Consider the following 56,774-nt stretch of genomic DNA (forward strand, 5'->3'; position numbering starts at 1 on the left):
CCTGCGACGATGGGCGCACCCGCAGGCGTGGCGGCCGCCCGCGACGGCGGCCGGGGCGCGGGCCGGTGACGGCGGCGGCGGGCGGCGCGGGCCGTGCCCGGGCGCGTGACGGCCGTCTCGTAGCTTCCGCTGAACCATCCCGTGGCGCTGGCCTGCACAAACCGCCAGTAGAATCTGGACACGTGACTTCAGCGCCCGCCAAGCCCCGCATCCCCAACGTCCTCGCCGGACGCTACGCCTCCACCGAGCTCGCCACGCTCTGGTCGCCCGAGCAGAAGGTGAAGCTGGAGCGTCAGCTCTGGCTCGCCGTGCTGCGGGCCCAGAAGGACCTCGGGATCGAGGTGCCGGACGAGGCGATCGCCGACTACGAGCGCGTCCTCGACACCGTCGACCTCGCCTCCATCGCCGAGCGCGAGAAGGTCACCCGGCACGATGTGAAGGCGCGGATCGAGGAGTTCAACGACCTCGCCGGGCACGAGCACGTGCACAAGGGCATGACCTCCCGCGACCTCACCGAGAACGTCGAGCAGTTGCAGATCCGGCTCTCCCTGGAGCTGATGCGCGACCGCACGGTCGCCGTGCTCGCCCGCCTCGGCAAGCTGTCCGCCGAGTACGCCGAGCTGGTCATGGCCGGCCGCTCGCACAACGTCGCCGCCCAGGCCACCACCCTCGGCAAGCGCTTCGCGACCGCCGCTGACGAGCTGCTGGTCGCCTACGGCCGGGTCGAGGAGCTGCTGGGCCGCTACCCGCTGCGCGGCATCAAGGGCCCGGTCGGCACCGCCCAGGACATGCTGGACCTGCTCGGCGGGGACGCCGCGAAGCTGGCCGACCTGGAGGGCCGGATCGCCGCCCACCTCGGCTTCGGCCGGGCCTTCACCTCGGTCGGCCAGGTCTACCCGCGCTCCCTGGACTACGAGGTCGTCACCGCGCTGGTGCAGCTGGCCGCCGCGCCCTCCTCGCTGGCCAGGACGATCCGGCTGATGGCCGGGCACGAGCTGGTCACCGAGGGCTTCAAGCCGGGCCAGGTCGGCTCCTCGGCGATGCCGCACAAGATGAACACCCGCTCCTGCGAGCGCGTCAACGGCCTCATGGTCATCCTGCGCGGCTACGCCTCGATGACCGGCGAGCTGGCCGGCGACCAGTGGAACGAGGGCGACGTGTCCTGCTCGGTGGTGCGCCGCGTCGCGCTGCCGGACGCGTTCTTCGCCCTCGACGGCCTGCTGGAGACGTTCCTGACCGTGCTCGACGAGTTCGGTGCCTTCCCCGCCGTCGTCGCCCGGGAGCTGGACCGCTACCTTCCGTTCCTCGCCACCACCAAGGTGCTGATGGGCGCGGTGCGCGCGGGCGTCGGCCGCGAGGTCGCGCACGAGGCCATCAAGGAGAACGCCGTCGCCTCCGCGCTCGCCATGCGTGAGCAGGGCGCCGAACGCAACGAACTCCTCGACAAGCTGGCCGCCGACGAGCGCATCCCGCTCGACCGCGCCGGGCTGGACGCGCTGATGGCCGACAAGCTGTCCTTCACGGGCGCCGCCGCCGACCAGGTCGGTGTCGTCGTCGGCCGGATCGAGGAGATCGTGAAGCGGCACCCGGAGGCCGCGGGCTACACGCCCGGGGCCATCCTCTGACGCGCGCCGCACGATGGCTCGCTTCACCCCCGCGGAGCTGGAGGCCGCCCGCGACCGGCTCGTGCCGGACGTCGTCGCGGACGGCCTCCGTGTGCTCTTCTGCGGCATCAACCCCGGGCTGATGACCGCCGCGACCGGCCACCACTTCGCGCGCCCGGGCAACCGCTTCTGGCCGGTGCTGCACCTGTCCGGGTTCACGCCGCGGCTGCTGAAGCCCGCCGAGCAGCGGGAGCTGCTGTCGTACGGGCTCGGCATCACCAACGTGGTGCCGCGGGCGACGGCCCGGGCGGACGAGCTGACCGCCGACGAGTACCGCGAGGGCGGGCGGCAGCTGGCGCTGAAGGTGACCCGGCTGCGCCCGCGCTGGCTCGCGGTGGTCGGGATCACCGCCTACCGGGCCGCCTTCGACGACCGCAAGGCCCGGGTGGGGCCGCAGGAGCGGGTCATCGGGGACACGCGTGTGTGGGTGCTGCCCAACCCCAGCGGGCTCAACGCCCACTGGACGGCGCAGACGATGGCGGAGGAGTTCGCCCGGCTCCGGGCCGCCGCGGAGGACTGACCGGCGGCGGGCCTCGTCTCACGGCGGGTCCGTGTCCGTGACCACCGCGAGCAGCCGTAGCACGTCCGCCGGGTCGCGGTCGGCCACGGCGACGGCGACCCAGCGGCCGGTGCCGTCCGCCCGCCAGACGTACGCCTCGTCGGTCAGCTGGCTCAGGCTCGCCCACGGCTCCGGTATCTCCTCGCCGCGCACACCGCGCACCCGCAGCGTCAGCGTGCCCCACGCGGGCACCGTGCCCCACCGCTCGTGCAGCCGTCCGGCGACGGCCTCCTTGTGGGCGCCGACATCCTCCGCCGTCGTCTCGCATGACGTCTCCTCCCCCTCCCCCGTGTACAGCTCCGCCATGAAGTAGCCCGGGCCCGCCCGGCCCACGTCCGACCAGCCGTGCTCCGCGGGGAAGGGGCGCAGGCACAGCCGGTCGATCGTGTCCAGGCACCGTGCGATGTCCATGCCGCCAGTAAACCCGGCACCACTGACAATTGGCGCGGCGTCAGGCGTCCCGCCGCCGCACGCTCCAGGCTCCCGCCGCCACCGCGGCCGCCGTCCACAGCGCGGTCACGGCGAGTCCGCCCCACGGGCCGAGGGAACCGTCGGGGTCGGCGCGCAGGACGACTTGACCGGCACGGTCGGGCAGGTACTCGGGCAGACCGCCCGCCGAGCTTCCCAGGACGAACGACACCACGAGCAGCAGCGGGACGAGGATGCTGAGCGCGCCGACGGCGCTGCGCAGCAGGGCCGTGAGTCCGGCCGCGAACAGGGCCATCAGGGCGAGGTAGAGGCCGCAGCCGAGCACACCGCGCAGTTGCTGTCCCGCGGTGAGCCCGTCGGCCGCGGCACCGAGGCCCGCGCGGGCGACGACCAGTGAGGCGGCGCCGGTGACCAGCCCGACGAGGAACGCCGGTCCGGCGACGGCGGTCAGCTTGGCCGCGTACCAGCGGCCCCGCTGGGGCACCGCGGCGAAGGCGAGGCGCAGCCCGCCGCCGGAGAACTCGGAGGACACGGCGAGGGCGCCGAAGACCACGGCAGCGATCTGGCCGGGCCCGATCCCGAGGAACGCCGTGAACAAGGGGTCGAAGTCGGGGTCTTCGGTGCTGCCCGTCGCGGCGATCGCGGAGAACGCCGTCGTCACCGCGAACAGCGCGACGAGGGCGCCGTACACGGCGCGCAGGGTGCGGATCTTCAGCCACTCGGCGTGCAGGACGGGGAGGAACGGCATGGTCAGGCCTCCTGGCGCAGGGCGGTGAACTCGGTCTCGGCGGCGGTCAGATCGAGGTAGGCCTGTTCCAAGGTGCCTTCCTGGGTGGCGAGTTCGAGGAGGGGCAGGCGTGCCTCGGAGACGAGGCGGCCGATGTCCTCCACGCGCGCGTGCCGCACGATCCAGCCGCCCTCCTCGCACGGGGCGGCCTCGTGGCCGTGCCGGGCGAGCAGGTCCCGCAGCGCGCCGTCGTCGGTGGTGCGCACCCGGACGGCGGGCTGCACGCGCGCGTCGATGAAGGCGCGCATCGGCATGTCGGCGAGCAGCCGTCCCCGGCCGAGGACCACCAGGTGGTCGGCGAAGGACGCGGTCTCGTTCATCAGATGGCTGGAGACCAGGACCGTGCGGCCCTCGTCGGCGAGCCGGCGCAGCAGCGTACGGATCCAGATGATGCCTTCGGGGTCGAGGCCGTTGGACGGCTCGTCCAGCATGATCACGGGTGGGTCGCCGAGCAGGGCCGCCGCGATGCCGAGGCGCTGGCGCATGCCGAGGGAGTACGTCTTCACCCGGCGGCGGGCGGCCGTCGCCAGGCCCGTTCCGGCCAGCATCTCGTCCACGCGGGACAGCGGGACGCGGTTGCTCGCCGCGAGGGTGCGCAGATGGTCGCGGCCGGTGCGCGAGCCGTGCGCGGCCTGGGCGTCGAGCAGGGCACCGACCTCGCGCAGCGGCTCGCGCAGGGTGGCGTAGGGGCGGCCGCCGACGGTGGCGGTGCCGGAGGTCGGCCGGTCGAGGCCGAGCACGAGCCGCATGGTGGTGGACTTGCCGGCGCCGTTCGGGCCGAGGAAGCCGGTGACCCGGCCGGGCTCAACGGTGAAGGTGACGTGGTCCACGGCGCGCCGGGTGCCGTACTCCTTGGTGAGGTCTCGGACGTCGATGCTGGTCATGGCCTCAGACTGGCGCCCGCGCCGGGGGCGTCGCCTCCCCTGCGGGTGGAGATCGTCTCCCCCGCTCGGGGGAGGCCCGTTGCCGGTGGCGGCTGGCACGATGAGCCGATGGTCCGTTATCTCCGCCCGCTGATGCGCGGGACGACGTACACGCGTCTGCTGCATCTGTGGGTGCCGGTGCTGCTGGTCAGCGTGTGGTTGTTCATCGACATGGCGCGGCCGTGGGTGCCCGCCCTGTTGATGATCCCCGTGGGGCTGATCCCGGCCGTGCGGCGGGGCGAGGGGCTTCAGGCGCGGTTCATGCTGACGCCCGACGAGTCGGACTCGGGCATCTCCACGGCGCCGTCGGCGACCTGGGGCGACCGGCTGCGCACCGTGGTGTGGCTGGAGGCCCGGATGCTCCTGGGCGCGGTGACCACCTTCCTGACGGTCTGGATGCCCGTCTTCGCCGTCGATCTGGCCGAGGCGTCGCTCGGCCCGGAGCAGCACGGCAATCCGGTCCTGCGGATCGCCGAACCGCACTGGGGGTACGCCTTCCTGGCCCCCCTCCCCCTGATCGTCATGGCCGCGGCGGTGGTGGGCCTCGGTGAGCTGATCACCGTACTCGCGCGCAGGCTGCTCGGGCCGTCGGCGGCGGAGCGGCTGGCGGCTCTGGAGGAGCGCACCGAGCGGTTGCTGGAGCGCAACCGGATCGCGCGGGAACTGCACGACTCCATCGGGCACGCGCTGACCGTGGCGGTGGTGCAGGCGGGCGCCGCGCGGGCGGCGGGCGACCCGGCGTTCACGGACCGGGCACTCGGCGCGATCGAGGAGACCGGGCGGGCCGCGCTGGAGGATCTGGACCGGGTGCTGGGCATCCTGCGGGAGACGGAGCGCCCGGCGAGCAGCCGGCCGACGCTGGCCGAGGCGGACCGGCTGCTGGAGTCCGCGCGGGCCTCCGGGACGAAGGTCGACGCGGAACTCTCCGGGCCGCTGGCGGACGTTCCGGGCCCGGTCTCCCGGGAGGGTTACCGCATCCTCCAGGAGGCGCTCACCAATGTGCTGCGGCACGCGGACGGAGTCCCCGCGCGGGTGCGGGTCGCGGTCGCGGCGGGGCGGCTCGACCTGGAGGTCCGCAATCCGCTGCCGGTGCCGTTACCCGGGCCTGGCCGGGGCAGTGGCCTGCGCGGCATACGGGAGCGGGCCGCGCTGCTCGGCGGCCGGGCGCACACGGGGCCGGATGACGGTGACTGGCAGGTGCACGTCGAGCTGCCACTGGGCTGATCTACGCTGGGCGGGTGCCGCCGATCACCGTGCTCCTCGTCGACGACGAACCGCTCGTCCGCGCGGGCCTGCGTGCCGTCCTGGAGGCGCAGCCCGACCTGGAGGTGGTCGGGGAGGCCGCCGACGGGGCCGCGGTGATCCCGCTGGTGCGGCGATTGCGGCCGGACGTGGTCGCCATGGACGTGCGAATGCCGCTGCTGGACGGGATCGAGGCCACCCGCGCGGTGCTGCGGATCGTGCCGGATCCACCGAAGATCCTGGTCGTCACGACGTTCGAGAACGACGAGTACGTCTACGAGGCGCTGCGGGCCGGGGCCGACGGGTTCCTGCTGAAGCGGGCCCGGCCGGCGGAGATCGTGCACGCGGTGCGGCTGGTCGCGGAGGGCGAGTCGCTGCTGTTCCCGGCGTCCGTGCGGCAGCTGGCCGCCGAGTACGGCGACGGCGGCGGGAACCCGGCGGCCCGGGCCGCGCTGGAGCGGGCGCAGCTGACCGAGCGGGAGGCGGAGGTGCTGCGGCTGATGACGCGCGGTCTGTCGAACGCGGAGATCGCCGGGCAGCTGGTGGTCGGCACGGAGACGGTGAAGTCGCACGTCAGCGCGGTGCTGGCGAAGCTGGGGGCGCGGGACCGCACCCAGGCGGTGATCGCGGCGTACGAGTCGGGGTTCGTCTCCCCCGGCTGACCGGGACGGTGGGCGAACGCCGGGCCGGGGGGCGCTCGCCGGGGTGGGCGGTGCCGAGTACGATCCGGCCAACACGCGCACGAGCTGGGAGGACGGGACGTTGGCGGGGCTGACCGGCGGGGATCCCTCGCTGCTGCGAAGGATCAATTCCGCGGTGGTGCTGCACGCACTGCGTGCCACGGACTGCGCGACGCTGACCGAGATCACCCGGGTCACCGGACTGTCCCGGCCGACCGTCGAGGGCGTCGTCGAAGGGCTCATAGAGGCCGGGCTGGTCGTCGAGAAGGCCGCGGAGGAGGGCGCCGCCCGGCGGCAGGGGCGGCCCGCCCGGCGGTTCCGGTTCCGGGCCGAGGCCGGTCATCTGCTGGGCCTGGAGATCGGTCCGCACCGGGTCGCCGCGCTCCTCGCCGACCTGGACGGCAAGGTGCTCGGCGCGCAGGCGAAGGACGTCTCCGAGACGGCGCCGGCGGACGAGCGCCTGGAGCGGCTGCGGACGGCTGTCGCCGAGCTGCTGCGCCGCGCGGGGGTCGCCCGGGGCTCGCTGCGCGCCGTGGGGGTGGCGACGCCGGGCATCGTGGAGGCGGACGGCACGGTGCGGCTGGGCACGGCGCTGCCCGGCTGGACGGGGCTGCGGCTCGGCGAGCGGCTGAGCCGGTCCTTCAAGTGCCCGGTGCTGGTGGAGAACGACGCCAACGCGGCGGCCGTCGCCGAGCACTGGAAGGGCTCGGCGACCGAGTCCGACGACGTGGTGTTCGTGCTGGCCGGGCTGAGCCCGGGCGCCGGGGCGCTGATCGGCGGACGGCTGCACCGGGGGTACGGCGGGGCGGCCGGGGAGATCGGGGCACTGCACCTGCTGGGCCGGGAGGTGACGCCGGAGACGCTGCTGTCCACCACGGACGAGCCGCTGCACCCGCTGGACGAGCAGCAGGTCGCCGAGGTGTTCGCGCGGGCCCGCGAGGGCGACCGGCGCGCCCGCGCGGCGGTCGACCGGTTCATCCGGCGGCTGGTCCACGACGTGGCCGCGCTGGTCCTGGCGCTCGACCCCGAGCTGGTGGTCATCGGCGGCTGGGCGGCGGGCCTGGACGGCGTCCTGGACCCGCTCCGCCGCGAGCTGGCCCGCTACTGCCTGCGCCCGCCGAAGGTCGCGCTCTCCCTGCTCGGCGAGGCGGCGGTCGCGACGGGCGCTCTGCGGCTCGCCCTCGACCATGTGGAGGAACAGCTCTTCGCGGTCGAGGGCACGGTGACGGCACGCCGCTGACAGGCGCCGACGCGGTGGTCCCGGGCGGGTGACGGGGGGAGGGAGACGGTGCGGGCCGGTCCGGGACGGACCGGCCCGCACCGACCCGGCTGGGCACCGCACCCGGGGCGGCGAACACCGGTCCCGCGAGCCGACTCCTTCGGCAGCCAAGCCCGGCGAGGGCTCTCAGGACGCCACCCCGGCGAGGGCTCTCAGGACGCCACGCCCCCGCGCGACCGGGATTTCAGGAAGCCTGGTCCGCTCGGCCCGGAGTCAGGACGCCCGGCGTTCCGGATCCTGGTGGATCTCGACGCCGCCCGAGTCGCCGAAGGTCAGCCGGCAGGTGTCCGCGCGATAGGTCGCGACGGAGAGCGCGGCCGTACGGCCCTCGGCGAAGAAGCGGGTGGTGACGACGAGGACGGGCGCGCCCGGCAGCCGGTCCAGCTCCTTGGCGTCGTCCGCGCGGGCCGAGCCCAGCTCGACCGCGCTGTCGCGTCCTTCCAGCTCCAGCCGCTGGAGTTCGCGCAGCACCGCACGCGCGCGTGCCGGTCCGGACGGGGCGTCGATGGCGGTGAGGTCGGGCACCGAGGCCGCGGGGAGATAGAGCAGTTCGGCGGCGACGGGCTGGCCGTGGGTCGTCCGGGTGCGGCGGACGATGTGCACGGGCTCGTCGCGGCCGGTCTCCAGGGCGGCGGCGACGGCGGTGGGCGGGACGGCGGTGGCGCAGTCGGCGGCCTGCCAGGCGTCGTCGCCGGGCGAGCCGGGCCAGGCGTGCTGCTCGGTGCCGACGGCGACCCCCACGCGCGGCGGTGCCACGGTCGTCCCCACACCGCGGCGGCGCTGGAGCCGGCCCTCCAGTTCGAGCTGTTCGAGGGCCTGGCGGAGGGTCGCGCGCGCGACGCCGAAGCGAGCGGCCAGCTCCCGCTCGTTGGGCAGGATCTCACCGACGGAGAACTCGGAGTCCAGTGCCTCGGTGAGCACGGTCTTGAGATGCCAGTACTTCGGTTCCGGCACCGTTTCCAGCTGCGTGGTCCCCACCCTGTCCTCCGCAATCGCCGGTGTTCCCGCGGCGTTTTAGCGCCCTTGTTTATTAAAGGTTGTTGCACTTGTCTGCGACCATAGGGCGGCCCCCACCCTTGGTCAAGACCAATCCTCGATCCCCGGCACGGCGCACGGGAGCGACGTCGGCGGAGCGGTCATGAGGCGTTCGCACGGCGCGGGGCGCGTGACACGACCGCGAAGCCCCCGTCGCGGGACGGGGGCTTCGCGTGGAGGGGTGCGGTCAGGCGCCGGCCGTGAAGGACCGCAGCTTGTCGGGGTTGCGGATGATGTAGACCGACTGGACGCGCCCGTCGAGGACGTCGAGCTGGAGCACGGAGTCGGGCCGGTCGCCGTCCGTCGCGAGGATCGCGGGACCGCCGTTGATCTCCAGCAGCCGGAAGGACACCGGGCCGCGCTTCTCGGCGGCGCCGATGAGGAAGCGGCCCACCTTGTCGGCGCTCCGCAGGATCCGCAGCGGCGCCCGGGACTTGCCGCCGCTGTCGCCGACCAGCCGGACGTCGGGCGCGAGCAGCGCCATCAGGCCGCTCAGGTCACCCTCCGCGGCGGCGGCGAGGAAGCGTTCGGTGAGGTCGCGGCGGTGCGCGGGGTCGACGTCGTAGCGGGGCCGCCGTTCGTCGACGTGTCTGCGGGCCCGGCCGGCCAGTTGCCGTACGGCGGGTTCGCCGCGGTCGAGCAGGGCGGCGATCTCGGCGTACGGGTAGCCGAAGGCCTCGCGGAGCACGAACACCGCGCGCTCCAGCGGTGACAGCGACTCCAGGACGACGAGGACGGCGAGGGAGACGGAGTCGGCGAGCAGGGCGCGCTCGGCGGCGTCCGGGACGGTGTCCTCGTAGGCGGTGACGTACGGCTCGGGCAGCCAGGGGCCGACGTAGGTCTCGCCGCGCGCCTTGATCCGGCGGAGCCGGTCGATGGCGAGGCGGGTGGTGATCCGCACCAGGTAGGCGCGCGCCTCGCGCACCTCGCTCCGGTCCGCGCCGGCCCAGCGCAACCAGGCGTCCTGGACCACGTCCTCCGCGTCGGCCGCGCGGCCGAGCATGCGGTAGGCGACGCCCAGGAGGAGGGGGCGGTGCTCTTCGAAGACGTCGGTGGCGGTGTCGGTGGTCACGGCCCCATCCCAGCCGACGCGCGCGGTGGTGTCCAGGCGAATTCCGGTGTGCGGAGCGGGTGGTGCGCGGGATCGCGCGCCGTGGCGCGGTCGTGAGCGCTCGGGGGCTACCCGCCGGTAGCGATTGCTGACAAGGTGTCTGCGCAACGTCCCCCGGCGCAACCACGAGGAGCAGCATGTCCGCCACCGTCTCCTTCAAGGTCCCCGCCCCTTCCGGGCTGCGGCCGATGACCGTCTCCTACGCGCGTGAGGGCGACGGTGAACCGTTGCTCCTGCTGCACGGCATAGGCCACCACCGGCAGGCCTGGGACCCGGTGATACCCGTACTGGCCAAGGAGCGCGATGTGATCGCCGTCGATCTGCCCGGATTCGGGGAGTCCCCGGCGCTCCCCGACGGGCTGGCGCACGACCTGCCGACGATGACGGCCGTCCTCTGCGCGCTGTGCGCGGCCCTGGGGCTCGAACGGCCGCATGTGGCGGGCAACTCGCTGGGCGGACTGCTGGCGCTGGAGCTCGGCCGCGCCGGGGCGGTCCGTTCCGTGACGGCGCTGTCCCCGGCCGGTTTCTGGTCGGAGGCCGAGCGGCGGTACGCCTTCGGCGTGCTGTCGGCCATGCGCGGCATCGCCCGCCGGACACCCCCGTCGGTGGTCGAGCGGCTGGCACCGTCCGCGGCCGGCCGGACCCTGCTGACCAGCACCATCTACGCGCGCCCGGCCCGCCGTTCGCCCGCGGCGGTGGTCGCCGAGACCCGCGCGCTGGCCCAGGCCCCGGGCTTCACCGAGACCCTGCGCTCGGGCCGGACCGTGCGGTTCACGGACGACGTGCCGGGCCTGCCGGTCACCGTGGCCTGGGGCAGCCGGGACCGGCTGCTGGTGCCCCGCCAGGGTGTCCGGGCCAAGACCGTCATGCCGCGGGCCCGGCTGATCCGGCTGCCCGGCTGCGGTCACGTCCCGATGAACGACGACCCGGCGCTGGTCGCGCGCGTCCTGCTCGACGGCAGCCGCTAGGCGGGGTCCCGTCGGACACCGCGAGCCCGGCATGATCGACGGGGGCGCCCCCTTGGCCCCGCACGGGGGGCGGTCAGCCGGCCAGGGCCCTAGGACCTCCCGCAAGACGGTCGGGTTGTACGGCATGCTCACGTGCGGTGTGCGGACCTGCGGGCCGACAACTCGCTGCCGGCCCGGAACCGCGGCCCGGCCGGCGCGGTCCTCTGGACCCGGTCCGCCTGCCCCCCCCTCACTGAGGTGTGTCACTCCTGCCTGCGCGCGAGCGGGCGCGACCCCTCGTAACCGGGGAGCGGCCCCTGCCGCGAGGCCCGCTTCAGTGCTCCGGAGCCCAGCGCGACTCCCGCGCCGACCAGGGCGCTGCCCACGGCCTGGGCGAGGCCGTAGGAGCCGGTACCGACGAGCGGGGCGGTGCAGGCGGCGGCGACGGGGATGAGCCCGGAGAAGAGGGTGGCGCGCTCGGCGCCGATCCGCTGCATGCCCATGTACCAGCAGACGAAGCCGATGACGGTGACGATCGCCGCCTGCCACAGCAGGGCGGCGGTCTCGGCGGCGTCGGGGCGGCGCAGCCAGCCGGTGCCGTCGAGCAGGAGCCCGGCCGCCGCGGACTCCAGCGCGGCGACGCCGCACACGGTGGCGGACAGCAGCCGCGGTCCCAGCGGGCGCAGCACGGGCACGGCGAGGACCGCGAAGCCGACCTCCCCGGCCAGCGCGCACACCGACCAGGTGAGCCCGGCACCGTCGGTGCGGCCCCAGCCCTGGACGGTGAAGGCGCCGACGGCGACGAGCGAGGCCCCGTACAGCACGGCGCGCCGGGGCCGTCTGCCGTCCAGCAGGGGGACGAGGACGGCGACGACGACGGGCGCGCAGCCCACGAAGACGCCGGGCACCGCGGGTTCGGCGGTGCGCTCCGCCGCCAGGATCGCCAGGTTGAAGCCGACCATGCCGACGGCCGCGAGCAGCGCGAGGCGCGCCCACTGCCGGGCGGTGAGGGCGCGCAGCCGGGCTGCGGCGCCGGGGCCGGCCGCCGGGAGGAGCAGCAGACAGGCGAGGGCGTAGCGCAGGAACTGGCCGCCCGCGTACGGGTAGGCGCCGAGGAGGCTGTTGGCGGTGAAGGACCCTCCGACGAGGACGCAGGCGAACGCGGCGAGCAGGGAGCCGCGGGTGGTGGCGTTCATGGGGCCGACGCTAGGCAGCGCGGCGGCCCGGATTAAGGTCCACTTCCATGACGGTGTCCCGGACCAATGCGCTCGCCACGGACGGCCAGGAGGGCCAGGCGGGCGGCTCGGCCGCCTGGGAGGTGCTGCTGCCGGCCGCCTCGGCACCGGCGCGGTCCCGGGGGCGGGCGCTGCAGGCGGCGCTGCGCGAGGCGGTGCGCTCCGGCCGGCTGGCGCCGGGGACGCGGCTGCCGTCGAGCCGGGATCTCGCCGCCGATCTCGGGGTGTCGCGCGGGCTGGTCACGGAGGCGTACGAGCAGCTGACGGCGGAGGGGTATCTGCGCAGCGGACGGGGGGCGGGGACCTGGGTGGGCGAGGCCGCGCGGGCCGCGCGCCCGCGCGCTCGGGACCTCGCCCCGCGCTCCCCCGGCGCGCTCGCCGACTTCGTGCCCGGGACCCCGGACCTGTCGCTGTTCCCGCGCGCGGCCTGGGCGGCGGCGCAGCGGCAGGTGCTCGCCGAGCTGCCGCACCACGGGCTCGGCTACCCCGACCCACGCGGTCTGCCCCGGCTGCGCACGGCGCTGGCCGCGCTGCTGGCCCGGCGGCGGGGTGTGGTCGCGGACCCGGAGCGGATCGTGGTGGTCTCGGGGGTGACCCAGGCGATCTCGCTGATCTGCGGCACGCTGCGGGCGCGCGGCGTGGGCGGGATCGGGGTGGAGGACCCGGGCAGCCCGCAGCACGACGACGTGTACACCGCCACCGGGATCTCCACCGTGCCGCTGCCGCTGGACGAGGAGGGCCTGGCTCTGGACCCGCTGCGCGGCTCGGGCGTACGGGCCGTCGTCACCACCCCGGCGCACCAGTACCCGACCGGCATCGGGTACTCCGCGCGGCGCCGCGCCGAACTCCTCGACTGGGCGCGGTCGGTGGACGGCCTGGTGCTGGAGGACGACTACGACGGCGACTTCCGCTACGACCGGGCACCGGTGGGCGCGCTCCAGGGCCTGGACCCGGAACGGGTCGCCTACACGGGCTCGGTGAGCAAGTCCCTGGCGCCCGGGCTGCGGCTGGGGTGGCTCATGGTCCCCGAGTGGCTGGCCGAGGAGGTCGTCCGGCGCAAGCGGACCATCGACCTCGGCCATCCGAGTGTCGACCAGGCGGTGTTCGCCCGGTTCCTGGAGCGCGGCGACTACGACCGCCAGCTGCGCCGCTGCCAGCGCGCCTACCGGGAGCGGCGGGACGCGCTCGTCGCCGCGCTGGCGGAGCACTTCCCCGGTGCGGAGGTGTCCGGGATCGCGGCCGGTCTGCATGTCATCGCCACGCTGCCCGAGCGGTACGGCCCGCAGGACCGCTTCCTCTCGCGCGTGGCCGGTGCCGGGGTCGCCGTACGTCCGCTGTCGGACTGCCTGTACCAGCCGGGCGGTGATCAGGGGAAGACGGCGGCCGTACGGCTGGTGGTGGGGTACGCGCACCTGTCGCCGGGCCGGATCCGGGAGGGTGTCCGGCTGATGGCCGAGGCGGCGTGACGCGCGGGGCGGCTCTCCGTCGGGTGCGGTCAGTTGTTCACTCGTGGTTTCCGTGTGCGCCGCGGCGCACCAGTAGGTGTGGCTGCACACACCGACCGGACCCCCGCCTGGAGGCCCCTCCATGTCACAGCGCCCGCTCCCCGACCGCCGCACCGTACTGCGCGGTTCGCTCGCCGCGTCCGCCGCCCTGACCCTGCCCGCCGGTCTCGGCGCGACTCCCGCCCTCGCCCTGTCGGGGCGTCCGCGGGCGGGCTGGGGCGTGCAGACGGGCGATGTGACGACGGACTCCGGCCTGGTGTGGGTGCGCTCGGACCGGCCCGCCCGGATGCTCGTCGAGACGTCGGCCACCGAGTCCTTCCGCAATCCGCGCAGATGGCACGGCCCGCTGCTGGGCGCGGACACCGACTTCACCGGGACCACCCGGCTGCGCGGCCTGCCGCCCGGCGAGCAGATCCACTACCGGGTGCTGCTGACCGACCCGGACGACCCGCGCCGCACCGGCGAACCGGTCACCGGTACCTTCCGCACCGCGTCCCTCCGGCGGCGCGACGGTGTGCGGTTCCTCTGGTCCGGCGACCTGGCCGGGCAGGGCTGGGGCATCAACCCGGAGCTGGGCGGCTACCGCATCTACGACGCGATGGCGGCCCTGGACCCGGACTTCTTCCTCTGCTCCGGCGACAACGTCTACGCCGACGGCCCGATCACCGAGACCGTGGCGCTGCCCGACGGGCGGACCTGGCGGAACGTCACCACCGAGGAGAAGGCGAAGGTCGCCGAGACACTGGCCGAGTTCCGCGGCAACTTCCGCTACAACCTGCTGGACGAGAACCTGCGCGCGTTCAACGCCCGGGTGCCCTCCATCATCCAGTGGGACGACCACGAGGTGACCAACAACTGGTATCCGGGCGAGATCCTCACCGACAGCCGGTACACGGAGAAGAACGTCGACGTGCTCGCCGCGCGGGCCCGGCGGGCGTTCTCGGAGTACTTCCCCGTCTCCACGCTGCGCCGCCCCGACGGCCGGGTCTACCGGGTGCAGCACCACGGCCCCTTGCTGGACGTCTTCGTGCTCGACATGCGGACCCACCGCAACGCGAACTCCCCGGGTGACCAGAGCACCGACCCGCGGGGCATCCTCGGCCGCGAGCAGCTGGAGTGGCTGAAGAAGGAGCTGTCCCGGTCGCGCGCGGTGTGGAAGGTGATCGCCTCCGACATGCCGCTCGGTCTCGTCGTGCCGGACACCGGGGACGGCGAGCCGAACATCGAGGCCGTGGCCCAGGGCGACCCGGGCGCCCCGCTCGGCCGTGAGCTGCAGATCGCCGAGCTGCTGCGGTTCGTCAAGCACCGGCGGATCACCGGCACGGTCTGGCTGACGGCCGACGTGCACTACACCTCGGCGCAGCACTACCAGCCGTCGCGTGCGGCGTTCACCGACTTCGAGCCGTTCTGGGAGTTCGTCTCGGGCCCGCTGAACGCCGGTGCCTTCCCGGCCAACGCGCTCGACGGCACGTTCGGACCGGAGCGGGTCTTCGTGAAGGCCCCGGCCCGCGCGAACGTCTCGCCCGCGGAGGGCTACCAGTTCTTCGGCGAGGTCGAGATCGACGGCGGCAGCGCGGAACTGACGGTCCGGCTGCGCGAGCAGGACGGCACCGTGCTGTTCACCAAGGTGCTCCGGCCGGGCCTCGTCGGCCAGTAGATCCCGTACCCTCGTCACCGTGTCGCGCACCGCCGTCATCCCGCGGTGCGCGGCATGACGGTCAGCGCATGACCTTCAACGGTCAATTGAACCGTAAATGGGACAGAAGGTCGCTTAACCCATCAGTCACACACTGTTCGTGATCACGCAACACCGTTCCTTCACAGTGGGTGCATGAAGCGGAAGATGACTGATGTGACGCGCGCGAAGAACGGGCGTCCCGTGCACCACTGGCGCCGGGACGTGGTCGAACTCGCCGCCCTCTTCACCGCCGTGGCGGTCGCCGACGCCGTGGCCAACCTGATCGGGCACGGACCCGACGGCCCGACGCTGCTGCTGGGCTCCGCGGTCGCGCTGCTCGCCACCGCGGCCTTCCACACCTGGTGGGCACGGCGCCACGGCCACGCACCGCCGGCCGACGATACCGGCGCCCTGCCGGGCACCACCGAAGGAACGGCGGCTGACGAGGTCTCCGCCCGGAACGTGCTGTGGCGGCTGCGGACCACCGTCCGGGACGAGCCGGGCTCGCTGGCCGCGCTGTGCACGGCTCTCGCCGGACACCGGGTGGACATCCTGAGCCTGCAGACCCATCCGCTGGGCGACGGCACGGTCGACGAGTTCCTGCTGCGCGCCCCCGGCGTGCTCCCGGCCGGTGAGATCACCCGGGCGGTGTCGCTGGCCGGCGGCACCGGCACCTGGATCGAGCGGGCCGACGCCCACGACCTGGTGGACGCCCCGACCCGGATCCTCGGGCTGGCCACCCGCACCGCACTGGACGCGGCCGAACTGCCGCTGGCGCTGCGTCAGCTGCTGGGCCGCTGCACGATCCGCCAGCTGCCCGCGGCCCCGGCCGGGCGCGCGGGCGGCGCCGACGCCGTACCGGCGGAGGGCGTGCTGGAGGACACGGTGCTGCGGCTGCGCGCCCCGGAGGGCGGCGTGATCACCGTCGAGCGGCCGTATCTGCCGTTCACCCCGACCGAGTTCGCGCGGGCCCGGGCGCTGGTGGAACTGGACTCGCGGCTCGGCCCGCGCATCCCGCGCGGCCAGGACGTGCTGACCCTGCCGGAAGGCAACGCCATCACCGTGCACCGGGCCGACACCGGCGACCTGGAGGCGGCGAAGGAGATGCACGAGCGATGCTCGGCCCGCACCCTCGCCCTGCGCTACCACGGGCCGGTCGGCGACGCGGACCGCTATCTGAACCATCTGCTCTCGCCGCGCTTCGGCCGCACGCTCGCCGTTCGGACCGCCTCGGGGCGGATCGTCGGTCTCGGCCACCTGCTGTGGGACGGCGACGAGACCGAGGTCGCGCTGCTCGTCGAGGACACCTGGCAGCGGCGCGGCATCGGCACCGAACTGCTGGGCCGCCTGGTGGCGATGGCGGCCGAGGCGGGCTGCGAGAGCGTCTACGCCGTCACCCAGTCCTCCAACACCGGCATGGTCGCCGCGATGCGCGGCCTGGGCCTGCCCCTCGACTACCAGATCGAGGAGGGCACCCTGGTGATCACGGCCCGGCTCCAGACGGCCCCGGCGGCCACCGGGCCGGCCGTGCGCGACTGATCCCCGCGCGCTCGCTCCGAGGAACGGCCCGGCGGAGACCGGGCCGTTCGCTCGTTCACCCCAGGGCGCCGTCCAGGTCCGCCCACAGGTCGTCCACGTCCTCCAGGCCCACCGACAGCCGCAGCAGCCGGTCGCTGACGCCGGCGCCCCGGCGGTCGTCGGCGTCCACGATGCGGTGGCTGATGGACGCCGGGTGCTGGATGAGGGTGTCGACGCTGCCGAGGCTGACGGCCGGGGTGACCAGGCGGACCCCGCCGATGACCGCGTGCGGGTCGCCGTACACCTCGAAGGCGACCATCGCCCCGCCGATGCCCGGGTAGTGCACCCGCTCGACCCGCGGGTCGACGGCGAGCCGGCGGGCGAGTTCGGCGGCGGTCTCCGAAGCGGCCCGCACCCGGACCGGCAGGGTGGCCAGGCCACGCAGGAGCAGATATCCGGCCAGCGGGTGGAGGACCCCGCCGGTGGCGAATCGGACCTGCCGCAGCCGCCCCGCGAACTCCTCGTCGCAGGCGACCACTCCGGCCAGCACGTCACCGTGCCCGCCGAGGTACTTGGTGGCGCTGTGCAGCACCAGCCGCGCGCCGTGCTCGACGGGACGCTGGAGCACGGGTGTGGCGAAGGTGTTGTCCACCAGCAGCGGCACCGAGCCGCAGGCGTGGGCGACGGCCCGCAGATCCACCTCGGCGAGGGTCGGGTTGGCCGGGGACTCGACGAGGACGAGACCGGTGTCGGGGCGCAGCGCCTCCGCGATCCCCGCCGGGTCGGTCCAGGTGACCTCGGAGCCGAGCAGCCCGGCGGTCAGCAGATGATCGCTGCAGCCGTACAGCGGCCGTACCGCCACCACGTGCCGCAGGCCCAGGGAGGCCCGGACCAGGAGGACCGCGCTGAGGGCGGCCATGCCGCTGGCGAACGCGACGGCCGCCTCGGTGCCCTCCAGCCGGGCGAGGGCGGTCTCGAAGCGGGCGACGGTGGGATTGCCGAGGCGGGCGTAGACGGGCGGTCCGTCCGGCTCGGCGCCGGTCGCGGCGAACGCGTCGATCCGGGCGGCCTCGGCCCGGCTGTCGGCGGACGGGTAGGTGGTCGACAGATCGATCGGCGGGACGTGCAGGCCCTGCCCGGCGAGGTCGTCGCGGCCGGCGTGCACGGCCTCGGTGGCCAGTGCCCGGGTACGGGTCGGTGACTGTGTACGCGCTGTCTCCATGGCCAGAGGGTGAACACCGGCCGGGGTCGGATCCGAGAACCCCGTGTTACGTTCGGCCGGTGGCCGAATCTGTCGTACTGGATCCGGTGGACCTCCATCTGCTGCGGCTGCTGCAGAACGACGCCCGGACGACCTACCGGGAGCTCGCCGCGCAGGTCGGGGTCGCACCGTCGACCTGCCTTGACCGGGTGACCCGGCTGCGCCGCGCGGGCGTGATCCTCGGGCACCAGCTCCGGCTGGATCCGGCCAAGCTGGGGCGGGGCCTGGAAGCACTGCTGTCGGTGCAGGTCCGACCGCACCGCCGGGAACTGGTGGGACCGTTCGTGGACCGGATCCGGGCGCTCCCGGAGTCCCGGACCGTCTTCCACCTCACGGGCCCTGACGACTACCTCGTCCATGTCGCCGTCGCCGGCATGGCGGACCTTCAGCGGCTCGTCCTCGACGAGTTCACGGCCCGCCGCGAGGTGGCCCGGGTGGAGACCCGCCTGATCTTCCAGCAGTGGGACTGCGGCCCGCTGCTGCCGCCTTCGCCGTAGGCGCAAACCGGGTGACGGGTCCGGGCCGTCGTACGAGGATGGTCCGCATGTCAGAGATCAAGAGCCCGCTGCCCCGCGAGGTCGCCGACACCTTCGTCGACGAGCTCATCGCCCTCGACCCGGTGACCGGCACCTACCTCGGTGTGAAGGAGAGTTCGAGCCGGCTGCCCGACACCTCGCCCGCGGGCCGGGAGGCGCTGGCGGAGCTGGCCCGCCGGACGCTGGCGCGGCTGGACGAGGCCGAGCGGCGGCCCGGCGCGGACCGCGACATCGAGCGGCGCTGCGCCCGGCTGCTGCGCGAGCGGCTGACCGCCGAACTCGCCGTGCACGAGGCCGACGAGGGCCTGCGCGCGGTCGGCAACATGAGCACCGCCGCCCACCATGTACGCGAGGTGTTCACGGTGACCCCTGCGGACACCGACGAGGACTGGGCGGCGATCGCCGAGCGGCTGCGGGCGGTGCCCGCCGCGCTGGCGGGCTACCGCGAGTGCCTGGCGCTCGGCCTGGACCGCAAGCTGTACGCGGGCCCGCGCCCGACCGCCGTCTTCCTCGAACAGCTCACCGAGTGGGCGGACACCGACGGCACCGGGCGCGGCTGGTTCGAGGACTTCGCCGCGGCCGGCCCCGGGACCCTGCGCGCCGAGCTGGACGAGGCGGCCCGGGCGGCGACGGCGGCCGTGGCGGAGCTGCGGGACTGGATCCGCGAGGTGTACGCGCCGGCCGTCGAGGGCGCCCCGAACACGGTGGGCCGTGAGCGCTACGCCCGCTGGGCGCGCTACTACAACGGCACCGACCTCGACCTGGACGAGGCGTACGCCTACGGCTGGTCGGAGTTCCACCGCCTCCTCGGCGAGATGCGGGCGGAGGCGGAGAAGATCCTGCCCGGCGCCGGGACACCGTGGGTGGCGCTCGCGCACCTGGACGAGCACGGCCGCCACATCGAAGGCGTCGACGAGGTCCGGGAGTGGCTCCAGGGCCTGATGGACGAGGCGATCGAGAAGCTGGACGGCACCCACTTCGAACTCGCCGAGCGGGTGCGGAGGGTGGAGTCCCGCATCGCCCCGCCCGGCGGCGCCGCCGCCCCCTACTACACGCCGCCGTCGGAGGACTTCTCCCGCCCGGGCCGCACCTGGCTGCCGACCATGGGCCTGACCCGGTTCCCGGTCTACGACCTGGTCTCCACCTGGTACCACGAGGGCGTGCCCGGCCATCACCTCCAGCTGGCGCAGTGGGCGCACGTCGCCGAGAACCTGTCCCGCTACCAGGCCTCCGTCGGCCTGGTCAGCGCCAACGCCGAGGGCTGGGCGCTGTACGCGGAGCGGCTGATGGACGAGCTGGGCTTCCTCACGGACGCCGAGGTGCGGCTCGGCTATCTCGACGCGCAGATGATGCGGGCACTCCGGGTGATCGTCGACATCGGCATGCACCTGGAGCTGGAGATCCCCGCGGACTCGCCGTTCCACCCGGGCGAGCGGTGGACGCCGGAACTGGCCGAGGAGTTCTACGGCGCGCACAGCAGCCGTCCGGTGGACTACGTCTCCAGCGAGATGACCCGCTATCTGACGATCCCCGGCCAGGCGATCGGCTACAAGCTGGGCGAGCGGGCCTGGCTGCTGGGCCGGGAGAAGGCGCGCGAGCGGCACGGTGACGGCTTCGACCTCAAGGCCTGGCACATGGCCGCCCTCTCCCAGGGTTCGCTGGGCCTGGACGACCTGGTCGACGAGTTGTCCCGGCTCTGACCCGCCGCGGCGCCGCGCGCGCCGCTCATCCGCGGAAACCGCTCTCGGAATCGATCACCTGACCGGTGACCCAGCCCGCCTCGTCCGTCGCCGGCCAGGCGATGAGGCGGGCCGGGTCGTCCGGCATGCCCCAGCGTCCGGCAGGAAAGCGGGAGGCGACCCGGTCGTAGGCCTCGCCCGACAGACAGCCGGTGTCGACCGGCCCGGGGTTGACGGCGTTCACGGTGACGGCGTGCTCGGCGAGGGTGGTCGCGAGGGAGCGGGTGACGGACGCGAGGGCGCCCTTCTGGAGGGCGTAGGCGATCTCGCCGGGCATACCGCCGCCGTGGTCCTGCCCCGAGGTCATCAGGCCGCCCGCACCCACCGGACGGCAGCCGCCCACCGCTCCAGCGGCTCAGCAGCCACAGTCCCCGGAGCCCGCCGGCGCCGTCAGCGCATCGGCGACGCGCCGCTCACGCCCCTCCCACGTCTCGAACTCGAAACCCTCCCGCACCCAGTACTCGAATCCCCCGAGCATCTCCTTGACCCGGAACCCGAGTTCGGCCAGGGCGAGCGCGGCCCGGGTCGCGCCGTTGCACCCGGGACCCCAGCAGTACGTCACGACCGGCACCGACGTGTCCAGCAGCTGCTCGGCCTGCTCCGCGATGAGCGCGGTCGGCAGGTGGACCGCGCCGGGGACGTGTCCCTGGTCCCAGGCCGCGGTGGACCGCGAGTCCAGCACGACGAAGCCGGGGTCACCGTCGGCGGCGAGCGCGGCGGCGACGTCGGAGACATCGGCGTGGAAGACGAGGCTCGCGCGGAAGTGGGCGGCGGCCTCGGCCGGCGCGGCGGGGGCGACACGCAGGACGGGGTTGACGGTGGCGGTGGTGGCGGTGGTGGCGGCGGTCATCGTGAGGCGTCCTCTTCTGCTGTCAGTTCCTGCTGTCCGACGACCAGAAATCTACGGCCGATGATCATCTTCCTGAAGGGCCGTTCCACGGTCCGGACCTTGATCGACCGGGGATTCCCCTGCTACCCCTGGGACATGACCGCGTTTTCCCCGGACGCCACCGACTGGCGCATCCTCGATGTCCTCCAGCGGGAGGGCCGGGCCAGCTTCGCCGAGCTGGCCCGGGCCGTCTCCATGTCCCCGAGCGCGGTCACCGAGCGGGTGCGCCGGCTGGAGGAGGCGGGCGTCATCGAGGGGTACGCGGCCGTGGTGAACCCCGGGCGACTGGGGCTGCCGATCCTCGCCTTCGTCCGGCTGCGGTACCCGACCGGCAACTACAAGCCGTTCCACGACCTGGTCGCCGCGACCCCGGAGATCCTGGAGGCGCACCACGTCACCGGCGACGACTGCTTCGTCATCAAGGTGGCCGCCCGCTCGATGCGGCACCTGGAGGAGGTGTCGGGGCGGATCGGGACGCTGGGCTCGGTGACCACCAGCGTCGTCTACTCCTCCCCGCTGCCGCACCGCCCTCTCGGTCAGTGACCCCGCTGCCGCAACGTCGACCCCGATCTGCCCTTGACGACCTCCAGCTGCGCGTGGATCCGCCGCCGCAGGTCGGCGACATGGCTGACGATGCCCACGCTGCGGTCGCGTTCGCGCAGCGAGTCGAGCACGTCCAGCACCTCGTCCAGCGTCTGGTCGTCGAGGCTGCCGAAGCCCTCGTCGATGAAGAGGGTGTCCAGGCGGACCCCGCCGGCCTCGTCGGTGACCACGTCGGCGAGGCCGAGGGCGAGGGCGAGCGAGGCGAAGAAGGTCTCGCCGCCGGAGAGCGTCGCCGTGTCCCGTTCGCGCCCGGTCCAGGCGTCGACGACATGGAGCCCGAGCCCGCTGCGACCGCGCCCGGCCCGGTCGTCCGAGTGCACCAGGGTGTACCGGCCGGACGACATGCGTTGCAGCCGTACGGTCGCGGCGGCGGCCACCTGCTCCAGCCGGGCGGCGAGGACATAGGCCTCCAGACGCATCCGGCGTTCGTTGTCGGCCGAGGTGCCGGCCGCGAGTCCGGCGAGCCGGGCCACCCGGTCGTGCTCCTCGCGCAGCGGCGCCAGCCGGCGCGCACCGGCGGCCGCGCGCGCGGAGAGACGGTCCAGCTCCGCGCAGCGGCGGGCGGCGGCGTCCCGCGCGGAGGCGGCGGCGCGCACCCGGCCTTCCGCGTCGGCGGCGGCCTGTTCGGCGGCGGCGAGGTCGGCGGGCGGCCGCTCGGCGGCTGCGGCGGTGTCGGGCTCGGCGAGCACCGCGCGGACGGCGGCCTCCTCGGTCTGCCAGGCGTCCAGCCGCCGTTGCAGCTCGCGATGGGCGGTGTCGTCGAGGAGGGCGGCTGCTGCCGCCTGCGGGGTGTCGAAGCCGGCCCGGAAGGCGGCGTCGGCGAGCCGGGCGTCGGCCTCCTTGAGGCGCTGGGCGGTGTCCTCGGCGGTACGGGCGGCCTCGGCGGCCTCGGTGAGCCGGGCGGCGCGCCGCTCCAGCTGGGCGGCGCGCGCGGCCACGCTGCCGGCCGTGCCGCGCGCCTGCGCCAGCTCCTCCTCCAGGGCGGCCCGTTCGCTCTCCAGCCGCTCCCGGTGGCCGACCCGGGCGGCGGCCCGGACGGCGGCCTGCTGCCGGGCGGCGGCGCGCCGCTCGTGCTCCTGCTCGGCGCGGCGCAGTTCCTCCTGGGCGGCGTGCAGCGCGGAGGCGGCGGCGCGCGCCTGCTGGTACCGCCGCTCCACCTCCTCCGCCTCGCGGGCGAGCGCGTCGGCCGGCGTGTCCCCGGCCTCGGCGCCCGCGGCGGCCAGGGCCTCCCGTACGGCGCCCAGGTGCCGCTCGTCCTCGGCGCGCCGCTCGTCGGCGCGCTGGTAGGCGGCGAGGGCGCGCTCCTCCGTCTCCCGGTCGACGTGCCCGGCGGTCCTGCGGGCCGGGGCGGGGTGGTCGGTGGCCCCGCAGACCGCGCAGGGCTCGCCGTCGGCGAGGCCGGCGGCGAGTTCGGCGGCGATGCCGTTCAGCCGCTGTTCCTTGAGGTCCAGCCAGTGGGCGCGGGCTTCGACGGCCCGTTCGGCCGAGTCGAGGGCCTTCCGCTGGGCGGCGGCGGCCGCTTCGGTGAGCCGGTCGCGCTGCCGGGCGGCGTCCAGCCGCCGCCGGGCCGGTTCGCGCCGTTCGGCGAGCTGTTCGGCCCGTCCGGCGGCCTCCTGCGCGGACTCGACGCGCGAGCGCAGGCGCGCGCGGGTGGTCTCCCACTCGGCGAGCCAGGCCCCGGTCTCCTCAAGGATCTCCTCGTCGGCGCGCTCCTGGCGGTCGAGGCCGTCGCGTTCGGCGACGAGGTCGGCGAGGCGGCGCTCGGCGCGGCGGGCGGACTCCAGCCCGCCCAGTTCCTCGGCGGCCCGGCGGGCGTCGGCGGCGAGCCCGGCGGCACCGGCGTCGGCGTACCGCTCGGGCAACGCCGCGCGCGCGTGGGCCTCGGCGTTGACCGCGCGGCGGTGTTCGGCCTCGGCGGACTCCCGCAGCTCCAGGGCGGGCGCGACGGCCTCGGCCTTGCGGGCGCGTTCCATCCGGGCCTGCGCCTCGCGGTGGGCGTCGGCCCGTTCCTGGAGGAGCCCGGCCCGCTGCCGGGCCTCGGCGAACCGCCGCTGCAGACGGGCCAGTTCCCGTACGTCGTCCAGGGCGCGGTCGGCGGCGGCCCGCGCGGACTCGGCGGCGGCGAGGCGGGACCGGGCGACGGTCAGTTCCTCGCGGGCGGTGCTGCGGGCGATCGCCGCGGCGCTCAGCACGGCGTCGGCCAGGCCGGGGTCGCCGGGGGCCAGCTCGGGCAGGTCCATGGTGCCGCCCGCCGCCTGCTGCATCCGGTGGGCGTCGGCCAGCAGGGCGGCGTCGCCGTCGCGCACCTCGGCCTCGGTGGCGCGGCGGCGGTCGGCGAGCCGTTTCTCGACCTCCGCGAAGCGCTGGGTGTCGAAGAGCCGGCCGAGCAGCTTGCCGCGGGCCTCGGCGTCGGCGCGCAGGAAGCGCGCGAAGTCGCCCTGCGGCAGCAGTACGACCTGGCAGAACTGCTCCCGGCTCATGCCGAGCAGCTGGGTGATCTCCTCGCCGATCTCCTGGTGGGAGCGGCTGCGGTCCCGCCAGGCGCCGGTTGCGGCGTCGTACTCGCGCAGCCAGGTCTGGGCCTTGTCCAGGGTGGTGCCGGTGCCGCGCTTCTTGGGGCGCTCCCAGGGCGGCTGCCGGGTGATCTCCAGCCGGCGTCCGGCGACGGTCAGTTCCAGCGTCACCGACGTGCGGGTGCCCGGCGCGGCGTGGTCGCTGCGCAGGCCGGTGCCCTGGCCGCTCTGCCGGGCGCCCGGGACGGAGCCGTACAGCGCGTAGCACACCGCGTCCAGCACGGAGGTCTTGCCCGCGCCGGTCGGTCCGTGCAGCAGGAACAGCCCGGCGGCGGACAGCGCGTCGAAGTCGACGCGCTGGGAGCCGCCGAACGGCCCGAAGGCGGTGATGTCGAGCCGGTGCAGCCTCATCGGGCGGCCTCCGGGGGGCGGGCGTGGCGGGGGCGGCCAGCCGGGTGCGCCGTCACCGGGCCACCTCCCGCACCGTCCGGTCCGCGCGGACCGCGTCGAACGCATCCTGGAGCACCGCCCGTTCCCGCTCGTCGGGTCCGGCGCCGCGGACATGGGCGACGAAGTCCTCGGCGATCTGCCGGTCGCTGCGGCCGGCCAGGCGGCGGGCGTAGGACACGTCGGGGTCGTCCGGAGCGCGTTCGGGGGCGAAGACGAGGCTGAGGGTGTGCGGGAAGCGCTCGGTGAGGCGGGCCATGGGCTCGGCCGGGCGGACCGGGTCGGTGAGGGTGACCTCGACCCACGCCTCCTCGTGCCGGGCCAGTTCCGGGTCGGCGAGCAGCTCCTCCAGGGTGCCCCGGATGCGGGCCAGCGGGCGGGGCACCGGGCAGTCGACGCGCTCGGCGGTGACCGCGCCGTCGGCGTCGAGGTCGACGAGCCACATGCTCTTGCGGTGCTGCGCCTCCGAGAAGGAGTAGGGCAGCGGGGAGCCGGAGTAGCGCACGCGGTCGGTGATGGTCTGGCAGCCGTGCAGATGCCCCAGCGCGGCGTAGTCGACTCCGTCGAAGACACCGGCCGGGACGGCGGCGACCCCGCCCACGGTGATGTCCCGCTCGCTGTCGCTGACCTCGCCCCCGGTGACGAAGGCATGGGCGAGGACGACGGACCGGGTGCCCGGCGGGCGGGTCGCCAGGTCGGCGCGGACCCGGTCCATGGCGGCGGCCAGCACCATCTCGTGCCCGGCCTTCGGTACGCCGAACTCGTCCTTCACGAGGGCGGGTTCGAGATACGGCAGTCCGTAGAAGGCCACGTCTCCGAACGCGTCCCGCAGCACGACCGGTGTGCCGCACGCGGCGGGATCGGTGCGCAGGTGGATGCCCGCCCGCCCGATCAGCCCGGCCCCCACCCCGAGACGGCGCGCCGAGTCGTGGTTGCCGGAGATCATCACCGTCGGCACGCCGAGGTCGGCCAGCCGGTGCAGAGCGTCGTCGAACAGCTCGACGGCGGCGAGCGGAGGCACCGCGCGGTCGTACACATCCCCCGACACGACCACCGCGTCCACCGCGCGCTCCCGCACGGTGCTGACGAGGTGGCCGATGAACTCGGCCTGAGCCCCGAGCAGGTTCACCCGGTGGAACGCCCGCCCGAGATGCCAGTCGGACGTGTGCAGCAATTTCATGGAATCTCTCTGACCTGCACGTTCAACCCTCAAGCCGCTCAAAGACCAGCGCGAACCAGTACCGGCACGCAACCGGCGGTCACCACGCTAACCCCTGTGGCCCCCTGTCCCGCCACCGGCCTCGGGCTCCCGCCCACCCGAATAGGTAGATTGGGTTGAATGTCCCCTATGGGTCATTAAGTTGGTCAGAACACTGATATCAGCCGCTTGACCAGGTCCGGGACCCGCCCGCCGCGGTCCTCCCGGGCCTCCACCGCCCGCAGGGCCGGCAGTACGAGCCGGGTGCCCGGGTAGCGCACCGGCTCCGGCGGGAACCAGCCGGACGGCGCCCGGGTGAAGGCCGACCGGGCCCACTCGTCGTTCGTGCCGAGGACGAAGGAGGCCAGCACCTTGGCCATCAGCCGTGCGGGGCCGACGCCGTCGCCGGAGTAGCCGGCGGCGTAGCAGACGCCCGGCACGGACTTCAGCCACCCGGCGAACGGCAGGGACGTCACCGAGTACTCCACGGGCGCGGTCCAGCTCATGTCGACGGGTGCGTCGGCGAGTTCGGGGAAGAGACGGCCCAGGTGGGCCCGCAGTTCGGCGGGACGCAGCGGGTCGCCCCACAAGGTGCTGGGGCCGAGGTCGCCGAAGGCGACGCCGGAGCCGCCCTTGCCGAACAGCAGGCGGCCGTCGGGGGTGGTGCGGTAGTAGTTCAGCCGCCGCCGGGAGTCGCAGACCGAGACCTCGCCGTCCCAGCCGAGAGCCTTCAGCCGCTCCGGTACCGGCCGGGTCAGCACGGTGTCGCTGGCCACCGTCACCATCCGGCGGCCGAGGTCCTCGAGCTGCCCGGCCCAGGCGTTGACGGCGAGCACCACCTTGTCCGCGTGGACGCTCCCGTACGGCGTGCGGGCGCGGACGGTGCGGCCCTGCGCGGCCCGCAGCGCGGTGAGCGGGGTGCGTTCGTGGATCCGTACGCCCGCGTCCAGGGCGACCCGACGCAGCCCTCGGGTGAGCTTGGCGGGCTGGAGGGTGGCGCAGCCCGGATCGAGCACGGCCCCGTAGTGGCTGCGGGTGCCGACGGCCCGGCGGGCCTCGGCGGCGGTGATCCGGTGCAGCGGTTCGATCCCGGCACGGTGCAGGTCGTCCAGGGTGCGCTGCCAGGCGCCGCGCTGGGCGGGGGACGATGCGGCCCACATCCAGGGGCCGCGGCGGTGCTCGATGTCGATGCCGTGGGTGCCGGCGAAGTCGAGGATGTCCTCGACGGCCGCGGCGGAGGCCTCGCCGATGCGGCGCGCCTCCTCGTGGCCCCCGATCGCGACCAGGCTGCTGAACCGGGCCCACATCGGCATGAGGAAGCCGGCGTTGGCGCCGCTGGCCCCGCCGCCGCACACGTCGGCCTCGATCAGCACGATGTCGGTGCCGGGCGCGCGGCGCAGGATCTCCAGCGCCGTCCACAGTCCGGTGAAGCCGCCGCCGACCACGCAGACGTCGCAGCGCAGCTCGTCGGTGAGCGGCGGCGTGCGGTCGTCCCCGGGTTCGGCGGCGAGGGCGTCGCGCAGCCAGGGGGTGCGGCGGGCGGGGGGCGGCGTGTCCAGGTGGGGCCAGGTCGGGGAAAGGCGCAGTTCCGTCATGGGGAGGGACCTCCGGTATGGGCGGGCCGGCCGGCAGGTTCGGCGGGCGGCCCGACGAGAGGGGGCTCGAAGAGAGGGGTTCGAGGTCAGGGGGCTCGAAGAGAGGGGTTCGAGGTCAGGGGGCTCAACGGGTGGGGGTGCGCAGAGGACTGGGAACGAGCGTTCGGTCCGGGCTCCGGTGCCGCGGGGGCCGGAGCGGGTCGCTGCGCGGCTCAGGTGCCGCGGGTGGCCCGCAGCAGGTCGATGCGGGAGCTGACCCCGTAGTGCTTGAACAGGTTGCGCAGGTGGTAGTTGACGGTGTGCGGGGACAGGGCGAGACGGCTGGCGATCTGCTGGTTGGTCAGGCCTTCCGCGACCAGTGCCACCAGGCTGCGCTGCCGTTCGCTCAGTTCCGCGCGCCGCGCCGGGCGGTCGGTGGCCGGCGGGCCGGGCCGGACGGCGGCCGGGTGGCGCTGGCCCCGGCGCGCGGAGCGCAGCGCCGCGGCCTCCTGCTCCAGGGCGAGCCGTACGGAGGCGGGCACGGACTCCGCGATCAGACGGCGCAGCAGCGGGCTCCGGAAGACGGCGCGGGTGCCGATGTTGCGGACCACTCCGGTGGCCCACACCTCCTCCAGGGTGGGCAGCAGCGCGGAGACGGAGGTGCGCGTCATCAGGGCCAGTTCCGCGTACACGACCTCGTCGCCCAGGATCGCTGCCACGCAGAGCAGCTGGCGGCAGGCCGGCGAGTAGCGCTCCAGGGTGTTCCGTACGCGGGCGGCGAGGCGGGCCGGCAGGCGCTCGGTCAGCAGCTCCGCCTCCCCGCCGGACAGCTGGACGCCGCCCTCCTCCCGGAGGCCGGTGAGCAGGTCGATCAGCAGGCGGGGGTGGCCCTCGACGTCGTCGATGAGCGGCCGGAGCGACCGGGCGGGCGGCGCGCCCAGCAGGTCGTGGGCGAGCCGGTGGGTGTCGGCGGGGGCCAGCGGTCCGAGGATCAGCCGCTCCGTCCGGGCGGCCGGGTCGGCGAGCAGCGGCCGGATGAGCGGCGGGGCCTCGCCGGGCCGGTGGGCGATCAGCCAGACGCCCGGGTGACCGCCCGGGCGGCCACGGGGTCCGGGGACGCGGGCCGGGTTCGGGACGTGGCCGGGTGTGCCGTGCAGGTCGTCGACGATCACCAGGTGCGGTCCGGAGGGCCGGTCCCCGCCGTGGCCGCGGGTGCGGGCGGCGGACGGCCGGTGGGTCCACGCGTCGCGCCCGTGGGGGCGGCCGGGGGGCACGTAGCCGAGTCTCCGGGCGAGGGCCGCGGCCTCGGTGAGCAGACGGGTCTTGCCGATGCCCGGCATGCCTTCGACGGCGAGCACGGCGGGGCCTCGGCGGAGGCCGTGTTCCAGGATCTCGCGGATGACGGCCAGTTCGCGTTCCCGGCCGCGCAGCGGCACCTCGGAGGCCAGGAGGGTGTTCATATGGCACCGCCGTAGCGTCTGACGACCACCGTGCGGAAACGTTCCGCCACGAAGGTGCCGTCGCTGTACACCGCGTTGCCCGCGGGGTTCATTCCGGTGCCGTGCAGGTCGGAGTAGACGGCGGACTGCGAGATGTACCAGTCGCCCATCAGGTTCATCGACAGCATCACCCCGGCCGCCAGGCAGGCGGCCTCCATCGCCGCCTCCACCTCGGCGGAGACGGAGTACAGGCCGACGGAGAGGGCGCCGCACCTGCGCGTGGTCTCCTCGACGAGGGCCACGGCCGCCGCCGCGTCGTCCACGGCCACCGCGAAGCAGACCGGCCCGAGCCATTCGGCGAGCAGGGTGTCCCGGTCCGCGTCCCGGCCGGCGTCGAGCTTCACGACGACGGGCGTGCGGACCACCGCGTCCGGGTACCGGGGGTGCCGCACCACCCGCGAGGGCACGCCGACCGGGCCCAGGGCGCCGGACATCGCGAGGTCCACCCGGGAGCTGACGTCGGAGCCGATCAGCGCGCCCAGGACGTCGCAGGCCGCGCGGTCGTCACCGAGCAGGGCGTCCAGCGCACCGCCGAGGTCGGCGACCACCTCGTCATAGCTCTTGTGGCCCTCGTCGGTGGCGATGCCGGTGCGCGGGATCAGCAGGTTCTGCGGGCTGGTGCAGAGCTGGCCGCTGTAGAGGGAGACGGAGAAGGCCAGGTTGGCGAGCATGTCACGGTAGTCGTGGGTGGACTCCACCAGCAGCGAGTTGACCGCGGAGGCGGCGGTGAAGACCCGGGCCTGGCGGGCGTTCTCCCGCAGCCAGTCGGCGAAGGCGGTACGGCCCGCGTAGTCCACCAGCCGCACCTCGGGGGCGGTCGCCAGCCGCTGGGCGAGCCGCTCACCGGGATACTCCGGGGCCAGGCACACCAGGTTGGGGTCGAAGCCGGCTTCGGCGAGCACCTCCCGGGCCTGTCCGACGGTGAGGGCGAGCGGCAGGACGGCGGCGGGGTGCGGCTTGACCAGGACGGGATTGCCGGTGGCCAGGGAGGCGAAGAGCCCGGGGTAGCCGTTCCAGGCGGGGAAGACGCTGCCCGCGACGAGCAGGGAGATCCCGCGGGGCACGACCCTGAACCGCTTGCCGATGTCGACGGACCGGCCCGGACCCTGCGGCTTGTGCCAGTGCGCGGCGGCGGGCAGCCTGCTCTGCTCGGCGTAGGCGCAGGCCACGGCCTCCAGACCGCGGTCCTGCGCGTGGACGGCGCCCGCGTGGAAGGCCATCACGGGGTTGTGGCCGCTGGTGTGCTCCGCGGCGGCCGCGAACTCGGGGCTCCGGGCGTTGATCCGGTCCAGGATCTCCAGGCAGACGGCGGCGCGCGCCTCGGGCCCGGCGTCGCGCCAGGCGGGCAGCGCGGCCGCCATGGCGGGCAGGAGGACCGCGGGGTCGTGGTGGGGGTAGGAGATGCCCAGCTCGATGCCGTACGGGGAGCGCTCGCCGCCCCGGTGGGGTTCGGGCCCGACCGTGCCGTCCCGGCCGGGCTGGCCGAGGTCCATCGGCCGGCCGAGCAGGGCGCGTAAGGAGGCCTCGCCGTCCGCCGTCGCGTCCGGTCCGTAGGCCCGGGTGTCCTCGGGGTACGGGGACCAGTGCTCACGGGTCCGGATGGCCGCCAGGGCCTGGTCCAGGGTGTTCCGGTGCCGGTTGATCAGGCGCGCCGGGGAGCAGTCGGTGGGGGAAACGTGCTGACTGGTTCGTGCCATGATCGTCATCCTTGTCGTGCGGGGGCGCCGGTTCCACAGCAAACTCGGTCAATACGACGATGTGACGTTCCGTTCACATCCGGGGTGCCGCGCCCCCGCGGGCCCGCCGCGCGCCGGGGCGTGGAGATGTGTGGAATCCGGGTGGATCCGGAGGCCCTCGGCGAGCCCGCCCGCCTTCCCGCGATGCGGAGGACGCACTGCCGCGTCGCGCCCGGGACAGGGGAGTTCCGGTCGCGATCGTGGCGTGATCCCATCGGGGAGCGTGCCGGGCGGGCCCGCCGACTGGCCTGTTCCTACCGGTCGTTCGAAACGAACAATCGGCCGTTCTAGCGGGTGATCGGGCTCAGGTACCGGTCGAGTGCCGCGTCCGGCAGGGCCCGCGCCAGCACGCTCACGGTGCGGGCGTCCCTGCCGACCCGGTAGCGCGACCTGGGCCGACGGGCCGTGAGCGCCTGGCCCACGGTGCGCGCGAAGTCCTCGGGACGGGTCCTGCTGTCCCTGGCCTGCCGCTCGTTGGCGTGCAGGAAGCGGTGGAACGGGACGCGGTACAGGTCGGCGACGGTCTCGGGGACGCCGTCCATGGCGGCCCGGGCCGTCTCGGTGACCTTCCCCCAGATCGGGGTCATGATCGCCCCGGGCTGGACCACACTCACGTCCACGCCGTGCGGCCGCAGCTCACGCCGCAGCACGTCGGTGAGGGCCTCCTTGGCGAACTGGGCCGAGGCGTAGGCGCCCAGATAGGGGATGGCCACGCTGCCGAGCCCCGAGGTGACGTTGACCACCCGGCCCCGGGCGCGGCGCAGCTGGGGCAGGAAGGCCTGGGTGACGGCGAGCTGGCCGACCACGTTGATGTCCAGCTGGCGGCGCAGCTGCTCCGGCGCGACGCACTCCAGCGGCGCCGACACGCAGATGCCCGCGTTGTTGACCAGTCCCCACAGACCGCCCTCCGCGACGGCCCGGGTGACCTGCTCGGCCGCCGCGGCGATGGTCTTCTCCTCGGTCACGTCGATCCGGACCGGGGTGAGCCGGCCGTACGACGCCTCGTGGGCCAGCGTCTCGCCGTCGGCCTCGTCGCGCACGCCCGCGAACACCCGGAAGCCGGAGCGCTCCAGTTCGAGCGCGCAGACCCGGCCCAGTCCCGAGGAGGCGCCGGTGACCAGCACGGCCTTGCCGTGCGGCGTGAGAGTGCCGAGATTGCCTGACATGTGTCGTCTCCTGAGTCGTTGGCGGCGGTCACGCCGGGGCGGGCGCCTGGGACGCGCGCGCGGTGCTCAGCGGGAAGGTGAGCGAGTCCTCCAGGGTGCGGACGAGCTTCCGGTCCGGCATGAACCGGAAGTACGCGTCCCGGACGGTCCGGCGCACCGGGCCCTCCGACTGCTCGAAGGTGCTGATGCCGCGCGAGGCGGCCACCATGCCGCGGGTCCGCTCCCGGCGTTCGTCCTCGTAACGGCGCAGGGCGCGCGGGAGGTCGGCGGCGCCCCGCAGGGCCCTGCCCAGAACGACGGCGTCCTCGATGGCCATGCCCGAGCCCTGGCCGAGGCTGGTGAGCATCGGGTGGGCGGCGTCGCCGAGGAGGGTGACCGGGCCGCGGCCCCAGCGCTCCAGGAACACCCGGTCCCGGGAGGGCACCGCGATGATCGACTCCTCGGGGGTGATCCGTACGGCCTCCTGGACCTCGTCCGCCCATCCGGCGTAGGCGGCGAGGATCTCCGCCTTGCCGCCCCGCCAGTTCGCGGAGCGTTCGGCGGGCATGTTCTTCGTGCCCCACCAGTAGAGCCGTCCGCCGCCCATGTCGACCATGCCGAAACGCTTGCCGCTGCCCCAGTAGTGGGTGACCGAGCCGGGGGCGAACCGCGGGTGCGAGAAGGGCACCACGGCCAGCCAGCAGATGTACCCGCTGTCCTGGGAGTCCTCCGGCCCGACCAGTTGCCTGCGGACCACGGAGTGGAAGCCGTCGGCGCCGATCAGCACGTCCCCGTGGGCCTCACGCCCGTCCGCGAAGCGCACCCGGACCCCGTCGCGCGGGTCCTCGCCGGTCTCGAAGCCGGTGGCGGTGGCGCCGAGATGGAGGGGAACGCCCTCCGCCGCCTCCAGCAGGGCCGCCTGGAGGTCGGCGCGGGTGATCAGCACGCTGGGCACGCCGAGCCGGCCGATGATCTCCGGGAAGGGGAACTCCCGGATCAGCCGGCCCCGCGCGGTCCTGACGTGGTACGACTCCAGTGCCGTGCCCCGCTTCTCCAGGTCGATGCCGACCCCCAGGGAGTCCAGGGCGCCCACGGCGTTGCTCATCACCGAGAGCCCGGAGCCCGCGGCGCGCAGTTCGCCCGCCCGCTCGTACACCTCGACGTCGAGCCCCGCCTCGCGCAGGGCGACGGCGGCGGTGAGGCCGCCGATGCCCGCGCCGAGGACGAGGGCCTTCCGTGCCGTGCTGCCGCTTCGCTTCATCGTGCCGTCCGTGTTCTTTCCGCTCCGCGCGGGTCGTTCGTCGCGTGTGTGTGGGGTCGTCATGTCAGTCGCCGATCAGGTCGACGACGGTCTTCACCATGTGGCCCACGTGCGGCTCCTCCATGATCGTGAGGTGGTCGCCGGGGACGTCGACCACGTCGAGGACTCCGCTGGTGCGCTCGCGCCAGCCGTTCGTCGGGTCCTTGTGCATGCTCTCGATCGCGGTGTGCATCGAGTTGAGGACCTCCGGCAGCGGCTCCGAGGCGTGGATGAGGACCATGTCCTGGTCCACCACCTCCGGGCGGTAGGCGAAGGCCGCCTTCCAGTTGGCCTCGTAGACGTGGAACAGCCGCCGTACGACCGCCCCGGTGCTGCCGGCCGGCAGCACGCCCTCGTCGACGGCCAGCTGGGCGATGAAGTCGAACTTCTCCTCCAGCGTGGCCAGTTCGGCCGGGATCAGCTCCAGCGGCGAGTCCCCGCCGCGGCGCAGCCACAGCAGTTCCCAGAAGAACCAGCCGAGCAGCGCCTCGTCCCCGGTGTTCAGCCGCCGCCCGGGGTTGAGCGCGGTGGTGTCGAGGAGCACCAGCCGGGCGATCTCCTCGCCCGCGGCGCGCAGCTGGCGGGCCATCTCGAAGGCGACGAAGCCGCCGAAGGACCAGCCGCCGATCACGTAGGGGCCGCTGGGCTGCACCCGGCGGATCGCCTCGACGTAGCCGGCCGCGATCTCCTCCACGCTGCGCAGCGGCTCGGTTCCCGGGTCGGCGCCCGCCGCCTGAAGGGCGTAGAAGGGCCGGTCGTCCGGCAGGTGCTTGGCGAAGCGGACATAGCACAGGACGTTGCCGCCCATGGGGTGCACGAAGAACATCGGGCGCCTGTCGCCGTCGGGGCGGATGGGCACCAGGGGGTCGAAGGCGGTACGGGCCGCCCCGGAACGCAGTCGCGCCGCGAGGGCCGCCGCGGTGGGGGCGGCGACGAACTCCGAGAGCGGGATGTTCGTGCCGTACCGCTGCTCGATCTGGACGACCAGCCGCATCGCGGTGAGCGAGGTGGCGCCGAGGTCGAAGATGTTCTGGTGCGGTCCCACCGCGGACAGCTGGAGCAGGTCCGCCAGCATCGCGGTCAGCGTCCGCTCGTAGGCGTCGGCCGGCTCGGCGGTGTCCGACTCGGCGCCGGCGGTCAGCGCCGTCCGGCGCAGCGCGGCGTCGTCCCGCTTGCCGCTCGGGGTGAGGGGCAGGGCGGCCAGCCACTCGAAGTGCGAGGGCATCATGTAATCGGGCAGGACGGTGCGCAGCTGCTTGCGGAGCAGGGCCAGGTCCGCGCCGTCCGGGTCGCCGGTCAGGAAGACGGCCAGGAAGGAGTCGTTGCCCTCGCGCCGGCGGGCGACGACGGCGGCCTCCTGGATGCCGGGGTGGGCGGCGGCGAAGCGGCTCACGGCCAGTTCCACCTCGGCCGGCTCCACCCGGTAGCCGCGCACCTTGACCTGCGCGTCCGCCCGTCCCAGGCACACGATCTCGCCGTCCGGCAGCCGCATGCCCAGGTCGCCGCTGCGGTAGAGGCGTTCGCCGGTGACGGGGTGGGTCACGAACCGTTCCGCGGTCAGGTCGGGGCGGCCCACGTATCCCTCGGCGAGGCAGTCTCCCGCCAGGTACAGCTCGCCCTTGACGCCGTCCGGCACCGGGCGCATCCCCGCGTCCAGGACGTGGACGCGGGACCGGTGGACGGGGCGGCCGATGGGCGGCAGCGCCGGGAACCGGCCGGGGTCGCCCTGCATGGTGTACGCGGTGACCACATGCGACTCGGTGGGCCCGTACTGGTTCTCCAGTATCACCCCGGGCAGGGCAGCGCACAGGCGTCGTATCTCGTCGGTGACGCGCAGCTGTTCGCCGGAGGAGAGCAGCGCCTTCAGGCTCCGCGGCGCCAGGTCGAGCGCGGCGGCGGCCTCGGCGAGCTGCTGGAGGGCGACGTACGGCAGGCAGAGGCGCTCGACGCGCTCGCGGTCCAGCAGGCGCAGCAGACCGGGCATGTCGCGGCGCTCGTCCTCGGACAGCACGTGCAGCGTGCCGCCTCCGCACAGCGTCGAGAAGATCTCCTGGAACGAGACGTCGAAGCTCAGCGGGGCGTACTGGGCGGTGGTGCCGCCGACGACGCCGCTGGGTACGGAGTTCTGCCAGGTGACGAGGTTCGCCAGTGAGCGGTGCGGCATGGCGACGCCCTTGGGGGCGCCGGTGGAGCCGGAGGTGAAGAGGATGTACGCGATGTCCGCGGGCTCGATCCGGGGCGCCCCGGCGAGGGGCGACCGGGTCGTCCCGGCCTCGTCGCCGGGTGCCTCGCCGGGTGCGTCGAAGAGGTCCTCGGCGGCCAGCACCGGGGCCAGTTCGCCGAACACGCCGGCCTGTTCGGCCCCCGCGACGATCCGGAAGGGCCGGGCCTGTTCCACCATCGAGGTGAGGCGCTCGGCCGGATAGCCGACGTCGAGGGGCACCGTCGCCGCTCCGGCCCGCATGACGCCCAGGATGACGGCGATGGTCTCCAGGGAGCGGGGCATCGCGACGCCCACCCGGTCGCCGGGACGCGCGCCGAGGGCCAGCAGCCGGGCGGCCACCCGGTCGGCGGCGCGGCCGAGTTCGGCGTACGTCCAGCTGCGGGAGCCGAAGGCGACGGCCACCGCGTCCGGGGTCAGCTCGGTCTGCTCGGCGACGGCCCGGGCAACGTCCCGGAACGGGGTCTCGGGGCGGCCGGAGGCGGCGGCGAGGGGCACCGGGGCGAGGAAGCCGAGGTCCGGGGCTTCGTCGGCGTGCCGGACGAGGCGGTCGAGCACGGCCGTGAAGGTGCCGGCGTACAGCTCCGCCTGGGCGGGGGTGAAGGTCTGGCCGTGGAAGTCCATGCGCAGCCGCACGGTGTGCTCGACCGGGTCGGTCATGGCGTTGACGAGCAGCTGGAAGTTGGTCTCCTCCCAGGTGCGGAAGTCGAGCATGCGGACGCCGGGCAGTTCGAGGACGGCCGCGAGCTGGCGGAAGTGGATGTAGTTGAACGCCGTCTCCAGAACGGGTTCGCCGCGGTCCTCCTGGATGGCGCTGAGCGGGTAGCGGCGGTGCTCGTGGCTGAGCCGCTCCTCCTCGAAGGCCGCGCGGACCACGCCCGCCCAGTCGGCGGCGGCGCCGGTGTCCAGCCGCACGGGCATGGTGTTGAGGAAGAGGCCGGCAATGCGGTCGGCGCCCTCGATCTCGGGCCGGCCATGGGTGACGAGACCCGTGGTGACGTCGGCGGAGCCGGAAAACAGCCGCAGGGTGACGCAGTGGGCCGCGAACAGCACCGACTTCAGCGGGAGTCGCCGCTCTGCGGCGAACTCCCGGGCCGCGTCGGTGAGTTCCCTCGGCAGGTCGACCAGCCGGGTGAGCTGCTCGGCGCTGCGGGGCGCCTCGTGCGGGCGGAAGGCCTCCAGGTGCAGCAGCGGGGCGTCCGCCAGCTTGTCCTGCCAGAAGCGCCGGGTGTCCGTGGACTCCAGGGCCCGGCGCTCGTCCCGCACGTGGTGGGCGCCGGAGGGCAGCGGGGTGTCCGGGACGGCCTCGATGGGGTGGCCGAGGCGGTGCAGGTAGTCCTGGAGGAGTTCGCGCAGGAGGGTGGCGACGCTGCCGCCGTCGAGGATCGCGTGATGGAAGCTGAGCACCAGCTCGACCGTGTCGTCCAGGACGTGCGCCCGGAACAGGTAGAGCGGGGCGCACTCGAACTCGTAGCGGTGGAAGCGGCGTTCCTCGACATGGGCGGCGATCTCGGCGCGGGCCTCGGGCTCCGCGCGGCCGCGCAGGTCCACGATCTCCAGGCCGCCGTCGACGGCGTGGTCCACGATCTGCAGCGGCTCGGAGAACGAGCCGAGGTCGAAGGAGGAGCGCAGCACCGGGTGGCGTTCCACGAGCCGGCCGAAGGCCTCCCGGAAGCGGTCCTCGTCCCAGTCGAGGACCAGGCTGTACTGGAAGACGTCGTGGTAGACGGCCGAGTGCTCCTCCGCCCGGCTGTGGTAGAGCAGGCCGAGCTGGAGGCGGGTGATCGGCCAGGCGTCGGCGCGGCCTTCGAGCCGGGCCCGGTCCACCTGGGACACCAGCGCGAAGGGCGCGAGCTGCTCGGGGCCCTCGGACGGGGCGCCGGTGGTCGTCCGGGCGGCCAGCTGCGCCACGGTCGGGTGGTTCATGAGGTCGGACAGCGAGAAGCGGATGCCGGCCTTCTCGGCCTGCGCGTGGATGCGCAGCATCGTGATGGAGTCGCCGCCGAGGGCGTAGTAGTCGTCGTGGACGCCGAGCCGGCCGGGCTCGGTCTCCAGGACCTGGGACCAGATGCGGACGAGTGTCTCCTCGGTGGCGTTCCGGGGCGGCTCGGGGGCGCCCTCGGCGCCGGAGGCGGTGGCCGGAGCGGGCAGGGCGCGCCGGTCGGCCTTGCCGTTGGGGGTGAGGGGTATTCGGTCGATCCGCACGAAGTACGACGGGATCATGAACTCGGGTAACCGGTCGGCCAGTTCGGCGCGCAGCCATGCCGGATCACGGGCCTCGTCGGCGACGTAGTAGCCGACCAGGACGGTGCCGCGGGTCGCCGTGTCGCGGTCGACGACGACGGCGTCGCGGACGCCGGCGATGGAGGCGAGCCGGTTCTGCACCTCGCCGAGTTCCACGCGGTTGCCGCGGATCTTGACCTGGCCGTCGATCCGGCCGAGGTACTCGATGCTGCCGTCGGCCAGCCGGCGGGCGAGGTCCCCGGTCCGGTAGATCCGGCTCTCCGGGGTGAAGGGCTCCTCCCCCGGGGTGTACCGCGCGGGGAACGGGTCCTGGACGAACTTCTCCGAAGTCAGCTCCGGCCGGTCCAGATAGCCGCGGGCCACGCCCACGCCGCCGATGCACAGTTCGCCGGGGACGCCGGGCGGCTGGAGGCCGCCGTGCGCGTCCGTCACGTAGAGCACGGTGTTGTCGATGGGGCGGCCGATGGGCACCCGGCGGACCGGCCGGCCCTCCTCCCGCGGGCAGTCGTGGTACGACACGTCGACGGTGGCCTCGGTGGGCCCGTACAGGTTGACCAGGCGCGGGGCGTCCGGGCCGGTGCCGAAGACCCGGTTGAACTGCTCGACGCGCGCCGCGGGCAGCGCCTCCCCGCTGCAGAAGACGGTGCGCAGCGAGCCGGCCCGGGCGCGCAGCTCCGGCGCGATCTCCAGCAGGTCGAGGAACGGCCCGAGCATGGACGGCACGAAGTGCATGACGGTCACCCGGCGGTCCTCGACGGTCGTGAGGATCTGCCGCGGGTCCTTCTGGCCGCCCACGGGGAGCAGCGCGAGGCCCGCACCCTCGACGGCCCACCAGAACAGCTCCCAGACGGAGACGTCGAACGATATCGGCGTCTTCTGGAGCAGCACGTCGTCCGCGCCCACCGGGTAGGCCCGCTGCATCCAGGCCAGCCGGTTGATCACGGAGTGGTGTTCGACCATGACGCCCTTGGGGCGGCCGGTGGAGCCGGAGGTGTAGATGACGTACGCCAGGTCGCGGGGGCCGGCGTGCGGTGCGAGCGGGCCGTCGGGGCCGGTGAGCAGCTCCTCCACGGTCAGCGGCCGTGCGCCCGCCGCCGCCTCGGGCAGGCCGGTGCCGGGGTCGGCGAGGACGGCCGCGGCACGGCTGTCCTCCAGCAGCAGGCCGATGCGCTCGGCCGGGTAGCCGGGGTCGACGGGCACGTACGCGGCGCCCGCCTTCAGGACGCCGAGCAGGGCGACGAGCAGCCGGGGCGAGCGCTCCATGAGGACCGCGACCCGGTCGCCGGTGGCGACGCCGTGCGCGCGCAGCCCGCGGGCCACCTGGTTGGAGCGGGCGTCGAGTTCGGCGAACGTCAGGGTCCCGGTGCCGTCGGCACCGGTGACGGCGGTGCGGTCCGGGGTGCGGGCGGCCTGTGCGGCGATCAGCGCGTGCACGGTGGTGTCGTCGGCGTACGGGACGCTCGGGCCCCGGGAGCCTCGGACGAGTTCCGCGTAGCCGGCCCGGTCGAGCAGCGGCAGGGTGACGGCCGGCCGCTCGGGCTGCTCGGCACCCTCCCTCATGAGGGTCAGCAGCTGGTCCGCGACGGCGGTGATGGGCAGGTCGTCGTCGAAGACGTCGAGCGCGTAGTTGAGGTCGACGCGCAGGTCCGCGTCGTCGTCGAAGGCGTGGATCATCACCGACAGCGCGTCCTGCGCGTGGACGGGTGCCTGGACGACGGTCTCCGTCTCGACGCCGGGCAGGGCCGCGGGGCGCGGGAAGCGCAGGTAGGAGAGGGTGACGTCGAAGAGGCGGCGGGATCCGGACCCGTCGGCGGGGAGTTCGCGCACCGCGTCGCCGAGGGCCAGCCGTTCGTGGGCGCGCAGGGTGTCGGTGCCGGTGCGGACACGGGCGGCCAGCTCCGGCAGGGTGGCATCCGCGTCGACGGCCACGCGGACCGGGAGGCTGTTGGCGACCTGGCCGACGGCGGACTTCTCGGCGTCGGAGCGGCGGTTGAGGAACGGCACGCCGAGCACCGCCTCGTCGGCGTTGTGGACGCGCGCGAGGTACGTGGCGAAGGCCGCGGCGACGAAGGCGAAGGGCGAGCTGCCGCGGCCGCGGATCCGGCGGACCAGCGCGGCGTCGACGGTGAAGGTGTGGCGGCCGCGGAGCACGGGCGCGTCCTGTGCGGCGACCGCGCGGGGGAAGAGCGCCGGGGTGACACCGGCGAGGGCCTCGCGGTGGTGGGCGCGGTCCTCCGCGTGGGCGGCGGAGGCGCGGTAGGCGGCCTCGGCGTCCAGCAGCGTCGTCACGGAGGGCACGGCGGCCGCGGGGGCATCCGCGGCGGCGGGGGCCGCGCCGGTGCGGCGGAGGTACTCGTCGTGGACCTGCCGCAGGACGAGGTTCAGCGCCCAGGCGTCCGCGATCAGATGGTGGACGTTCAGGTGCAGGTGGACCACGCGCTCGCTCTCGCGCAGCACGGCGGCCGTGAACATCCGCGAACGGCGCAGCGTGAAGGGGCGGTTGAAGGAGTCCCGCTGCCACGTGGCGCAGGCCGCGGCGGGGGCGGGCGCGTCGGAGTGGTCGACGTACTCCACCCAGGGCGCGGTGTCCTCGGTCGCGAGCCACTGGTAGGGGACGCCGTCGGCGTCGTCGAAGCGCAGGGAGAACGCGTCGTGGGCCTGCAGCACGCGCTGGAGGGACTCCCGGAGCGCGTCGGTGTCCAGTTCCCCGTCCAGCCGTTCGTGGAGCAGGACGTTGAACTGGGGGTCGGCGGCGGTGGCTGATTCGGCAGCCCAGATATCGCGCTGGTAAGCGGACAGCGGGAGCTGACGTGAAGTGAGCATCGGCCTTCCTTCGATAATTCAGGCGCTGGGAATTGTCGTTGCCCGATGCTCGTGAGCCTACGTTTCGCGTGAACCGTTCCACCACTACTTGATCGAGTAGCCGACACCCACTCGATCAAGTAGTCATCGACGGGATCGGCGTAAAATCACGGGGAATTCATAAAACGGTCCGAATGTTTGGCTAGCATCACCGCCATGACCTCCTCACTCCCTTCTCCGTTTTCCTGTTCTGTGTGGGGCAGTGGCCCTGGGTTGCTGCTCGCGCACGGTGCGGGCAGTGACGTGCAGGACAGTTTCGGCCCCGTCATCGAATCCCTCGCCCAATCCCGTACCGTGCTCGGTCCCGATTTCCCGGGATCCGGTTCCACCCCTCTCGCGGACGGCCCACTGAGCCTGGACATGCTGGCCGACGGAATTGTGGAAAGCGCCGTCCAATCAGGTGCGAACACTTTCGCCGTCTCCGGTTTCTCGATGGGAACGACGGTGGCGGTGCGGGCCGCGGTCCGGCACCCGGAGCGGGTGACCGCTCTCGTGCTTTCCGCCGGATTCGCCTTTCCCAATCCGCGGCTGCGGCTGGTCATCGACACCTGGCGGTCACTGGCCCGCCGGGATCCCGCCGGCCGGGACCTCGCCGCGTTCCTGTCGCTGATGGTCGGCGGCACCGACTGGCTGGACGAGCGCTCCGGCGCGCAGATCGAGAAGCAGCTCCGGCTGTTCGCCGCGGGGATGCCGCCCGGCGCGGACGCCCAGCTGGCCCTGTTCGGCCACATCGACGTACGGCGGGATCTGGCCCAGGTCCGGGTGCCCACCCTCGTCGTCTCCGGCTCCCGCGACGCGTTCACCACTCCCGTTCACTCCCGCGAACTCGCGGACGGGATCCCGGGGGCGAGGCTGGCGGTCCTGGAGTGCGGTCACGCCATCGCCGCCGAGCGGCCGGCCGCCTGGGCGGCCCTGATCCGGGAGTTCCTCGACAGCGTCGGCGGCTAAGGGGTGTCTCGTCGATCAGGCCGGATCAGGGAGCGGTGCCGGAGACCGCGAGCCCGGCGTGATCGGCGAGACGCCCCCTGGGGCCTGTCGGGTGCGTCAGGCCTGCCACCGGTGACGGCGCTCCGAGGGCCGGGGGATTCACCCCCGGAGCGCCGCCCGTTCGCGGGGCGCGGCGCGCCGGTCAGAGGCGGCCACTGGCCGGTGCGCGGCCCACGGCCGTCACCGCCAGGGCGCCCACGGCGAGGACCGCGCCCAGGTACATCACGGCCTCGATGCCCGCACCGTCCGCGGCGAGGCCTCCGACGAACGCCCCCAGCGCGATCGAGCCGTTGAACACGCCGACGAACAGCGCCGACGCCGCCTCGCGCGCGTCGGGGGCCGCCGCGAGCAGCCACGTCTGGGTGGAGACCGAGACCCCGCCGTAAGAGACGCCCCAGACCGCCAGCAGCACCGTCGCCGTGATCACCGAGCCGCCGATCAAGGGCATCAGGCAGACCGTGGCGGCCAGGACTAGGCTGATCGCCAGGAGGACGCCGCGCGGGGAGCGCGAAGCGCCGGCGCCCGCGGCGAAGTTGCCGAGCACGCCGGCGACGCCGTACACCAGCAGCAGCGTGCCGATCACGGACGCGCTCGCCCCCGAGATCTCCTCCAGGGCGGGCCGCACATACGTGTAGGCGGCGAAGTGACCGGTGACCAGGAGCGCCACCACACCGAGCCCGGTCGCCACCCGAGGGTTGCCGACGAGCCGCAGCACGCCGCCGAGCCGGACCTCCTGATCGGCCGGCAGCTTCGGCAGCAGCACCGCGAGCGCGATCAGCACGACCAGCGCGAGACCGGCGATGGTGAGGAACGCCGTGCGCCAGTCGGCCAGTTCGCCGATGTACGTACCGGCCGGAACGCCGAGCACCGAGGCCACCGCGATGCCGCTGAAGACCAGCGAGGTGGCCGGGGCCACGGACTTCCCCGGGACCAGCCGTACCGCGAGGCCGGCCGCGATCGCCCACACCCCGCCCATGCCGATGCCGACCAGGACCCGGGCCACCACCATGACCGCGAAGTTCGGGGACCAGGCGGCCAGCAGATTGCCGACGATCAGCACCGCCATCAGACCGCACAGCACCAGGCGGCGGTCGAAGCGGCCCAGCGCCGGGGTGAGCAGCGGCGCGGACACCGCGCCCACCAGACCCGTGATGGTCAGCGTCAGACCGGCCGTGCCCTCCGACACCCGCAGTGCCTCACCGATGGGCGTGAGCAGGCCCACCGGCAGCATCTCGGACGTGACCACCGTGAACGTCGCGCCCGCGACGGCGACCACGGCGGGCCAGCCGCCACCCCGCGGACGCGGACGGTCCGGGGTCACACCTGCGATTTCCTCTGTCTGTGCCATGAGTTCAGCCAACCCTCCGCGACCTGCGGGAACAACGGCCAATCCCTCATGGTTCGATGAGCTGGGCTACTGGATCGACGCGCACGGAGAGAGAGACCATGAGCAGTCTGGAGATCCGCGAGCTGGAGGCCTTCCTCGTGCTCGCGGAGGAGTTGCACTTCGGCCGCACGGGCGAGCGGCTGTACGTGTCCCAGAGCCGGGTCAGCCAGCTGCTCCGGTCACTGGAGGGCCGGATCGGCGCCCCGCTGGTGGAGCGCACGAGCCGCCGCGTGAGCCTGACGCCGCTCGGCGAGTCCTTCCTGTCCTCGCTGCGCCCGGCGTACGAGGCGCTGCGGGCGACCGTCGACGAGGCGCGGGCCGCCGCCCGCAATGTCGGCGGGGTGCTGCGGATCGGCTTCCAGGGGACGGTGGACGACTATCTCGCCCAGGCCATCGCCCTGTTCGAGGAGCGTTACCCGACGTGCGCGATCGAGGTGGCGGAGATCGCGCTGTCCGACCCGTTCGGGCCGGTGCGCCGCAAGGAGGTGGACTGCGCGGTGGTGCTGCTGCCGGTGGCGGAGGACGACCTGGTGCTCGGGCCGGTGTTCTCGCGGCAGCCGCAGACCCTGGCGCTCTCCGCCCGGCATCCGCTGGCGGCGCGGGAGTCGGTCTCGGCGGAGGAACTGGCGAACTGCCGGCTGATCGGCATCCAGGACTCCGCGCCCGAGTACTGGCGCCGGGAGCAGGCCCCCCGCGAGACGCCGGGCGGACTGCCGATCCCTGCCGGGCCCCTGGTCAACACGCTCCAGGAGGGCCTCTCGCTCACGGCGGCGGACCGGGGGGCGATGCTGCTCTGCCGCTCGACGGCCGAGTATCACGGCCGCCGCAGCTCCATCGCGTTCGTCCCGGTCGAGGGCCTGCCGGACTCCCTGCTGGGCCTGGTCCTGCGCCGCGACAACTCCACCCCGCAGGCCCGCGCGTTCGCGCAGGCGGTCGGCGAGACCCTGGCCCGGGAGGAGACGTAGCGGGCCGCGCGACCGGCGCTCGGCACGGACATCCGATCGACCGGCAGGACCCTCCGCCGTCCCGCTCGGCCCGTCCCCGGCGGTTTCACGCGTCCCCGTACGCCTCCCCGCCCAGTTCGAACCCGGCCGTCCCGGCGGTGGCGTCCGCGAGCCAGGACCGGAAGGCGTCCACATCGGCGTCCGGCAGGCCGATCTCTATGGTGACCGCCTCGCCGTAGCGCACGTCCCGCACCTCGCGGCCGGTCGCGCGCAGATCGTTCTGCACCTTGCCCGCGCGCTGGTGGTCGACGGTCACCGTGGCCAGCCGGAACCGGCGCCGGGTGATCGTGCCGAGCGCGTCCAGGGCCTCCCCGACCGCGCCCCCGTACGCCCGGATGAGCCCGCCCGCGCCGAGCTTCACGCCGCCGTAGTAGCGGGTGACGACGGCGACGACGTACCGCATGTCACGGCGCAGCAGCATCTGGAGCATGGGGACCCCGGCGGTGCCGCCGGGCTCGCCGTCGTCGCTGGCCTTCTGGATCCCGGCGTCGGCACCGACGACGTACGCCCAGCAGTTGTGGGTGGCGTCGGCGTGCTCCTTGCGCACGCGTGCGACGAAGTCCTGCGCCTCCTGCTCGGTGGCCGCCGGCGCGAGGGCGCACAGGAAGCGGGAGCGGTTGACCTCGGTCTCGTGCACGCCCGCGCGGGCGACCGTGCGGTACTCGTCCTGCATCCGGCCAGCCTATGCGGCGGCTACTTCTTCCTCCCCCTCGGCACCGTCACCCAGGTCAGCAGGGCCGTGCCGGGGGCGAGCGCCCGCCACTCCGCGCCGCGCCAGGCGAGGACGGCGATCGCGGAGGTGGGGAACTTCGTCCGGACCCGGTCCAGGGTGTCGTCCAGGCCGTCCCCGGCCAGGTCGAGGACCAGGTTTTCCAGTCCGGGGTTGTGCCCGACGAGCAGCAGGGTGCGCACCTCGGGCGGCACCTCGCCCACGACGGCGAGCAGCCCGGGCACATCGGCCGCGTACAGCCGCGGGTCGTGCCGGACCGGCGGCGGGGTGCCCCACTGGGCGGCGGCCAGCTCCCAGGTCTGCCGGGCGCGCAGGGCGGTGGAGCACAGGGCGAGATCCGGCAGGCAGTCGGCCGCGGCGAGGGCCCGTCCGGCGGCCGGGGCGTCCCGGCGGCCGCGCGGGGCGAGCGGACGGTCGTGGTCGGGTACGCCGGGCCCGTCGGGCGGCCAGGCGGACTTGGCGTGCCGCAGCACCACCAGACGGCGCAGCGGACCGGCCCCCGCGCGGGTGATCACGTGAGAACCCCCAGGTCGCGGGCGAGGTCGAGCCCCAGGAGCCGGTCGGCGTGGACGTACGTCTCGAAACGGGCGCCGTCCGGCAGCTCCGGCTCGCTCTCCACCCACCGCAGGACCCGCAGCACGCCGGGCATGTCCAGATCGTCCTCCCAGGCGGCTCGCAGCCGTTCGCGCACCTCGTCGGGGACCGGCCGCGACGGCTCCCGCGCCCACCCGGCGACGGCCCGCCGCCAGCGTCCCAGCGTCCGCCGGGCCTCGGCCAGAGCCTCGGCATCCAGCCGGACAGGCTCCCTCCGGCACCGGTCCAGCAGCGCGAGCCGCAGCACCGCCGGATCGCCGTCCAGCAGCGCACCCACGCCCGCGCCTCCCGTCTCCCCCGGCCCCGTTCCGGACCGCCCCGGCACCCGCCCGGCCTCCTCCAGCTCCCCCGGCGGCCTTCCCGGCCCGCCCGTCGCGCACTCCGAACCGCCCGACAGCGCCCGCGGCCCGCCCGGCAGCCTCCGCGCCTCGCGCGACGACCTTGCCGACTCCCCCGGCACCGACCCGGGCCGCCCCGGCACCCGCCCCGCCTCCCGCGACGACCCGTCCCGCTCACCCGGCGGCCTCCCCGGCCCCCGCCACGCCCCTCCCCGCTCACCCGGCGGCCTCCCCGGCCCGCCCGGCGTCCCCGGCGACTGCCGCGAGGCGACCTCGGGCTCCGCCGACGCCCCGTCCGGCTCCCCAGAGGCTCGCCCCGGCCCACCCGGCCCTCCCGGCCCTCCCGGCCCTCCCGGCGCCCGCGCCGGTTCCCCGGACGCACGCCCCTGCGCCGGCTCCCCCCGCTCCCGCGCCCACTCCCCCGGCACTCGCACCGGCACCGCCGATTCGACCGCCGCGACCCCCACCCGCACCCCGTCGGGCGCCGCGGCCCCCTCCGCGGTCACATGCAGCACCCGTCGATCCCCCGGCACCGGCCCCGCCTGTGCCCGGTCCTCCAGGGGGCGGATGCCCAGCGTGGCGGCCGCCGCGCGCAGCTCCGTCCATCGGCGCTCCGCGCAGAGCAGTCCCCAGACCGGCGTCCCGCCGAGTTCCAGGGCCCGGACGAGCACGTCGGCGACCAGCAGCACGCGCAGGGCGGTGGGGTCGAGGCCCGGCGCGTGGGCCTCGACCCGGGTGAGACCGCGGCGGGCGGGGGCGGCCTCGACGATTTCGCCGGTTCCGGCGTCGATGATGCGCAGCACGGTGCGAGCGTAGGCCCGGGTTCGCCCGGGCGCAGGTGCGCGGGCCGGGAATCTTCGCCCGCCGCACGCCGTTCCCCTGCTCGAAGAAGCTCGAAAACTCGAAGCACCACGAGAAGTCCACAAGGCCCGGGAGGCCCCGTGTACGGCGACGCAGCCACCGTTCGAAAGATCCTCACCGAGAGCGGCGACACCTGGGCCGTGGTGGGCCTGTCGAACAACGAGCGGCGCGCGGCCCACGGCGTCGCCCGCGTGCTCCAGCGCTTCGGCAAGCGCATCGTGCCCGTCCACCCGAAGGCGGAGACGGTCCACGGGGAGAAGGGCTACGCCTCGCTCGCGGACATCCCTTTCGACGTGGACGTGGTGGACGTCTTCGTCAACAGCGACCTCGCCGGGGCCGTCGCCGACGAGGCCGTCGCGAAGGGCGCCAAGGCGGTCTGGTTCCAGCTGGACGTCATCGACGAGCAGGCGTACGACCGCACTCGTGCCGCCGGTCTCGACATGGTCATGGACCGCTGCCCGGCGATCGAGATTCCGCGGCTGGGCTAGGGGGCGTCTCGTCGGCCAGCCCGGCAGGGCGACGAGACATCCCCTAGCCGCTCACCCCGCCCTCCCCCACCCCTCGGGGCACCGCCATAATGCTCGGATGTCCACCGCTTCACCCCACTTCAACTCCCGTGCTCCGCAACGGCGTCAGGTCGTCATCGTCGGCGCCGGACCGGCCGGTCTCGCTCTCGGCAACATTCTGCGGGCCGCCTCCGTGGACTGTGTGGTGCTGGAGGTGGAGAGCAGGGAGTTCATCGAGCGGCGGCCCCGGGCCGGTGTGCTGGAGGAGTGGGCCGTACGCGGTCTCGAGCGGCGCGGGCTGGCCGGGAACCTGCTGGGGCGGGCGCAGCGGCACACCGAGTGCGAGTTCCGCTTCGGCGGGGAGCGGCACAGGCTGGCGTACACCGAGCTGACGGGGCATCACCATTTCGTCTACCCGCAGCCGTTGCTCGTGACGGACCTGGTCCGGGAGTACGCGGACGTGCGGGGCGGCGACATCCGGTTCGGGGTGCGGGACGTCCGGCTGCACGACCTGGACACGGACCGCCCGTCGGTGTCGTACCGCTGCCCGGAGAGCGGCGAACCGCACGTGATCCGCTGTGACTTCGTCGCGGGCTGCGACGGGGCGCGGGGAGTGACGCGCACCGCGCTGCCGCCGCACCGGACGCGGATCGCCCGGCACGACTACGGCATCGGCTGGCTGGCGCTGCTCGCCGAGGCGCCGCCGTCCTCCGACTGTGTGGTCTTCGGCGTCCATCCGCACGGGTTCGCCGGGCACATGGCGCGCAGCCCCGAGGTCACCCGCTACTACCTCCAGTGCCCGCCCGGCGACGACCCGGCGAACTGGCCGCACGAGCGGGTCTGGGCCGAGTTGCGGCAGCGGCTCGGCGCTGCGGGCGCCCCGCCGCCGACGGAGGGGCGGCTGATCGAGAAGCGGGTGCTGGACATGCACAACCACGTCGTGGAGCCCATGGCGCACGGGCGGCTGTTCCTGGCCGGCGACGCGGCGCATCTCACCGCGCCGATCGCCGCCAAGGGCATGAACCTCGCCCTGCACGACGCCTTCCTGCTCGGTGACGCGCTCGTCGCGCAGCTCACCCGGGGCGACGGCGCCGGGCTGGCCGGGTATTCGGCGGCCTGCCTGGGGCGGGTCTGGGACTACCAGGAGTTCTCGCAGTGGCTGTCCGAGGTGTTCCACGGGACGGCCTCGGGTGATCCGTTCCGCGCGGGCACGACGCGGGCCCGGCTGCGCCGCCTGTTCGACTCCCCCGGCGCGGCGAGGGCCTTCGCGGAGCAGTACCTGGGCGTTTCCACGCTCGCCTCCTGGTGACGGATCGCGCGCGGTGCGCGGTTGCGCGGCATGCGCAAGTGACAGGTGCATGCGTGCGCGCTTGCGCACATAATGGCGGAGGGCGCGCACCCGCCCTCCGCCGCGCACCGGAAGGAGCACCCCGTGAGCGACCACCCCCACGAGCACTCCCACCCCCGCCCTCACTCCCCCTCACCCCGTCCCGGCATCCGCCACCGCCTCACCCACCTCCTCACCCCCCACTCCCACGACAGCGCCGACAAGGTCGACTCCGCCCTGGAGTCCTCGGCCCGCGGCATGCGCGCCCTCTGGGTCTCACTGGCGGTGCTGGGGGCGACGGCGCTGGCGCAGGCGGTCGTGGTGGCGGTCTCCGGGTCGGTCGCGCTGCTCGGCGACACGGTGCACAACGCCGCCGACGCGCTGACCGCCGTACCGCTGGGCATCGCGTTCGTGCTCGGCCGCCGCGCGGCGACGCGCCGCTTCACCTACGGCTACGGCCGCGCCGAGGACCTGGCGGGGATCGTGATCGTGCTGACCATCGCCGCGTCGGCGGCGTTCGCCGGGTGGACGGCGGTCGAGCGGCTGCTCGATCCGCGTCCGGTGGCGCATGTGCCGGCGGTGGCGGTCGCCGCGCTGGCCGGCTTCGTGGGGAACGAGTGGGTGGCCCGGTACCGGATCCGCGTCGGCCGGGAGATCGGTTCGGCCGCGCTGGTCGCCGACGGACTGCACGCCCGTACCGACGGCTTCACCTCACTGGCGGTGCTGCTGGGCGCGGGCGGCTCGGCGATCGGCTGGCACCTGGCCGACCCGGTCGTCGGGCTGGCGATCACCGTGGCGATCGCGCTGGTGCTGCGGGACGCGGCCCGCGAGGTGGTCCGGCGGGTGATGGACGCCGTCGACCCGGCCCTGGTGGACCGGGCCGAGCGGGCGCTGCGCGAGGTGCCTGGCGTGCGCGAGGTCGGCGAACTGCGGCTGCGCTGGATCGGGCACCGGCTGCGGGCCGAGGTGGCGGTGGTGGTGGACGGCGAGACGACGGTCCGCCGGGCCCACGCGATCGCGGTGGCCGCCGAGCACGCCCTGCTGCACGCCGTGCCGCGGCTGACGGCCGCCCTGGTGCACGCCGATCCGGCGCCGGTGCCGGGCGAGCCGGACCCGCATCTGGCACTGGCCCACCACGCGCGGGCCTGACCCCCGGCCGGGCGCGCGCCGGGGGACGGGCTCAGACGGCCACGCCCAGCCCCTCCAGCACCACGGCGCCGGGCAGTTCGCCGAACGCCTTGCCGGGCACGAGCAGCTTGCCGCGCCGCCGCCCGCTGCCGACCAGGACGTACGGCAGGTCGACGACCGCCGCGTCCACCAGCACCGGCCAGTCGGCGGGCAGCCCGATCGGCGTGATGCCGCCGTACTCCATGCCGGTCTCCCCGGTCGCGGTGTCCATGGACGCGAAGGAGGCCTTGCGGGCGCCGAGCTGACGGCGGACGACTCCGTTGACGTCGACGCGGGTGGTGGAGAGCACCACACAGGCGGCGAGCGTGCTCTCGCCGCCCCGCTTCCCGGCGACGACCACGCAGTTCGCGGACCGCTCCAGCAGTTCCCGGCCGTAGTGCTCCACGAAGACGGCGGTGTCGGCCCACCGCGGGTCGGTGTCGACGTAGAGGATCTGCTCGGCGGGGACGGCGCCGGTCCACCGGCGTACGGCGTCGGCGACCGGGCGGGTCAGTTCGTCGAGGCAGTCGGGGGCGGGGGTGGCCTGGTCGAAGTCTCCGATGGGTGCGCGCATGGGCCGCACCGTAACAGCCGTTCGGTGCCGGGCGGCCGGGTGTCTCAGCGGACGGGCGGCACCGAGACGGCCATGATCATCCGCATCGGCGTGTCGCCCGTGTTGCCGTACGTGTGCGGAGTGTTGGCCTCGAAGGAGGCACTGGCGCCCGCCGAGACGCGGTACTCCGCGCCGTCCACCGTGAGCGTCAGCTCCCCTTCGGTCACGTGCAGCAGCTCGACCGTTCCGGCGGGGTGCGGGTCGGAGTCGCTGTGCTCGCCCGGCATCAGCCGCCACTGCCACATCTCCAGCGGACCGGGCGCCTCGGCGCCGGCGAGGAGGAGGTTGTAGCTGCCCGCGTCGGTGCGCCACAGCCGTACGGCCTGCTCGGCGGGGACGACCCGGACCCTGGGGCCCTGCGCGTAGTCGAGCAGGGTGGTGATGCTGACGCCCAGCGCGTCGCCGATCTTGACGACGGTGCCGAGGCTGGGATTGGTGCGCGCCTGCTCGATCTGGATGAGCATGCCGCGGCTGACGCCGGCCCGGGCGGCGAGCACGTCCAGGGTGAAGCCGCGCACCGCACGCCAGTGCTTGACGCTGCGCGCCAGGGACTGCGTCAGCAGGTCGAGGTCCGACACATTCCGTCCAAGAGACCGTGGTTCAGTATGTTGAATGACAGGGTGCAGTTCACTGAACTACGGTGGGGTGCACCCGATCGTTCACCGAACTGTACTGCGAGGCGACCCGTGACAGCACTCTTCGCCCTGGCCACCAGCCTCCTGTGGGGCCTGGCCGACTTCGGCGGCGGTCTGCTGAATCAGCGAACGGGCTGCGCGCGGTGTGCAGCGGCGGGCGCCGGACTGGCCCTCGCCGGCTCGCTGCCGCCGGCGGCCGGCTGACTCAGGGCTCCGCGTCGGCCTCGTCCAGCTCCGCGAGGCGGGCCACCGCCTCCTCGTCCAGCCCTGACAGCTTCAGCAGCTGATGGGAGGTCACGCCCTCGGGTATCGGCACCGGCGCCGGGGTGCGCAGCGGCGGCTGCCAGCCCTCGGCGGGCGTCCAGCGCCGTACGACCTTGGCGGGCGCCCCGGCCACCACGGCGTGGTCGGGCACCGTGCCGCGCACCACGGCCCCGGCCGCCACCACCACGTTCCGCCCGATCCGGGCCCCCGGCAGGATCACCGCACCGGTGCCGACCCAGCAGCCGGGCCCGATCTCCACCGGCTCCATGCGCGGCCACTGCTTGCCGATCGGCTGGTGCGGATCGTCGTACGAGTGGTTCGTGGAGGTGACGTAGACGTACGGGCCGAAGTAGCAGTCGCTGCCGACGGTGACCGTCGTGTCGGCGATGACATGGCTGCCGCGGCCGAGGACCACGCCGTCGCCGATGCGCAGGATCGGCTCGGGGCCCAGGTCGAGATCGGGCATCAGACCGGCCGTCAGGGTGACCTGCTCGCCGACGATGCAGTGCGCGCCCAGGTGGATCCACGGTTCACCGAAGACCGTGCCGAGCGGGAAGGCCAGCCGGGTGCCGGTGCCCATCGAGCCGAAGCGGAACCGTCCCGGGTGCTCCGCGGTGACCGAGCCGGTGCGCTGTACCCAGGCCCAGCCCGCGTGGACCGCCCGCTGGGCCAGGCGGCGGCGCCATGAGGAGAACGTGTTCTTGGGCTTCGGCACCCGCTCACCGTACTCAGGGCGCGGGGGACCCATGAGCCGGGAGGCCTGTGATCTTCACCCCAACCGGGTGGCGTACCGTGCGGGGACACTCGACGACCAGGAGGCGACGATGGCTCACCAGGCCCTGATCACGGGAATCGGCGGCAAGGAACCGGCGGTGCACCCGGAGGCGTTCGTGGCGCCGGGGTCCACCGTGATCGGGGACGTGACGCTGGGGGCGGGCGCGAGTGTCTGGTACGGGGCGGTGCTGCGGGGCGACGTCGAGCGGATCTCGGTGGGCGCGAGCAGCAATGTGCAGGACAACTGCACCCTCCACGCCGACCCCGGCTTCCCCGTCACCGTCGGCGAGCGCGTCTCCATCGGGCACAACGCCGTCGTGCACGGCGCGACCGTCGAGGACGACTGCCTGATCGGCATGGGCGCCACGGTGCTCAACGGCGCGGTCGTCGGCGCGGGTTCGCTGGTCGCCGCCCAGGCGCTGGTGCCGCAGGGCATGCGGGTGCCCCCGGGCTCGCTCGTCGCCGGGGTACCGGCCAAGGTCAAGCGGGAGCTGACCGCCGAGGAGCGCGAGGGCGTCACGCTGAACGGAACGATGTACGCGGAGCTGGCGAAGGCGCACCGCGACGCGCACGCCTCCCGGTCGTAGGGCGGCGGTCAGTCGGCGGCCGGGACCGGCTCCGGCTCGGCCGCCCGCTGCCGCGTCGCCTGCTGTTCCGTCGCCTGCTTCGCCTTGCGCTTGATGATCAGCATCGAGGCGAGGCCGACGCACACGGCCAGCACCAGGCCGACCCAGGAGAAGCGCTTGAGCCAGGCCTCGGCCACCACACCGACGGAGTAGATGACCGCGGTGGTGCCGCCGGCCCAGACGATGCCGCCGAGCACGTTGGCGATCAGGAACTTCCAGTACGGCATCCGCAGTACGCCCGCGAGCGGGCCGGCGAAGATCCGGAGCAGGGCGATGAACCGGCCGAAGAAGACGGCCCACATGCCCCACTTCTCGAAGGACCGCTCGGCGGTGGCGATGTGCCCCTCGCTGAAGTGCCGGGGGAACTTGCCGCCGAGCCAGGCCAGCAGCGGGCGTCCGCCCTTGCGGCCGATGGCGTAACCGATGGAGTCGCCGATGATCGCGCCGGCGGTGGCGCAGGCGCCGAGGATCACCGGGTCGATGTCGCCGTGCTGGGAGGCGAGCAGCGCGGAGGAGACCAGGATGATCTCGCCCGGCAGCGGGATGCCCAGGCTCTCCAGACCGATGACCACTCCCACCAGCGCGTAGATGCTGACCGCGGGTACGGTCTCGAGCCATTCCTGGACGTGCACCGCAGCTTCCCTCTCGTCGCGTGGCCGGCACGCGCCCGGGCGGGCGCGTGCCGGTGCAGCCTACCGGGTCACGGTGATGCCGCCCCTCCCGCGGGCCACGGCGGTACCGGTCCCCGTGGCGCCGGTTCAGCCGGCGCGTGCGGCAAGGGCCAGGAGGGCACTTCCCGGGGCGGTCGGCACGACGGGCTCCGCCTCGGCCGCCCCCACCGGAGCCGCCGCCGGGAGGAGGTCCGCGACGGCCCGCGCGACCGGCTCGGGCGGCGGCTGCCGCCCGGAGGCGTTGTCGCACCCGCGCTTCGGCCGGCTCTCCGGAGCGCCGTCGTCCGCCGCTTCGAACTCCCAGCGCTGCCCGGCCGAACCGTCCCGGCCGGTGACGACCACGTCTGTCCCGGGCCCGGCGGCGACGGCCCGTCCCGGCTGCCGCCTGGGCAGCAGTTCGCCGTGCGCGGTGAGGTCGTAGCCCGTCCGCCCGGCGGGGGTGGCGCAGTCGGCGAGTACGGCCGTCCGGTCACCGGCGTCGAGACACAGCGCCGGGTCGGCGGCGCTGCGCAGCAGGCCGTCCTCGCGGTAGGACCACTGCGCGGCGGAGGAGCAGTGCGCCAGGCCCGCCCGCACTCCGGCCCGGGGCGCGCCGCCGGTGTCGAGGCACCGGTCGGCGAGCCGATTGCGGAGCCGGCCCCGGGCGGCCTCGCCCGCGTGGTCCGCCGGGGCGGCCCCGGGACGCGAGGGGGCCGGGCTCGGGCGGACCGTGTGACTGCCGGGGGCGCCCCAGGTGGCGTCCGGGCCGGGGGTGACACCGTTGTCACCGGAGTGGCCCGTGGCGGCGAGCAGGGTCGCGAGCAGAGCGAGCGAGGTGACGCCGACACCGAGGAGGAGGACGGCGACGGGCCGTCGGGGTGGGGTGAGGAGCGCGCGGCCGCCACGGGGCGCAGCGGTGCGGTGCCGGCCGACGGCGGTGGGGCCGGTGCGGGTGCGAGCGCGCGTGCCGGTGCGGCCGGGCGCGGCGGGTGCGGCGGTGCGGCCGGGGCGGGATTCGAGGTAGCGGCGGGCACCCCAGCCGAGCACGGTCTCCGCGAGCAGCGGCGCGAGCGAGCCGTCGAAAGAGGCGAGTTGTTCGGCGGCGTGCCGGCAGTACCGGCATTCCTGGAGATGGCGTTGCACATCGGGCAGCAGGGCTCCGCCGCGGCGCATCGGAATGTCGAGGAGCCGGTTGTGGAACCGGCATTCCTTGGTGGGCGCGAGTTCCCGGTGGGCGCGTACACAATTCGCCCGGAATTGCTCCCTGGCCTGTTCCAGCGCGGTCGCGGCGGTGAGCGAGTCCACTCCCAGCAGACCGGCCGGTACGGTTATCGGCTCGGCCTCCACCTCGGTATGCCAGAGAAGGCATCGGTAGGCGCCGGGGAGGGCGTGGAACGCGCGCTCGGCGAGGCGCCGGCGCTCCGGGGTGAGGGACCGGGTGGCGCGCAGTCCGCGCCCTCCGGTGGGTTTGCCCAGTTCCGGCAGGAGCGCCGTCAGTTCGGCGTCGGCGGCCCACCCGGCGACCGTCTCCCGCACGGTCGCGAGCAGCCGTGGCCGCAGGGCGCCGTCGGCCGCCCGGTCGCCGAGGACCTGCCGGAACGCGGCGGTGGTGACCATCGCCGCCGAACTCGACGGGGACGCGAGGCAGATGGCGGCGTACTCGTGCGCCGCGCGCCAGTGCCGGGCGAGCAGCAGCGCGAGGGCGCGGGGGTCGGCGCCCGGGCCGCAGAGGCGGGCGACGAGGTCGCGGTCGGAGAGCCCGGGACCGGATCCGGGGTGGGGCGGGCAGGGCGGACGTGGGGGGTAAGGAGGTTGCACGGAAAACCATTTCCTTCCGCACTTACATGTGGCTGGCCTTTCCTTCCCGCGGGGGGCATACCTTCGCACAGACGCGCCGCAGGAAACAAGGAGTTCGAGTAATCCGGATTCAAGCGCCGGGAAATACGAGGGCGTTACCGCCAGTATCCGCACCGGCATGCGGAATTACCGCCCTTTTCCAGGTGACTTGCGCACACGACCCCGGTGCCCCGCACCCACGTTCCCGGTGACGCGCACACGACGAGGGCCCCGGCCGCGACGACCAGGGCCCTTGTTCCGACCTACGACTCAGCCGTTCGGACGCAGTGTCCACACCACGGTCATCTCGCTTGTCACGGCACCGTCCTCGCGCTGGATCGCGACGCTCACCGGGAACTCCGGGCGTTCGCCCGCGTCGAGTTCGGCGATGACGTCCGCGATCGGGCGGCCGAGGGTAGCCGTGGCCTTCACCGGACCCAGGGCGATCTTCTTGAAGGCGATCTCGGCGTGCACCGGGAGCGGCACCGCGCGCGCGAGCTGGTCCCCGAACGCGGCCAGGACGATCGCACCGCTGGCCGACTCGCCGAGGGTGAACATGGCCCCCGCGTGCGGTCCGCCGACGTGGTTGCGGTACTCGCTCTGGTCCGGGAGGGCCAGCACGGCCTTCTCCGGAGTGGTCTCCAGGTACTCCAGGTTCAGGGTCCGAACCATCGGCACCGTGGCGGCGAGCAATTCGCCGATCGACATCTGGTCTGCGCTCATGACCGAAGGTTACCCACGAGTAGCCTCGACTGGCCAGACCGGTGTGATGATCGCCGTACTCTTGCGGCCCATGTGGCATGGAGAGCAGCCGCCGACGGGCGGTCCGAACCCGCGGGATCCAGGCGGCGGCCCGCAGGGGACCCCTTACCGGCAGCCCGGCCGTCAGCAGCCCGGCCCCTACGGGCCCCGGACCCCGCAGGCCCCCACGGCCCCGCACGCCCTCCAGGGTCCGGCGTCCTGGAACACCCCGGCCCTCCCCGCCCCGGCACCGGGCGGCGGCGGGCGCGACGGACGGCGGACGAAGACGGTCGCGATCGGCGCGGCGGCGGCCGTGGTGGTGGCCGCGGCCGTGACCGGGACCGTGCTGCTCGGCGGTGACGGCGAGGAGGCGGCGCCCGCTCCCGCGCCGGTCACCTCGTCGGCGGCGCCGGCCGCGACCGGCGACCCGCGCGCCGGGGACGGCCCGCGGCCGACCGTCGCGGGCTGGAAGGTCGTGGTCAACCCGGACCTGGGGATCGCCTTCGACGTCCCGGCCGACTGGACGCTCCAGTCGACGAACTGGGTCAGCTATGTCGCCGAGGACGACGATCCGCTGGAGCAGCCGCTGGTCGCGATGAAGGCGCCGGCCGTGCTGAAGGAGAAGTGGTGCTCGTCCGACGGCGACCGCGACGGCACCGTCGACGACACCCCACTGGCGAGCGCGGGCACCCGCGGCAACAACGGGGCCCGCAACTCCGCGGACGCCGCCCGCGCCGACTCCGCGAACTGGGTCTACGGCCTCTACACCCAGCCGGACCGGCAGAAGGTCGGCACGGGACCGGTCAGCTCGTTCACCACCGCCTCCGGACTCACCGGCAGCCTCGCCACCTCGACCTCCTCCGGCATCGAGCGGCGCGGCACCTGCGACTCGGGCGGCAAGGCCACCACGTTCGCCTTCGAGAACCCGGACGGTGACGTGGTGTCGTGGTCGTTCGTCGGCGCCGACGGCGTGGCCGACGAGGTCCCGGACGCGACGGTGCGGGAGATCGCCCGCACGGTCCGGCTGTACACCGCGCCGTCCGCGTCCTGACCGCGCGCACGGTTTCGCTACGGCCCTGACGAGGGGTGGTGACCGAATCGTGGCGTGGACACCACTAGGGTTACCGCTCATGTGGCCAGGACAGCAGCAGCCCGGGGGCGAGCAGAACCCGCAGGGGCAGAACAACCCGTACCAGCAGCCGGGGTACCAGCAGCCGAATCCTTACCAGCAGCCCGGCTACCAGCACCCCGACCCGTACCAGCAGCAGGCGCAGCCGCAGTGGAACACCCCCGCGCCCGTGGGCGCTCCGCAGCCGGCGGCCGGCGGCGGCAATGGCGGTGGCGGCAACCGGACCAAGCTGGTCGCGATCGTGGC

Annotated in this window: 46 protein-coding genes and 3 pseudogenes (1 of these 49 running past the window's edge); 21 read left to right on the forward strand and 28 right to left on the reverse strand. The window is 74.3% G+C overall.

Annotated elements, in window-relative coordinates; all coding sequences use genetic code 11:
* Window positions 1-182 precede the first annotated feature (182 nt).
* Together purB and mug are read left to right on the forward strand one after the other, a co-directional pair.
* A complete protein-coding gene (gene purB / locus VE614_RS03425; RefSeq protein ID WP_324931698.1) occupies window positions 183-1,625 on the forward strand; it encodes an adenylosuccinate lyase in 1,443 nt (480 codons plus the stop codon).
* 13 nt (window positions 1,626-1,638) lie between these two features.
* Window positions 1,639-2,184: a G/U mismatch-specific DNA glycosylase gene (gene mug / locus VE614_RS03430; protein WP_324931701.1), complete on the forward strand. Its 546-nt coding sequence runs from the start codon at window positions 1,639-1,641 to the stop codon at window positions 2,182-2,184.
* A gap of 18 nt (window positions 2,185-2,202) precedes the next feature.
* Here the strand turns inward: mug and VE614_RS03435 are convergent, their stop codons facing one another.
* Genes VE614_RS03435 through VE614_RS03445 form a run of 3 tightly spaced genes read right to left on the reverse strand, consistent with a single transcriptional unit; the run spans window position 2,203 to window position 4,323 of the window.
* Window positions 2,203-2,634: a hypothetical protein gene (locus VE614_RS03435; protein ID WP_324931704.1), complete on the reverse strand. Its 432-nt coding sequence runs from the start codon at window positions 2,632-2,634 to the stop codon at window positions 2,203-2,205.
* A 40-nt stretch (window positions 2,635-2,674) separates the two neighbouring features.
* Window positions 2,675-3,400, reverse strand: coding sequence for an ABC transporter permease (locus tag VE614_RS03440; protein ID WP_324931707.1), 726 nt, complete (start codon window positions 3,398-3,400; stop codon window positions 2,675-2,677).
* Between the two features lie 2 nt (window positions 3,401-3,402).
* Window positions 3,403-4,323 carry an ATP-binding cassette domain-containing protein gene (locus tag VE614_RS03445; protein WP_324931711.1) on the reverse strand — a complete coding sequence of 307 codons (921 nt, stop codon included), beginning with the start codon at window positions 4,321-4,323 and terminating at the stop codon, window positions 3,403-3,405.
* A 108-nt stretch (window positions 4,324-4,431) separates the two neighbouring features.
* On the opposite strand from VE614_RS03445, the gene VE614_RS03450 reads away from it, so the two are divergent.
* The 3 genes from VE614_RS03450 to VE614_RS03460 all read left to right on the forward strand — a co-directional run bounded on the left by VE614_RS03450 (window position 4,432) and on the right by VE614_RS03460 (window position 7,524).
* On the forward strand, window positions 4,432-5,586 hold the full coding sequence (locus VE614_RS03450) for a sensor histidine kinase (protein ID WP_324931714.1): 1,155 nt from the start codon (window positions 4,432-4,434) through the stop codon (window positions 5,584-5,586).
* A gap of 14 nt (window positions 5,587-5,600) precedes the next feature.
* Window positions 5,601-6,266 (forward strand): response regulator transcription factor, encoded by a 666-nt coding sequence (locus VE614_RS03455; RefSeq protein ID WP_324931717.1) that lies wholly within the window; start codon window positions 5,601-5,603, stop codon window positions 6,264-6,266.
* Window positions 6,267-6,366: 100 nt separating this feature from the next.
* Window positions 6,367-7,524, forward strand: coding sequence for an ROK family transcriptional regulator (locus VE614_RS03460; protein ID WP_324931720.1), 1,158 nt, complete (start codon window positions 6,367-6,369; stop codon window positions 7,522-7,524).
* Window positions 7,525-7,776: 252 nt separating this feature from the next.
* Here the strand turns inward: VE614_RS03460 and VE614_RS03465 are convergent, their stop codons facing one another.
* Window positions 7,777-8,541, reverse strand: coding sequence for a GntR family transcriptional regulator (locus VE614_RS03465; protein WP_324931723.1), 765 nt, complete (start codon window positions 8,539-8,541; stop codon window positions 7,777-7,779).
* Between the two features lie 244 nt (window positions 8,542-8,785).
* Window positions 8,786-9,670 (reverse strand): RNA polymerase sigma-70 factor, encoded by an 885-nt coding sequence (locus VE614_RS03470; RefSeq protein WP_324931726.1) that lies wholly within the window; start codon window positions 9,668-9,670, stop codon window positions 8,786-8,788.
* 176 nt (window positions 9,671-9,846) lie between these two features.
* Between VE614_RS03470 and VE614_RS03475 the strand changes: the two genes are divergently transcribed.
* Window positions 9,847-10,677 carry an alpha/beta fold hydrolase gene (locus tag VE614_RS03475; RefSeq protein ID WP_324931728.1) on the forward strand — a complete coding sequence of 277 codons (831 nt, stop codon included), beginning with the start codon at window positions 9,847-9,849 and terminating at the stop codon, window positions 10,675-10,677.
* Between the two features lie 242 nt (window positions 10,678-10,919).
* Here VE614_RS03475 and VE614_RS03480 read toward each other — a convergent pair whose 3' ends face one another.
* Complete coding sequence (locus VE614_RS03480; RefSeq protein WP_324931731.1) at window positions 10,920-11,852, reverse strand: DMT family transporter; 933 nt, start codon at window positions 11,850-11,852, stop codon at window positions 10,920-10,922.
* Window positions 11,853-11,899: 47 nt separating this feature from the next.
* Between VE614_RS03480 and VE614_RS03485 the strand changes: the two genes are divergently transcribed.
* The 3 genes from VE614_RS03485 (at window position 11,900) to VE614_RS03495 (ending at window position 16,613) form a co-directional block, all read left to right on the forward strand.
* Window positions 11,900-13,357, forward strand: a complete 1,458-nt coding sequence (locus VE614_RS03485; protein WP_324931734.1) for a PLP-dependent aminotransferase family protein — start codon at window positions 11,900-11,902, stop codon at window positions 13,355-13,357.
* 121 nt (window positions 13,358-13,478) lie between these two features.
* The gene (locus VE614_RS03490; RefSeq protein ID WP_324931737.1) at window positions 13,479-15,053 is read left to right on the forward strand and encodes an alkaline phosphatase D family protein; all 1,575 of its coding nucleotides are present in this window, start codon (window positions 13,479-13,481) and stop codon (window positions 15,051-15,053) included.
* Between the two features lie 186 nt (window positions 15,054-15,239).
* A complete protein-coding gene (locus VE614_RS03495; RefSeq protein WP_324931738.1) occupies window positions 15,240-16,613 on the forward strand; it encodes a GNAT family N-acetyltransferase in 1,374 nt (457 codons plus the stop codon).
* A gap of 55 nt (window positions 16,614-16,668) precedes the next feature.
* Here the strand turns inward: VE614_RS03495 and VE614_RS03500 are convergent, their stop codons facing one another.
* On the reverse strand, window positions 16,669-17,814 hold the full coding sequence (locus tag VE614_RS03500; protein WP_324931741.1) for a trans-sulfuration enzyme family protein: 1,146 nt from the start codon (window positions 17,812-17,814) through the stop codon (window positions 16,669-16,671).
* A 59-nt stretch (window positions 17,815-17,873) separates the two neighbouring features.
* Between VE614_RS03500 and VE614_RS03505 the strand changes: the two genes are divergently transcribed.
* Window positions 17,874-18,350: an Lrp/AsnC family transcriptional regulator gene (locus VE614_RS03505; protein WP_324931744.1), complete on the forward strand. Its 477-nt coding sequence runs from the start codon at window positions 17,874-17,876 to the stop codon at window positions 18,348-18,350.
* 47 nt (window positions 18,351-18,397) lie between these two features.
* Window positions 18,398-20,089: a DUF885 domain-containing protein gene (locus VE614_RS03510; RefSeq protein WP_324931747.1), complete on the forward strand. Its 1,692-nt coding sequence runs from the start codon at window positions 18,398-18,400 to the stop codon at window positions 20,087-20,089.
* Window positions 20,090-20,114: 25 nt separating this feature from the next.
* Here VE614_RS03510 and VE614_RS03515 read toward each other — a convergent pair.
* Both VE614_RS03515 and VE614_RS03520 read right to left on the reverse strand, forming a co-directional pair.
* Window positions 20,115-20,441 (reverse strand): annotated as a pseudogene (locus tag VE614_RS03515) (SDR family oxidoreductase); the annotation flags it as partial.
* A 42-nt stretch (window positions 20,442-20,483) separates the two neighbouring features.
* Complete coding sequence (locus tag VE614_RS03520; RefSeq protein WP_324931750.1) at window positions 20,484-20,978, reverse strand: rhodanese-like domain-containing protein; 495 nt, start codon at window positions 20,976-20,978, stop codon at window positions 20,484-20,486.
* A 135-nt stretch (window positions 20,979-21,113) separates the two neighbouring features.
* Here VE614_RS03520 and VE614_RS03525 point away from each other — a divergent pair, with 135 nt between their 5' ends.
* A complete protein-coding gene (locus VE614_RS03525; RefSeq protein WP_324931754.1) occupies window positions 21,114-21,560 on the forward strand; it encodes an Lrp/AsnC family transcriptional regulator in 447 nt (148 codons plus the stop codon).
* Here VE614_RS03525 and VE614_RS03530 read toward each other — a convergent pair.
* The 8 genes from VE614_RS03530 to VE614_RS03565 all read right to left on the reverse strand — a co-directional run bounded on the left by VE614_RS03530 (window position 21,554) and on the right by VE614_RS03565 (window position 40,320).
* Window positions 21,554-24,544 carry an SMC family ATPase gene (locus VE614_RS03530; protein WP_324931757.1) on the reverse strand — a complete coding sequence of 997 codons (2,991 nt, stop codon included), beginning with the start codon at window positions 24,542-24,544 and terminating at the stop codon, window positions 21,554-21,556. The two genes, VE614_RS03525 and VE614_RS03530, sit on opposite strands and share 7 nt — an antisense overlap.
* Window positions 24,545-24,596: 52 nt before the next feature.
* Complete coding sequence (locus VE614_RS03535) at window positions 24,597-25,760, reverse strand: exonuclease SbcCD subunit D (protein WP_324931760.1); 1,164 nt, start codon at window positions 25,758-25,760, stop codon at window positions 24,597-24,599.
* Window positions 25,761-25,945: 185 nt separating this feature from the next.
* Entirely contained in the window at window positions 25,946-27,373 is a 1,428-nt protein-coding gene (locus VE614_RS03540; RefSeq protein ID WP_324931763.1) for an FAD-binding oxidoreductase, read from the reverse strand.
* Between the two features lie 212 nt (window positions 27,374-27,585).
* Window positions 27,586-28,812, reverse strand: a complete 1,227-nt coding sequence (locus VE614_RS03545) for a helix-turn-helix transcriptional regulator (protein WP_324931766.1) — start codon at window positions 28,810-28,812, stop codon at window positions 27,586-27,588.
* Window positions 28,809-30,548, reverse strand: coding sequence for a phenylacetic acid degradation protein PaaN (gene paaN / locus VE614_RS03550; protein ID WP_324931770.1), 1,740 nt, complete (start codon window positions 30,546-30,548; stop codon window positions 28,809-28,811). Before paaN ends, VE614_RS03545 begins: the two co-directional genes overlap by 4 nt.
* Before the next feature lie 326 nt (window positions 30,549-30,874).
* On the reverse strand, window positions 30,875-31,753 hold the full coding sequence (locus VE614_RS03555; RefSeq protein ID WP_324931772.1) for an SDR family oxidoreductase: 879 nt from the start codon (window positions 31,751-31,753) through the stop codon (window positions 30,875-30,877).
* 28 nt (window positions 31,754-31,781) lie between these two features.
* Window positions 31,782-32,993 carry an NAD(P)/FAD-dependent oxidoreductase gene (locus VE614_RS03560; RefSeq protein WP_324931775.1) on the reverse strand — a complete coding sequence of 404 codons (1,212 nt, stop codon included), beginning with the start codon at window positions 32,991-32,993 and terminating at the stop codon, window positions 31,782-31,784.
* Window positions 32,994-33,057: 64 nt separating this feature from the next.
* Window positions 33,058-40,320, reverse strand: a complete 7,263-nt coding sequence (locus VE614_RS03565) for a non-ribosomal peptide synthetase (RefSeq protein ID WP_324931778.1) — start codon at window positions 40,318-40,320, stop codon at window positions 33,058-33,060.
* 195 nt (window positions 40,321-40,515) lie between these two features.
* On the opposite strand from VE614_RS03565, the gene VE614_RS03570 reads away from it, so the two are divergent.
* Entirely contained in the window at window positions 40,516-41,307 is a 792-nt protein-coding gene (locus VE614_RS03570) for an alpha/beta hydrolase (protein WP_324931781.1), read from the forward strand.
* A 181-nt stretch (window positions 41,308-41,488) separates the two neighbouring features.
* On the opposite strand, the gene VE614_RS03575 is transcribed toward VE614_RS03570, so the two are convergent.
* Entirely contained in the window at window positions 41,489-42,694 is a 1,206-nt protein-coding gene (locus tag VE614_RS03575; protein ID WP_324931784.1) for an MFS transporter, read from the reverse strand.
* Window positions 42,695-42,792: 98 nt separating this feature from the next.
* On the opposite strand from VE614_RS03575, the gene VE614_RS03580 reads away from it, so the two are divergent.
* A complete protein-coding gene (locus tag VE614_RS03580) occupies window positions 42,793-43,698 on the forward strand; it encodes a LysR family transcriptional regulator (RefSeq protein WP_324931787.1) in 906 nt (301 codons plus the stop codon).
* Between the two features lie 85 nt (window positions 43,699-43,783).
* Here the strand turns inward: VE614_RS03580 and VE614_RS03585 are convergent, their stop codons facing one another.
* The 4 genes and pseudogenes from VE614_RS03585 to VE614_RS03600 all read right to left on the reverse strand — a co-directional run.
* Window positions 43,784-44,410, reverse strand: a complete 627-nt coding sequence (locus VE614_RS03585) for a YigZ family protein (protein ID WP_324931790.1) — start codon at window positions 44,408-44,410, stop codon at window positions 43,784-43,786.
* Window positions 44,411-44,430: 20 nt separating this feature from the next.
* The gene (locus VE614_RS03590; protein ID WP_324931793.1) at window positions 44,431-44,982 is read right to left on the reverse strand and encodes a histidine phosphatase family protein; all 552 of its coding nucleotides are present in this window, start codon (window positions 44,980-44,982) and stop codon (window positions 44,431-44,433) included.
* Window positions 44,979-45,317 (reverse strand): annotated as a pseudogene (locus VE614_RS03595) (hypothetical protein); the annotation flags it as partial. The gene VE614_RS03590 and the pseudogene VE614_RS03595, both read right to left, overlap by 4 nt.
* A 516-nt stretch (window positions 45,318-45,833) precedes the next feature.
* Window positions 45,834-46,202: pseudogene (locus VE614_RS03600) on the reverse strand (hypothetical protein); the annotation flags it as partial.
* 138 nt (window positions 46,203-46,340) lie between these two features.
* On the opposite strand from VE614_RS03600, the gene VE614_RS03605 reads away from it, so the two are divergent.
* The 3 genes from VE614_RS03605 to VE614_RS03615 all read left to right on the forward strand — a co-directional run bounded on the left by VE614_RS03605 (window position 46,341) and on the right by VE614_RS03615 (window position 49,242).
* A complete protein-coding gene (locus tag VE614_RS03605; RefSeq protein WP_324931796.1) occupies window positions 46,341-46,748 on the forward strand; it encodes a CoA-binding protein in 408 nt (135 codons plus the stop codon).
* A 97-nt stretch (window positions 46,749-46,845) separates the two neighbouring features.
* Window positions 46,846-48,075, forward strand: a complete 1,230-nt coding sequence (locus VE614_RS03610) for a 4-hydroxybenzoate 3-monooxygenase (protein ID WP_324931799.1) — start codon at window positions 46,846-46,848, stop codon at window positions 48,073-48,075.
* Between the two features lie 72 nt (window positions 48,076-48,147).
* Window positions 48,148-49,242, forward strand: coding sequence for a cation diffusion facilitator family transporter (locus VE614_RS03615; RefSeq protein ID WP_414719498.1), 1,095 nt, complete (start codon window positions 48,148-48,150; stop codon window positions 49,240-49,242).
* 31 nt (window positions 49,243-49,273) lie between these two features.
* Here VE614_RS03615 and VE614_RS03620 read toward each other — a convergent pair whose 3' ends face one another.
* Together VE614_RS03620 and VE614_RS03625 are read right to left on the reverse strand one after the other, a co-directional pair.
* On the reverse strand, window positions 49,274-49,834 hold the full coding sequence (locus VE614_RS03620) for a YbaK/EbsC family protein (RefSeq protein ID WP_324931805.1): 561 nt from the start codon (window positions 49,832-49,834) through the stop codon (window positions 49,274-49,276).
* Window positions 49,835-49,878: 44 nt separating this feature from the next.
* Window positions 49,879-50,451 carry an XRE family transcriptional regulator gene (locus VE614_RS03625; protein ID WP_324931808.1) on the reverse strand — a complete coding sequence of 191 codons (573 nt, stop codon included), beginning with the start codon at window positions 50,449-50,451 and terminating at the stop codon, window positions 49,879-49,881.
* Window positions 50,452-50,559: 108 nt separating this feature from the next.
* Between VE614_RS03625 and VE614_RS03630 the strand changes: the two genes are divergently transcribed.
* Complete coding sequence (locus tag VE614_RS03630; protein ID WP_324932002.1) at window positions 50,560-50,712, forward strand: hypothetical protein; 153 nt, start codon at window positions 50,560-50,562, stop codon at window positions 50,710-50,712.
* Between the two features lies 1 nt (window position 50,713).
* On the opposite strand, the gene VE614_RS03635 is transcribed toward VE614_RS03630, so the two are convergent.
* Window positions 50,714-51,487, reverse strand: coding sequence for an acyltransferase (locus VE614_RS03635; protein ID WP_324931812.1), 774 nt, complete (start codon window positions 51,485-51,487; stop codon window positions 50,714-50,716).
* A gap of 109 nt (window positions 51,488-51,596) precedes the next feature.
* On the opposite strand from VE614_RS03635, the gene VE614_RS03640 reads away from it, so the two are divergent.
* Window positions 51,597-52,133, forward strand: a complete 537-nt coding sequence (locus VE614_RS03640) for a gamma carbonic anhydrase family protein (RefSeq protein ID WP_324931814.1) — start codon at window positions 51,597-51,599, stop codon at window positions 52,131-52,133.
* Window positions 52,134-52,141: 8 nt separating this feature from the next.
* On the opposite strand, the gene VE614_RS03645 is transcribed toward VE614_RS03640, so the two are convergent.
* From VE614_RS03645 to VE614_RS03655, 3 genes are all read right to left on the reverse strand, one after another.
* On the reverse strand, window positions 52,142-52,804 hold the full coding sequence (locus VE614_RS03645) for a DedA family protein (RefSeq protein ID WP_324931817.1): 663 nt from the start codon (window positions 52,802-52,804) through the stop codon (window positions 52,142-52,144).
* Window positions 52,805-52,930: 126 nt separating this feature from the next.
* Window positions 52,931-54,640, reverse strand: a complete 1,710-nt coding sequence (locus tag VE614_RS03650) for an RICIN domain-containing protein (RefSeq protein ID WP_324931820.1) — start codon at window positions 54,638-54,640, stop codon at window positions 52,931-52,933.
* 288 nt (window positions 54,641-54,928) lie between these two features.
* Entirely contained in the window at window positions 54,929-55,366 is a 438-nt protein-coding gene (locus tag VE614_RS03655; RefSeq protein WP_324931990.1) for a DUF4442 domain-containing protein, read from the reverse strand.
* A gap of 85 nt (window positions 55,367-55,451) precedes the next feature.
* Between VE614_RS03655 and VE614_RS03660 the strand changes: the two genes are divergently transcribed.
* The gene (locus tag VE614_RS03660) at window positions 55,452-56,450 is read left to right on the forward strand and encodes a hypothetical protein (RefSeq protein ID WP_324931823.1); all 999 of its coding nucleotides are present in this window, start codon (window positions 55,452-55,454) and stop codon (window positions 56,448-56,450) included.
* A gap of 79 nt (window positions 56,451-56,529) precedes the next feature.
* Window positions 56,530-56,774: the beginning of a hypothetical protein gene (locus tag VE614_RS03665; protein WP_324931826.1), read on the forward strand. Its footprint extends 784 nt past the window's final position; 245 of the gene's 1,029 nt are visible here — the first part of the coding sequence; its start codon is at window positions 56,530-56,532; its stop codon lies off the right edge, out of view.

It is taken from the genome of Streptomyces sp. (genome assembly GCF_035645055.1).
Classification (GTDB): Bacteria; Actinomycetota; Actinomycetes; order Streptomycetales; family Streptomycetaceae; genus Streptomyces.

Coding starts and splice junctions, on each gene's coding strand:
- VE614_RS03500 (WP_324931741.1), bottom strand. CDS start 17,814: ATGGAGACAGCGCGTACACAGTCACCGACCCGTACCCGGGCACTGGCC.
- VE614_RS03545 (WP_324931766.1), bottom strand. CDS start 28,812: ATGAACACCCTCCTGGCCTCCGAGGTGCCGCTGCGCGGCCGGGAACGC.
- VE614_RS03660 (WP_324931823.1), top strand. CDS start 55,452: ATGTGGCATGGAGAGCAGCCGCCGACGGGCGGTCCGAACCCGCGGGAT.
- VE614_RS03490 (WP_324931737.1), top strand. CDS start 13,479: ATGTCACAGCGCCCGCTCCCCGACCGCCGCACCGTACTGCGCGGTTCG.
- VE614_RS03615 (WP_414719498.1), top strand. CDS start 48,148: ATGGCGGAGGGCGCGCACCCGCCCTCCGCCGCGCACCGGAAGGAGCAC.
- VE614_RS03640 (WP_324931814.1), top strand. CDS start 51,597: ATGGCTCACCAGGCCCTGATCACGGGAATCGGCGGCAAGGAACCGGCG.
- VE614_RS03610 (WP_324931799.1), top strand. CDS start 46,846: ATGTCCACCGCTTCACCCCACTTCAACTCCCGTGCTCCGCAACGGCGT.
- VE614_RS03570 (WP_324931781.1), top strand. CDS start 40,516: ATGACCTCCTCACTCCCTTCTCCGTTTTCCTGTTCTGTGTGGGGCAGT.
- VE614_RS03580 (WP_324931787.1), top strand. CDS start 42,793: ATGAGCAGTCTGGAGATCCGCGAGCTGGAGGCCTTCCTCGTGCTCGCG.
- VE614_RS03485 (WP_324931734.1), top strand. CDS start 11,900: ATGACGGTGTCCCGGACCAATGCGCTCGCCACGGACGGCCAGGAGGGC.
- paaN (WP_324931770.1), bottom strand. CDS start 30,548: ATGGCACGAACCAGTCAGCACGTTTCCCCCACCGACTGCTCCCCGGCG.
- VE614_RS03525 (WP_324931754.1), top strand. CDS start 21,114: ATGACCGCGTTTTCCCCGGACGCCACCGACTGGCGCATCCTCGATGTC.
- VE614_RS03555 (WP_324931772.1), bottom strand. CDS start 31,753: ATGTCAGGCAATCTCGGCACTCTCACGCCGCACGGCAAGGCCGTGCTG.
- VE614_RS03620 (WP_324931805.1), bottom strand. CDS start 49,834: ATGCGCGCACCCATCGGAGACTTCGACCAGGCCACCCCCGCCCCCGAC.
- VE614_RS03585 (WP_324931790.1), bottom strand. CDS start 44,410: ATGCAGGACGAGTACCGCACGGTCGCCCGCGCGGGCGTGCACGAGACC.
- VE614_RS03450 (WP_324931714.1), top strand. CDS start 4,432: ATGGTCCGTTATCTCCGCCCGCTGATGCGCGGGACGACGTACACGCGT.
- VE614_RS03435 (WP_324931704.1), bottom strand. CDS start 2,634: ATGGACATCGCACGGTGCCTGGACACGATCGACCGGCTGTGCCTGCGC.
- mug (WP_324931701.1), top strand. CDS start 1,639: ATGGCTCGCTTCACCCCCGCGGAGCTGGAGGCCGCCCGCGACCGGCTC.
- VE614_RS03535 (WP_324931760.1), bottom strand. CDS start 25,760: ATGAAATTGCTGCACACGTCCGACTGGCATCTCGGGCGGGCGTTCCAC.
- VE614_RS03445 (WP_324931711.1), bottom strand. CDS start 4,323: ATGACCAGCATCGACGTCCGAGACCTCACCAAGGAGTACGGCACCCGG.
- VE614_RS03560 (WP_324931775.1), bottom strand. CDS start 32,993: ATGAAGCGAAGCGGCAGCACGGCACGGAAGGCCCTCGTCCTCGGCGCG.
- VE614_RS03495 (WP_324931738.1), top strand. CDS start 15,240: ATGACTGATGTGACGCGCGCGAAGAACGGGCGTCCCGTGCACCACTGG.
- VE614_RS03480 (WP_324931731.1), bottom strand. CDS start 11,852: ATGAACGCCACCACCCGCGGCTCCCTGCTCGCCGCGTTCGCCTGCGTC.
- VE614_RS03540 (WP_324931763.1), bottom strand. CDS start 27,373: ATGACGGAACTGCGCCTTTCCCCGACCTGGCCCCACCTGGACACGCCG.
- VE614_RS03575 (WP_324931784.1), bottom strand. CDS start 42,694: ATGGCACAGACAGAGGAAATCGCAGGTGTGACCCCGGACCGTCCGCGT.
- VE614_RS03530 (WP_324931757.1), bottom strand. CDS start 24,544: ATGAGGCTGCACCGGCTCGACATCACCGCCTTCGGGCCGTTCGGCGGC.
- VE614_RS03475 (WP_324931728.1), top strand. CDS start 9,847: ATGTCCGCCACCGTCTCCTTCAAGGTCCCCGCCCCTTCCGGGCTGCGG.
- VE614_RS03520 (WP_324931750.1), bottom strand. CDS start 20,978: ATGACCGCCGCCACCACCGCCACCACCGCCACCGTCAACCCCGTCCTG.
- VE614_RS03655 (WP_324931990.1), bottom strand. CDS start 55,366: ATGTCGATCGGCGAATTGCTCGCCGCCACGGTGCCGATGGTTCGGACC.
- VE614_RS03440 (WP_324931707.1), bottom strand. CDS start 3,400: ATGCCGTTCCTCCCCGTCCTGCACGCCGAGTGGCTGAAGATCCGCACC.
- VE614_RS03510 (WP_324931747.1), top strand. CDS start 18,398: ATGTCAGAGATCAAGAGCCCGCTGCCCCGCGAGGTCGCCGACACCTTC.
- VE614_RS03565 (WP_324931778.1), bottom strand. CDS start 40,320: ATGCTCACTTCACGTCAGCTCCCGCTGTCCGCTTACCAGCGCGATATC.